Annotated in this window: 34 protein-coding genes; 25 read left to right on the forward strand and 9 right to left on the reverse strand. The window is 67.9% G+C overall.

Going from position 1 to position 40,389, the window contains the following annotated elements; all coding sequences use genetic code 11:
* Window positions 1-184 precede the first annotated feature (184 nt).
* The gene (locus AC3WUT_RS29160; protein WP_492350571.1) at window positions 185-1,198 is read right to left on the reverse strand and encodes a fumarylacetoacetate hydrolase family protein; all 1,014 of its coding nucleotides are present in this window, start codon (window positions 1,196-1,198) and stop codon (window positions 185-187) included.
* A 120-nt stretch (window positions 1,199-1,318) separates the two neighbouring features.
* Between AC3WUT_RS29160 and AC3WUT_RS29165 the strand changes: the two genes are divergently transcribed.
* Together AC3WUT_RS29165 and AC3WUT_RS29170 are read left to right on the forward strand one after the other, a co-directional pair.
* Window positions 1,319-2,473, forward strand: a complete 1,155-nt coding sequence (locus AC3WUT_RS29165; RefSeq protein WP_492350572.1) for a DUF3108 domain-containing protein — start codon at window positions 1,319-1,321, stop codon at window positions 2,471-2,473.
* A gap of 108 nt (window positions 2,474-2,581) precedes the next feature.
* Window positions 2,582-2,866 (forward strand): BTH_I0359 family protein, encoded by a 285-nt coding sequence (locus AC3WUT_RS29170; RefSeq protein WP_492350573.1) that lies wholly within the window; start codon window positions 2,582-2,584, stop codon window positions 2,864-2,866.
* 19 nt (window positions 2,867-2,885) lie between these two features.
* Here the strand turns inward: AC3WUT_RS29170 and AC3WUT_RS29175 are convergent, their stop codons facing one another.
* Window positions 2,886-3,968 carry an AbrB family transcriptional regulator gene (locus tag AC3WUT_RS29175; RefSeq protein ID WP_492350574.1) on the reverse strand — a complete coding sequence of 361 codons (1,083 nt, stop codon included), beginning with the start codon at window positions 3,966-3,968 and terminating at the stop codon, window positions 2,886-2,888.
* Between the two features lie 87 nt (window positions 3,969-4,055).
* Between AC3WUT_RS29175 and AC3WUT_RS29180 the strand changes: the two genes are divergently transcribed.
* A complete protein-coding gene (locus tag AC3WUT_RS29180) occupies window positions 4,056-4,913 on the forward strand; it encodes a ChaN family lipoprotein (RefSeq protein ID WP_492350575.1) in 858 nt (285 codons plus the stop codon).
* Window positions 4,914-4,930: 17 nt separating this feature from the next.
* On the opposite strand, the gene AC3WUT_RS29185 is transcribed toward AC3WUT_RS29180, so the two are convergent.
* Window positions 4,931-6,211 carry an ATP-grasp domain-containing protein gene (locus AC3WUT_RS29185; RefSeq protein ID WP_492350576.1) on the reverse strand — a complete coding sequence of 427 codons (1,281 nt, stop codon included), beginning with the start codon at window positions 6,209-6,211 and terminating at the stop codon, window positions 4,931-4,933.
* 136 nt (window positions 6,212-6,347) lie between these two features.
* Between AC3WUT_RS29185 and AC3WUT_RS29190 the strand changes: the two genes are divergently transcribed.
* A complete protein-coding gene (locus AC3WUT_RS29190; protein WP_492350577.1) occupies window positions 6,348-7,535 on the forward strand; it encodes an NAD(P)-binding domain-containing protein in 1,188 nt (395 codons plus the stop codon).
* A 38-nt stretch (window positions 7,536-7,573) separates the two neighbouring features.
* Here AC3WUT_RS29190 and AC3WUT_RS29195 read toward each other — a convergent pair whose 3' ends face one another.
* On the reverse strand, window positions 7,574-8,134 hold the full coding sequence (locus AC3WUT_RS29195) for a thioredoxin domain-containing protein (RefSeq protein WP_492350578.1): 561 nt from the start codon (window positions 8,132-8,134) through the stop codon (window positions 7,574-7,576).
* 239 nt (window positions 8,135-8,373) lie between these two features.
* Here AC3WUT_RS29195 and purU point away from each other — a divergent pair, with 239 nt between their 5' ends.
* From purU to AC3WUT_RS29225, 6 genes are all read left to right on the forward strand, one after another.
* Complete coding sequence (gene purU / locus AC3WUT_RS29200; RefSeq protein ID WP_492350579.1) at window positions 8,374-9,222, forward strand: formyltetrahydrofolate deformylase; 849 nt, start codon at window positions 8,374-8,376, stop codon at window positions 9,220-9,222.
* A 38-nt stretch (window positions 9,223-9,260) separates the two neighbouring features.
* Window positions 9,261-10,163, forward strand: coding sequence for a LysR substrate-binding domain-containing protein (locus tag AC3WUT_RS29205; RefSeq protein ID WP_492350580.1), 903 nt, complete (start codon window positions 9,261-9,263; stop codon window positions 10,161-10,163).
* Window positions 10,164-10,813: 650 nt separating this feature from the next.
* Complete coding sequence (locus AC3WUT_RS29210; RefSeq protein WP_492350581.1) at window positions 10,814-12,502, forward strand: long-chain-fatty-acid--CoA ligase; 1,689 nt, start codon at window positions 10,814-10,816, stop codon at window positions 12,500-12,502.
* Complete coding sequence (locus AC3WUT_RS29215; protein ID WP_492350582.1) at window positions 12,499-13,383, forward strand: esterase/lipase family protein; 885 nt, start codon at window positions 12,499-12,501, stop codon at window positions 13,381-13,383. The genes AC3WUT_RS29210 and AC3WUT_RS29215 overlap by 4 nt, the downstream gene beginning before the upstream one ends.
* 82 nt (window positions 13,384-13,465) lie before the next feature.
* Window positions 13,466-15,415, forward strand: coding sequence for a WS/DGAT/MGAT family O-acyltransferase (locus AC3WUT_RS29220; protein WP_492350583.1), 1,950 nt, complete (start codon window positions 13,466-13,468; stop codon window positions 15,413-15,415).
* Between the two features lie 224 nt (window positions 15,416-15,639).
* Window positions 15,640-17,142 (forward strand): FAD-linked oxidase C-terminal domain-containing protein, encoded by a 1,503-nt coding sequence (locus tag AC3WUT_RS29225; protein ID WP_492350584.1) that lies wholly within the window; start codon window positions 15,640-15,642, stop codon window positions 17,140-17,142.
* A 340-nt stretch (window positions 17,143-17,482) separates the two neighbouring features.
* On the opposite strand, the gene AC3WUT_RS29230 is transcribed toward AC3WUT_RS29225, so the two are convergent.
* Complete coding sequence (locus tag AC3WUT_RS29230; protein WP_492350585.1) at window positions 17,483-18,637, reverse strand: pyridoxal-phosphate-dependent aminotransferase family protein; 1,155 nt, start codon at window positions 18,635-18,637, stop codon at window positions 17,483-17,485.
* A 299-nt stretch (window positions 18,638-18,936) separates the two neighbouring features.
* On the opposite strand from AC3WUT_RS29230, the gene AC3WUT_RS29235 reads away from it, so the two are divergent.
* Window positions 18,937-19,314 (forward strand): c-type cytochrome, encoded by a 378-nt coding sequence (locus tag AC3WUT_RS29235; RefSeq protein WP_492350586.1) that lies wholly within the window; start codon window positions 18,937-18,939, stop codon window positions 19,312-19,314.
* Between the two features lie 100 nt (window positions 19,315-19,414).
* Here the strand turns inward: AC3WUT_RS29235 and AC3WUT_RS29240 are convergent, their stop codons facing one another.
* Together AC3WUT_RS29240 and pedF are read right to left on the reverse strand one after the other, a co-directional pair.
* On the reverse strand, window positions 19,415-20,254 hold the full coding sequence (locus AC3WUT_RS29240) for a substrate-binding periplasmic protein (protein WP_492350587.1): 840 nt from the start codon (window positions 20,252-20,254) through the stop codon (window positions 19,415-19,417).
* Window positions 20,251-20,742, reverse strand: a complete 492-nt coding sequence (gene pedF, locus AC3WUT_RS29245) for a cytochrome c-550 PedF (RefSeq protein WP_492350588.1) — start codon at window positions 20,740-20,742, stop codon at window positions 20,251-20,253. The genes AC3WUT_RS29240 and pedF overlap by 4 nt, the downstream gene beginning before the upstream one ends.
* Before the next feature lie 238 nt (window positions 20,743-20,980).
* On the opposite strand from pedF, the gene AC3WUT_RS29250 reads away from it, so the two are divergent.
* The 13 genes from AC3WUT_RS29250 to AC3WUT_RS29310 all read left to right on the forward strand — a co-directional run bounded on the left by AC3WUT_RS29250 (window position 20,981) and on the right by AC3WUT_RS29310 (window position 34,897).
* On the forward strand, window positions 20,981-23,047 hold the full coding sequence (locus AC3WUT_RS29250) for a sigma-54-dependent Fis family transcriptional regulator (protein ID WP_492350589.1): 2,067 nt from the start codon (window positions 20,981-20,983) through the stop codon (window positions 23,045-23,047).
* A 274-nt stretch (window positions 23,048-23,321) separates the two neighbouring features.
* Window positions 23,322-24,044, forward strand: coding sequence for an ABC transporter ATP-binding protein (locus AC3WUT_RS29255; protein WP_492350590.1), 723 nt, complete (start codon window positions 23,322-23,324; stop codon window positions 24,042-24,044).
* 31 nt (window positions 24,045-24,075) lie between these two features.
* Complete coding sequence (locus AC3WUT_RS29260) at window positions 24,076-25,071, forward strand: PQQ-dependent catabolism-associated beta-propeller protein (protein ID WP_492350591.1); 996 nt, start codon at window positions 24,076-24,078, stop codon at window positions 25,069-25,071.
* Complete coding sequence (locus AC3WUT_RS29265; RefSeq protein ID WP_492350592.1) at window positions 25,071-26,243, forward strand: type 1 periplasmic-binding domain-containing protein; 1,173 nt, start codon at window positions 25,071-25,073, stop codon at window positions 26,241-26,243. The genes AC3WUT_RS29260 and AC3WUT_RS29265 overlap by 1 nt, the downstream gene beginning before the upstream one ends.
* Window positions 26,240-27,067: an ABC transporter permease gene (locus tag AC3WUT_RS29270; protein ID WP_492350593.1), complete on the forward strand. Its 828-nt coding sequence runs from the start codon at window positions 26,240-26,242 to the stop codon at window positions 27,065-27,067. The genes AC3WUT_RS29265 and AC3WUT_RS29270 overlap by 4 nt, the downstream gene beginning before the upstream one ends.
* Window positions 27,064-27,735 carry a MotA/TolQ/ExbB proton channel family protein gene (locus tag AC3WUT_RS29275; RefSeq protein ID WP_492350594.1) on the forward strand — a complete coding sequence of 224 codons (672 nt, stop codon included), beginning with the start codon at window positions 27,064-27,066 and terminating at the stop codon, window positions 27,733-27,735. The genes AC3WUT_RS29270 and AC3WUT_RS29275 overlap by 4 nt, the downstream gene beginning before the upstream one ends.
* Entirely contained in the window at window positions 27,732-28,343 is a 612-nt protein-coding gene (locus tag AC3WUT_RS29280; RefSeq protein WP_492350595.1) for a DUF2135 domain-containing protein, read from the forward strand. Before AC3WUT_RS29275 ends, AC3WUT_RS29280 begins: the two co-directional genes overlap by 4 nt.
* On the forward strand, window positions 28,340-28,834 hold the full coding sequence (locus tag AC3WUT_RS29285) for a hypothetical protein (protein WP_492350596.1): 495 nt from the start codon (window positions 28,340-28,342) through the stop codon (window positions 28,832-28,834). The genes AC3WUT_RS29280 and AC3WUT_RS29285 overlap by 4 nt, the downstream gene beginning before the upstream one ends.
* A gap of 3 nt (window positions 28,835-28,837) precedes the next feature.
* Entirely contained in the window at window positions 28,838-29,560 is a 723-nt protein-coding gene (locus AC3WUT_RS29290; RefSeq protein ID WP_492350597.1) for a hypothetical protein, read from the forward strand.
* Window positions 29,557-30,546: a tripartite tricarboxylate transporter substrate binding protein gene (locus AC3WUT_RS29295; RefSeq protein WP_492350598.1), complete on the forward strand. Its 990-nt coding sequence runs from the start codon at window positions 29,557-29,559 to the stop codon at window positions 30,544-30,546. Before AC3WUT_RS29290 ends, AC3WUT_RS29295 begins: the two co-directional genes overlap by 4 nt.
* Window positions 30,547-30,557: 11 nt before the next feature.
* Window positions 30,558-31,520, forward strand: a complete 963-nt coding sequence (locus AC3WUT_RS29300; protein WP_492350599.1) for a histidine kinase — start codon at window positions 30,558-30,560, stop codon at window positions 31,518-31,520.
* On the forward strand, window positions 31,517-32,167 hold the full coding sequence (locus AC3WUT_RS29305; RefSeq protein ID WP_492350600.1) for a response regulator: 651 nt from the start codon (window positions 31,517-31,519) through the stop codon (window positions 32,165-32,167). Before AC3WUT_RS29300 ends, AC3WUT_RS29305 begins: the two co-directional genes overlap by 4 nt.
* 138 nt (window positions 32,168-32,305) lie before the next feature.
* Window positions 32,306-34,897, forward strand: coding sequence for a TonB-dependent receptor (locus tag AC3WUT_RS29310; protein ID WP_492350601.1), 2,592 nt, complete (start codon window positions 32,306-32,308; stop codon window positions 34,895-34,897).
* A gap of 56 nt (window positions 34,898-34,953) precedes the next feature.
* On the opposite strand, the gene AC3WUT_RS29315 is transcribed toward AC3WUT_RS29310, so the two are convergent.
* Both AC3WUT_RS29315 and AC3WUT_RS29320 read right to left on the reverse strand, forming a co-directional pair.
* Entirely contained in the window at window positions 34,954-35,976 is a 1,023-nt protein-coding gene (locus AC3WUT_RS29315) for an FAD:protein FMN transferase (RefSeq protein ID WP_492350602.1), read from the reverse strand.
* Window positions 35,973-38,096 carry a 4Fe-4S binding protein gene (locus AC3WUT_RS29320; protein WP_492350603.1) on the reverse strand — a complete coding sequence of 708 codons (2,124 nt, stop codon included), beginning with the start codon at window positions 38,094-38,096 and terminating at the stop codon, window positions 35,973-35,975. Before AC3WUT_RS29320 ends, AC3WUT_RS29315 begins: the two co-directional genes overlap by 4 nt.
* Before the next feature lie 436 nt (window positions 38,097-38,532).
* On the opposite strand from AC3WUT_RS29320, the gene AC3WUT_RS29325 reads away from it, so the two are divergent.
* Window positions 38,533-40,284, forward strand: a complete 1,752-nt coding sequence (locus AC3WUT_RS29325) for a PQQ-dependent methanol/ethanol family dehydrogenase (protein ID WP_492350604.1) — start codon at window positions 38,533-38,535, stop codon at window positions 40,282-40,284.
* Window positions 40,285-40,389 lie beyond the last annotated feature (105 nt).

Consider the following 40,389-nt stretch of genomic DNA (forward strand, 5'->3'; position numbering starts at 1 on the left):
CTTTTGGGTACTTTGCTTTGGCGAAGCAAAGAAAAGTGCCTCGGCCGCCGGGACGAATCCCCGGCCTCCGCCCTCAACAAAAAAGCAGAACCACCAGAGCGCAGCGGCAACACAAAGCCCCCAACGCACGGGCAGCGCACAAGCCCCCTACTCCAACAACAGCCCCTCCAAGCAGACCGCCAGGTCAGCCCTCCATCTCCACCACCTTCTGATCAATCGCCCCAAACAGACTCTGCCCGTTGCGCCCCTTCATCTCGATGCGAATGGAGTCCCCATACTTCATGAACCCCGTGCTGGGCTGCCCGTTCTGAATCGTCTCGATGCAGCGCTTCTCGGCAATGCAGCTGTAGCCCTTGGGCCACTCGGTGTGGCCCTTGGCGTCGGTCACGCCCTGGTTGCTCACCGTGCCGCTGCCCACGATGGTGCCCGCACGCACGTTGCGGGTCTTGCAGATGTGGGCGATCAACTGGCCGAAGTGGAAGGTCATCTCGGGGCCAGCCTCACACTGGCCCACCTTGCGGCCGTTCCAGGTCGATTCCAGGGTCAGGTGGACGCGGCCCTGTTCCCAGGCGTCACCCAGTTCGTCGAGGGTGACCGCGACCGGGCTGAACGCGGTGGCGGGCTTGCTCTGGAAGAAGCCGAAGCCCTTGGCCAGTTCGGCCGGGATCAGGTTGCGCAGCGACACGTCGTTGGCCAACATCACCAGGCGGATGCCATCCAGGGCTCGGTCGGGTGGCGTGCCCATGGGCACATCACCGGTCACCACAGCGATCTCGGCTTCAAAATCAATGCCGAAGTCTTCGCTGGGCACCACCACATCGTCGCAGGGACCGATGAAGTCATCGCTACCACCCTGGTACATCAGCGGATCGGTGTAGAAGGTGGCAGGCACCTCGGCATTGCGTGCCTTGCGCACCAACTCGACATGGTTGAGGTAGGCCGACCCATCAGCCCACTGGTAGGCCCGCGGCAGGGGGGCCATGCACTGGGCCGGGTCAAAGGGAAAGGCGTGGCGGGTCTTGCCCTGGTTGAGCTGCTCGTAAAGGTCCTGCAACTGCGGGGCCAGGAAGTTCCAGTCGTCCAGCACCTGCTGCAATCGCGTGGCGATGCCGGTCGCATAATGCGCGGTGCCCAAATCTCGCGACACGACGACCAGTTGGCCATCACGCGATCCGTCTTTGTAGGTGGCGAGTTTCATGTTGAGTGGGGCTCCGGCGTTGGGGGTTGGAGGGGGCTGAGGGCCTTTTGCAAGCACCCACGGCGCCGGCCCAGGACGCGTGGTTCAATCGGTTCAAGCCAAGGAAAGCAGCGGATTCTAGTGCGCACGGAACAGCAACATGCCAGCAGTCCAGCCTCTGCGCGGCACCGGCCCGAACGCAGTGGCCCCTCACGCCGGGCCCTGATCGGCCTCACTGTGCTGGTGCTGGCCTTGCACGCCGCGCTGCTTTGGCAGGGTCGCAGCCTGCTGCCGGCGGGCGACGGGCCAGGCACCCGGGTGGCCGCCCTGCCCTTGCCCGTGTTCAGCACGCGGCGGGTGGAGGTGTCGGCCCCGGCGGCCCCCCCGGGCGCGACGGCACGCCCGCCCCGCGTGGTTCGGCACCCGCCCCGCAGCATCCCCGCGCCCCAATCCACCAGCCCCGTGACCAGCGACACCCGGCCAGACCCGGCGGCCACCTCGCCCGAATCCCTCGGTGATGTCCCGGCCCCGGCCCAGGAGCCCGGCCCCGTCGCCGCGCCCCCCCCCCTGCCGCCGCTGGTGACCGGGCCGGAATCCCCCCCCGTGGCCAAGGCCCCCGAGGTCAGCCCGGCCACCGCCGAGCAGCGCACCCTGAGCGTGAAGGTGCCCCCGCCGATCCGCCTGAGTTATGCGGTCACGGCCGAGGTCAAGCACCTGAACTACCAGGCCAACGGTGAAATGAGCTGGACCCACGACGGAAGCCAGTACGAGGCGCAGGCCTCGGTCAAGATGTTCCTGATCGGGGGGCGCAGCCAGACCAGTCGGGGCCGCATCACCTCAGCCGGTCTGGCGCCAACCCGTTTTGGCGACAAGGTACGCAACGAGCAGGCCGCGCACTTTGATGCCGAACAGGGCAAGGTCACCTTCAGCGCCAACACCCCCGACGCGGTGTTGCTGCCCGGCATGCAGGACCGCCTGAGTGTGTTCATGCAGCTGGCCTCGCTGGTGGCTGCCGACCCCACCCAGTTCGGCCCTGGTACCCGCATCACCGTGCCCACGGTGGGTCCACGCGATGCCGAAACCTGGGTGTTCGTGGTGGACGGCCCCGAAGAGCTGGCCCTGGCCCAGGGCCCACTGCCCACCCTCAAGATCACACGCGCCCCCCGCACCGAGTTCGACACCCGCGTCGAGCTGTGGCTGGCCCCAGGCATCCACTACCTGCCGGCGCGCATCCGCATCACGCAGTCGCAGGGCGATTTCGTGGATCAGCAGCTGACCGGTGTGCTCAAGCCCTGAAGCCGGCCCGGGTGTTGCTGAAAACCCGCAGCGCCCAAGGATTTACGCAGATCTTGAAACTGGCACGGTCATTGCCATCTACCATGAGACTCAGAAGGAATCCATCTCATGCAAATGCTCTATGACTCCGACTCCTTTGTGGTGGTGCACCTGGTGCCCGACTTGGACCTGACACCCACGACCCAGCCGCCGTCCGGGCCGCAACTGGCCCGCCATGGCTTCGAGATCGTGGACAAACGCTCGGGCAAAGAGGTGTACCTCGACGGCTCGTGGGCCGAGATGTTCCAGCAGATCATCCTGGGCTGGCAGCTCAACGCACCCACCGAAGAAGAAGTGGAAAACACGCTCGAACGCTACTCCGGCCTGGCCCAGAACCCGGTGCTGGTGCACTGAGGCCCTGGCCTGAGGCGGCTCATGCCCTGCCGGGTACCCAGCGCCGACACAGGGCGCGGTATAGCGGCTCGACCAGCAGCAACACGGCCACCAGGCGGCACACCTGAAAGGCGGTGACCACCGGCACGCCCAGTTGCAGCACCTTGGCCGTGATCGACATCTCGGCAATGCCGCCGGGTGAGGTGCCCAGCACCATGGTGGCTGGGTGCAGGCCGGTGGCCCAGCCCAGCACACAGGCAAAGCCGGCACACAAGAACACCATGGCCAAGGTGCCCAGCACCACCGACGCCATCCAGCGCGGTGCCGTGTGGATGAATCCCGGCGTGAAACGCACTCCCAGGCTCACCCCGATCACCATCTGCGCCGCGTTCGACATCCACTGCGGCACCGCCGACAGCGTGTGACCCGACATGGCGATGGCCGCAGACACCACCAGCGAACCCAGAAACCACGGATTGGCGCGCCCCAGCCGATGCATGATCAGTGCGCCCACCCCGGTGGCCGCCGCCAGCCCGGCCAGCCCTGCCGGATTGACCACCCGCGCCGCGCTGGACACCTGATCCAGCCCATGCAGGCCACTGAAGGTGAAGGCAAAGGGGATCAACACCGTGACGATGACCAGCCGCAGCGAGTGGCTGGCCGCCACCAGTTCGGTGCGGGCCTGGGCTCGCTCCGCGAGCAAGGTCATCTCGGAGGCGCCACCGATGGCGCCGGCAAAAAAGGTGGTGGCCCGCAACGCGGGCTCGTCCAGCCCGCTGAGCAAGGCCCGGTTGCGCAGGCAAAGCCATTGCCCAAAGGCCCAGCCCAGACACAGGGCCCAGGCAATGCCGAGCGCAATGGCCCACCACAGCCCCAGCACCAGCGAGGTGACCTCGGGCGTGAAATACAGGCCCAGCGCCGCGGCAATCGTCCACTGCCCGAGGTTGCGCAAGGGGGCCAGGCTCAGCGCTGGCAGGCCCACCATGCTGGCGGCAGCCACCGACAAGAGCGGCCCCAGCATCCAGGGCAGAGGGATGTGCACGGCCACAAAGGCTTGGGCGATGAGCCAGGCCAGCAGCAGGGTCAGCGCGGCGCGCAGCGCGTCGGATAGGCGGGTGGGCATTCAGGCAGACAGGCAGAACAGGGGCCAAACCCGGCAAGGCCCCAAGGCCATGCCCGTGCCTCGCCAGAGTCGGGATAGTATGCGCGCATGCGTGTTTTCCCTTGTCTTGAACGCCCTCGCATCCGGGCATGGCTGGCTTGCTGCTTTGCCATGGCCGCCTTGCTGGGCTGCGCCAGCCACTCGTCCGACCTGCCCGCGCGCCAACTCTCCAGCCTGTTGCCCGCGGATGTGCTGCTGCTGGGCGAGCAGCACGATGCCGCCGCCCACCACCAATGGGAACGCCAGGTGGTGGAAATCCTCGCGGTCCAAAACCGCTTGTCTGCCCTGCTGCTTGAGATGGTTGACCAGGGCCACGACACCCGGGGCCTGCCCCGCCAAGCCAAGGAGGCCCAGGTCAAGCAAGCGCTGCAATGGAACGATGCCGGCTGGCCCTGGGCCGACTATGCACCGGCCATCATGGCCGCCGTGGAAGCCGGGGTGCCGGTGCTGGGGGCCAACCTGCCCCGGGAGCGACAGCGACCCGCGATGAAAGACATGAGCCTGGACCTGCGCCTGCTGCAGCCGGCGCTGGAGCGCCAGCGCGCCGCCATCCGGGACAGCCACTGTGGCCTGCTGGACGAAGCCCAGGTGGCCCCCATGACCCGCATCCAGATAGCGCGCGATCTGGCCATGGCCCAGGCCGTGCTGAAGGCACCACGCCCGCCCGGTCGCACGGTGCTGCTGCTGGCAGGCGCCGGCCATGTGCTGCGCCCGGTGGGCATTCCGGCGCACCTGCCTGACGAACTGAACACCCGCGTGCTGGTGGCGGCGGTCGAGGGCAGCCCGGTGGCTGATGCCCTGCGCAGCCCGAGCGGAGCGGCAGAAACCGATCTGCTGTGGGTCAGCCCGCGCCAGCCCGAGCGCGATCACTGCAGTGAGCTGCGCCGACGCATGCAGCTGAACTGAATCCCCGGCCGGGGCCGTCAGGCCGGGGGCGGCGACTGATCGCTGGGCGATGCGCCGTTGACCGGCGGCACCGGCCCGAGCCCAGGTGGATCTTCATAACGCACGCGGCTCACGGCTCTGGGCGGGCGCAGCCGGGTCTGCAGCCGGTAAGTCCACAAGCGCCGCGGCCAGGGCGGATCGGCCAGGGCCTGGACCAGGGCAGGCTGGCCGTTGGGCACATCGTGCTCGCCCAGCGCCTGACCCAGGGGCACCTGCGGGAACAAGGACACCAGGTCGTTGGTCAGCGTCTGCCGCACGGCCAGGGGCGAGTGACCACGCAGGCGGGCCGCCAGCGCCGCAGCCAGGCTGGGTTGGTCCTCCCAGGCCAGATGCGCCGACTGGGTGCAACGCGGATTGAGCTCGATCAGCCAGGCGCGATCGCTGTCCTTCTCAAGCATGAAATCCAGACCATGCAGGCCCGTCAGTTGCAGGTGGGCACACAGCCGCCGCGCGGCCGCCTCCATCCCCGGATGGCGGATGCGGCGCACCACCGTGGCATGGCCCGTGGCACCGTGGGTCTCCACCGCTGCCAGGGACACCAGGGCCAGCACCCGTCCCTGCTCGCACAGCATCAAGGTGTTGGCAGGCCGCCCCTCGATGTAGCGTTGCACCAGCACCTGGCCACGCCCTGGCAGGCGCCGACTCCACCAGGCCAGGGGGTCACGCTCGACCAGCAGCCGGCGCCACAGCGAGCGCCAGCGCAGTGAGCGGGAGAATGCCCGGCAGGCCTCCTCTGCCTCGGCCAGGTCATTCACGACCCGCACGCCGGCGCCACCAAAGCTCAGATCCCGCTTCAGCACGCTGCGGCCATGGCCTTCGCGGAACCAGAACAGCAGGTCCTGGGGGGAGTCCAGGTGGCGGTGCTCCGGCACATCCAACCCCAGCGATTGGGCCGTCACCAGCAATTGATGCCGCTGCAGCAGCGTGGCGTGCGCAGGGGCCGGCCCGATGGACTGCTCGATCAGGTGACGCAGGACCGGCACCTGCTCATGCAGGGTGATCAACTGTGCCACCACCTCATCGTCGCAGGGCAGGATCATCCGGTAGCCGTGCCCGGGCCCCAGCACGGCGCGCAGGCTGCCCAGGGAATCTCGCATCGCAAAATGCCAGCAGCGCCCCAGGCCGGGCACCTGCAGCACGGGATGGCCGGTTGGGCAAAGCACGTCAACCCGGCAACCCTGTTGAACCAGGGCCAGGGCCAGACGGGCCGCTGCGGGCCACCATTTGCCGGTGACCAGCAGGAGGGCAGGTTTTTTCAAGGTGACGGGGCTCCCTGGGCGAAGACCGCCGAAGCCGGCGATGCATGCGCGTTGATGTAAGAATGTGTTAATAAAATTATAAAGATGACCACCGGCCTTGACTGGGCCGAGACACCAACAGCCTGAGGGAGTTCGCTTGAGTTCAGCCACCGATATCGACATCGCCATACTGGGTGCCGGCCCCTACGGTCTTTCACTGGCCGCCCACCTGCGCCCTACCTCAAGGCGAATGAAGGTTTTCGGTCGGACCATGTCGTTCTGGCGGGATCACATGCCCCAGGGCATGTGCCTGAAGTCGGACGGTTTTGCCTCCAGCCTGTCGGCCCCGGGCCAGGGCTACACCCTGCAGGCTTGGTGCCAAGCCCAGGGCGTGCCCTATGCCGACATGGGCCTTCCCGTCACGCTGGAGACGTTTTGCGACTATGCCGAAGCGTTCCAGCGCAAGCTGGTGCCCGATGTCGACCCGACCCTGGTGCGGTCGGTCACGAAGAATGGCGACCATTTTTCGCTGACGCTCCCCGACGGAAGCACCGTTCAAGCCCGCCGCGTGGTGGTGGCCACCGGCATCAAACCTTTTGCCTACATCCCCGAGGCCCTGCGCAACTTGCCGGCCAGCCACCTGAGCCACAGTTCGAACCACACCGACTTGAGCCTTTTCGCGGGCCGCCATGTGGCGGTGCTGGGCGGCGGCGCCTCGGCGGGTGACACGGCCGGGCTGTTGCAGACCCACGGGGCTCAGGCTGAACTGGTGTCACGCCACCCGGTTCGCTTTCACAACCCGCCGGCGGGTCCGCGCTCGCTGGCGCAACGCCTGCGCCAACCAGACTCCGGCCTGGGCCCCGGTTGGAAATCGTTCATGTGCACGCAATTCCCACAGGTGTTTCACGCCCTGCCGGAGTCACTTCGATTGCGCGCGGTCGAGCGCCATCTGGGGCCGGCTCCGGGTTGGTTCATGCGAGACCAGGTGCTGGGCAAGCTGCCGGTGCACGCGGGCTGGCAGTTGCGCTCAGCCGCACTGGAACAAGGCCAGGTGGTGCTGGAGTTTCTGGCTGGCGATGGCAGCCAGCCCCGCTTGCGGGTGGATCATGTGATCGCGGCCACCGGCTACCGCAGCGACCTGGATCAGCTGGATTTTCTGGCCCCGTCGCTGCGCGAGCGCATCCGCACGGTGGCCCGGACACCCGTGCTGGACCACAACTTCCAGTCGTCGGTACCCGGCCTGTACTTTGCCGGGGCAATCGCCGCCAACAGTTTCGGCCCCTTGCTGCGGTTTGCGTACGGCGCTGACTTTGCTGCCCGCCGACTGGCTCGGGCGCTGGCCTGAGCCCTGCCAGGGACCGAGCCCTGCCTCGGTGCCCCCCCTCAGTCCTGGAGGCGGGGCAGGATCTCGTGGCGGATCACGTCGAGGGTGAGGGGCCCCGAGAACTGGAACACGATGCGCCCCTGCGGGTTCAACACCCAGGTCTGCGGGGGTTTGCCACTGCTCAGGCGGCGCTGCAACTCGCCATCGGTGTCCACCAGGGTGGTCCAGTAGGGATTGCCGAAGTAAGCCAGGTAGTTGACGGCGTCCTGGCTCTTGTCGCCGCCATTCAGGCCGATCAGTTGTTCAGCACGGCCATCGGCCCTCAGGGTGGCCGCCAGCGCCAGCATATTGGGCGCCTCTTCACGGCAAGACAGGCACCACGATGCCCACAGGTGCACCACGCGCGCCTGCCCACGCCACTGGGCCGGGCCCATGCGGGCCGCATCGGCCAGCTGCGGCAAGGCCAGTTCGGGCCAGGCCGGGGCCTGAGCGGACGCTTCCTGGGCCTGCCAGGATTTGCGCAACAGGTAGCCGCCAGCCACCAGAAGCAACAGCACCAGCAGCCCAATGCCCCAGCGCACACGATGCGCTGTCGATGAAGTTTCCGAGTCGTTGCTCATCACATGTTCTCCTTTGCGGCGCCCTCTCGTCGGCCTGGCCCAGCCCGGTCACCCGGGGCCGGCCAGCTTCAGAGCCTGCAGCGCGCTGGCAGGTATTTTGTATTTTCGGATCAGATCAAAGCAGTGGTCATCCCCTGACGCCATGAGCCCTCCCAGGCCGATCGGTCACGCGGGCATCCAAAGCCACACATACCCGCTCATCGTCACGCCCGGTCGAGTGCTGCGACAATCCGGGGGTTATGACCAAAGCCTACATTCTCACCCTGTCCTGCCCCGACCGAACGGGGATTGTTCACGCTGTGTCCGGTTTCCTGCTCGAACGGGGTGGCAACATCGAGGAAGCGGCGCAATACAACGACCCGGCCACCGGCCTGTTCTTCATGCGCGTTCAATTTGCCTGCGAACAGCTGGGCTACGACGAGCTCAAGGCCCAACTGACCCCGTTTGCCGACGGGTTTGCCATGAAATGGAGCCTGCACGCCACCTCCGAGCCGGTGCGCACCGTGCTGCTGGTGAGCAAGGAGGGCCATTGCCTGAACGACCTGCTGTTCCGCTGGAAGTCGGGCCTGCTGCCGCTGGACATCCGCGCCATCATCAGCAACCACCGTGAGTTCTACCAGTTGGCGGCCAGCTACAACGTGCCCTTCCACCACATCCCGGTGACCGCCGCCACCAAGGCCCAGGCCGAAGCCCGCCAATTCGAGATCATCGAAGCCGAAGGCGCCGAGCTGGTGGTGCTGGCACGCTACATGCAGATCCTGAGCGACGACCTGTGCCGCAAGCTGGCGGGCCGGGCGATCAACATCCACCACAGCTTCCTGCCCAGCTTCAAGGGTGCCAAGCCGTACTACCAGGCCCATGACCGTGGCGTGAAACTGATCGGCGCCACCGCCCACTATGTGACGGCCGACCTCGACGAAGGCCCGATCATCGAGCAGGACGTGGCGCGCGTGGACCACAGCCGCACCGTGGAAGACCTGACCGCCCTGGGCCGCGACACCGAAAGCCAGGTGCTGGCCCGCGCCGTGAAATGGCACAGTGAACACCGCGTCTTGCTGAACGGTCACAAGACCGTGATCTTCAAGTAAGCGCACCCACGCGCCACGGCATCCGCGCAAGGAGCAGCATGGAAGACGAACGCCAGAGTGCGGCCAACGGCAAGGCCCAGCGGATTCCGCCCATCCAGTGCCTGCTCACCTTCGAGGCCCTGGCGCGCCTGCGCAGCGTGACCCAGGCCGCCGAAGAGCTGTGCGTGACCCCGAGCGCGGTGAGCCATCGGGTACGCCAACTCGAACAGATCATCGGCACCAAGTTGTTCGGTCGGGCCGACTTCTCGCTGACCACCGAAGGCAGCGAGTACCTGGCCCATGTGCGCGAAGGGCTGGACGCGCTGCAGAAGTTCCCGGGCGCCCCCGGGGTGAGCGGCAAGCGCAAGCTCAAGCTGGCCGTGACGCCCACGTTTGCGCGCTCCATCCTGATCCCGCGCCTGAAGCAGTTCACCGAGGCCTACCCCGAAATCGATCTGGCCCTGCACGTGTCGATCCCTCTGCTGGACGTGATCGCGGAAGACGCCGACCTGATCGTGCGCTTCGGCCCGGGGCGCTATGCCGATCTGGAGCACGTCAAGCTGGCGGGCGATGACGTAACGCCCTTGGCTTCGCCGACCTTTGTGCGCGAACACGGCCCCTTCGACCGGCCTGAGGATCTGGAAGGCGTGCCCCTGTTGCGCAGCCCGCTGGAACCCTGGCGTACCTGGTTCGCGGCCCACAACCTGGATTGGCCCGAGCCGGCCGAAGGCTCTCAGTTCAACGACGTGGGCCTGATGTGCGACGCCGCCTCGGCCGGCATGGGCGTGGCCCTGGTGCGGCTCAAGCTGGGCCGCCCCTGGCTGGAGGCCGGCACCCTGGTGCGGCTGTACGACCGCAATGTGACCAGCCCGCACGCGCACTACCTGTGCTGGCGCACCGGCTCGATGGACCGCTGGGAATGCGCGGCCTTCGCGGAGTGGTTGCGCAAGGCGCTCCTGTAGGCCCCCAAGGGGGCCGCAGGCCGCCTTGGGGCGGCCCGGCGCCGGCCTGACCTCTTCGTTTGAAGCCTGCCGAATTCAAAAGAAGGTTTGCGCCGTCCACCGTCGCACACTTTGTGTCGCTTGCGACCCCAAGCGGGCCTGACGGCCCCTCACTTCATGTCACGCCCGCGTGCGGCCGCGAGACGCGGGTGCTCTTCGGCCTGTTCCACCCGGTGCGGGCCCATCTCTTCACTTCTTGAGCGACCTGGTCCCGCAGAAGGCAGGCTGTGACCTGGGTGCCCCCAGGCATGACCGGTCGCAAAAGCGCTGTGGGGCGGAGGGTTCAGGCCCTGACACAGGGGCTGACCGGCTCGGGCACGGCCAGGGTCGGCACGCCTGACCAGCGGTCATGGTCCTGCCGAGGGGCGGTTGGTGTCTGCGTTGACGGCCACAAGCAAGTCACCCCAAGAAAAACACTCTTTGAAACGCTTTCAAGCACTACCGGAACAATTATTTCTCATTTATTTCATATCTGATTTTTTATTACTTTCAACAGTTCTGTACGCGACACGAAGGGCCGGGGGGCTCGGGGAAATTGAGGGGCTGGCGTGGCCTGAACAGGGCTCTGCAGGGCCGACGCCGTTCATCGATTTTCTCCATGAGGTACCCCCATGAAAGCATTCCCCTGGATCGCGTCCTACCCCGAAGGGGCTCGCTGGGACATGACCTTGTTGCCACGGCGCATCGACCAGTTGCTGAGCGACGCAACCCGTCGCTGGCCTGACCAGACGGCGGTCGACTTTCTGGGCCGACGCATGAGCTACCAGGAGCTGGATCGCCGGGTCGATGAACTGGCGGCCGGTCTGCAGTATCTGGGCGTAGGCCCGGGCGTGCATGTGGGGCTGTACCTGCCCAACACACCGCACTATGTGGTGAGCTTCTTTGCCGTACTGCGCGCCGGCGGCACGGTGGTCAACTACTCGCCGCTGGATGCGCGCAACACCATTGCCCACAAGATCGAGGACAGCGAAACCGACATGCTGTTCACGCTCGATCTGCCGGCCTTGTACGGGCAGGTGCACGAGCTGCCGGGCCAGACTCGCCTGCGCCATCTGATCGTGGGCTCGCTGGACGACTTTGGCGCCGACGAAGCGGCCGCCAATGCCCACTTGCGACACGATGCCCCCTTTGTCCCCACCGAGGGGCCCCAGTTTTTGCGCTACGCGGCATTGTTCCGCCAGGGCGCCCGGCCGGTGCGCTCGGCAGGGGCTGGTGGGCTCGACGAGATCGCGGTGCTGCAATACACCGGCGGCACCACAGGCCACCCCAAGGGCGCCATGCTGAGCCACGCCAACCTGAGCGCGGCCACCGATCAGGCCGCCGAGGTCACCTCGCTGGGCGGCGCCCAGCTCAAACCGGGCCAGGAGCGGATTCTGGTGGCCCTCCCCTTGTTCCATGTGTACTCCATGGTGATCGACCTGCTGGTGGGCGTGAAACTGGCGGCCGAACTGGTGCTGGTGCTGAAGTTCGACCCCGGCCAGATCCTGCACGACATCGCCACCAAACGCATCAGCTGCTTTCCGGGCGTGCCCACCATGTTCACAGCCCTGGTCAACCACCCCGACGCATCGCGCTACGACCTGCATTCACTCAAGACCTGTGGCTCAGGCGGCGCCCCCTTGCCGGTCGAGCTGCTGCACCAGTTCGAAGCACTGAGCCACTGCATGCTGTCCGAGGGCTGGGGCATGACCGAAACCAGCTCGATCGGCACCTTCACGCCCACCACGGGGCTGCGCAAGCCCGGCGCCTGCGGCATTCCCGCACCGCAAGTCGAGATCCGGATCCTGCGGCTGGGGGGCCACGACGAGCCCGTGCCCACAGGCGAAATCGGCGAGATCGTGATCGCCGGCCCTCAAGTGATGCAGGGTTACTGGAAGAACCCCGAAGCCACCCGCGCCAGCTTCACGGCGGATGGCTTCTTCCGCACCGGCGACGTGGGCCACCTGGACGCTGACGGCTTTCTGACCCTGGTCGACCGCAGCAAGGACATGCTTCTGTGCAGCGGCTTCAACGTCTACCCCCGAGTGATCGAAGAAGCCATCTACACCCACCCGCTGGTGCGTGAGGTGATGGTGATCGGGCAAGACGATCCCTACCGAGGCCAGTCACCCAAAGCCTTTGTCAGCCTGCGCCAGGCCGGCGATCAGTTGACGCTCGAAGAACTGCAGGCCCATCTGCGCGACCACCTGGGCAAGCACGAGATGGTGCAGGCCCTCGAGCTGCGCACCGAGCTGCCCAAGACTGCCGTGGGCAAGCTCTCCAAGCAGATGCTGCGCGATGAACTGGCGCGCCGCCCATGAGCCCCCAAGCCATGCGCCACGGCCCCGCCACCCACTTTCCACGTCACTTCTCAGGATTTCCTTTGCCGAACATCTTTTCCTGGCAAGCCTTGCTGTCGCCATGGTCCCCCCAACCCGTTGATGGCCCACCGCCAGCCTGGCTGGCCATGATCGAGGGGCGTGCCTTCATCGAGGCCAGCACCATCCCGCTGGCCCTGCCCTGGCTGTTGCAACGGGTACCGCGCGGTGATGGCCACGCCGTGCTGGTGATGCCGGGCCTGATGGCCTCTGACACCTCGACCCGCCCCCTGCGGCAATTTCTGAAACGCCTGGGCTACCAACCCCGTGGCTGGGGCCAGGGTCGCAACCTGGGCCCGCGCCCCGGCGTGCAAGAAGGCCTGCGTGAGCGCCTGCAGCAGATGCGCGACGACAGTGGGGGCAAGGTCAGCCTGATCGGCTGGAGCCTGGGCGGCTTGTTTGCCCGCGAGCTGGCCCGCCAAGAGCCAGAGATGACGCGCCAGGTGATGAGCCTGGGCAGCCCGTTGTACGGCACGCCGGGGGCCGACTCAAACCCCCTGGTGTGGCAGATCTACAAGCAGTTCAACGAAACCCGCCCGGAACACATCAAGGCCTTCCGGGGTGACTGCGCCCCCCCCGTGCCCACCACCTCGATCTACTCGCGCGGCGACAGCGTGGTGGCCTGGGCCGCCTCGGTCGAGCACGACAGCGAAACGACTGACAACATCGAAATCAACAGCGCCAGTCACCTGGGCCTGGGCTTCCACCCCCTGGTCTGGTACGCGGTGGGCGACCGCCTGGCACAGACCGAAGACAACTGGCAGAAATTCACCCCACCCCCGCCCGAAAGCTGGCTGTTTCCGCGCCAGCGGGCCGCGCGCTGAAACCCACCGGATCCGTTCACCGGCGCCCCGAACGAAGCAAGCCCCCGTCCCCTCCATCCAAACCATCATCCCGGAGACCCCCATGGACCATCTGAGCGGCCTAGACGCCACCTTTCTTCATGTTGAAAGTCCCGAAACCCCGATGCATGTCGCATCACTGCATGTGCTCGACCTGCCCGAAGGCTACCAAGGCGATTACTGCGAAGACGTGCGCCATCACCTGCAAGAGCGCCAGCACCTCGCCGACCTGCTGACACGCCGGCTGGCCCTGATGCCCTTCGACCTGTCCGACCCGGTGTGGGTACGCGACGACGACATCGACTGGGACTACCACGTGCGCCCCATCACCCTGCCCTCTCCGGGCAGCAACGCCCAGCTGCAAGCCCTGGTCGCCCGTCTGCACTCCTCGCTGCTGGACCGCAGCCGCCCCCTGTGGGAAGTGGCCGTGATCACCGGACTCAAGAGTGGCCAGGTGGCGCTGTACCTCAAGGTGCATCACTGCGGCATCGACGGGCAATCAGGCGTGGCCCTGGGCAACGCCTTGTTCGACCGCGTGGCGCACGGCCGGGTGGTGCCTGCACCGCTGCCACGCCCGCCGGCACGCCAGCGCGACCTGGGCGTGGCCGAACTGGCCGCCGCCGCCCTCAAGAACACCGGTCGCCAGTACCTGAAACTGCTGCGCATGACGCCCACCATGGCCCGTGCAGCCAAGACCGTGCTGCTGCCCGCCCCGGGCGAGGACGGCAAGCGCAGTTGGCGCCTGCCGAAAAACCTGCAGTTGCTGGCACCCCGTACCCCTTTCAACGTCACGATCACCAACCAACGTTCTTTTGCAGCGCGCACCGTGCCGCTGGCAGAAGTGAAATACGTGGCCAAGCACCTCGGTGGCTCGGTCAACGACGTGGTGATGGCCACCACCTCGGGCGCGCTGCGCCGTTACCTGACCGAACTGGGCTGCCTGCCCGAAAAGTCCCTCACCGCGGCCGTTCCGGTCAGCCTGCGCACACCGGGCGACAGCAAATCCAACAACCAAGTGAGCATGATGGTGGTGCCCTTGTGCACCCAGGAGGGTGACCGCGCCCAGCGCTTCCACGCCATCCACGACGCGGCCCAGGCCAACAAGGGGGTGATGGGCCAGATCAAGGCGGCCATCCCCACCGACTACCCGATCTTCGCCGCCCCCTGGTTGATCTCGGGCCTCAACACCATGCTGGCGCGCTCCAAGCTCATCAACCAGTTGCCGCCTCTGGCCAATGTGCTGATTTCCAACGTGGCCGGCATCCAGGACAGCCTCTACTGTGCGGGTGCCCGCGTGGTCTGCTACTACCCCTTGTCGATCCCCACCCATGGCATGGCCCTGAACGTGACCGTGCAAAGCTACAACGGTCGGGTCGACTACGGCCTGATCGCCTGCCGTCAGGCGGTGCCCCAGATCCACGAACTGGCCGACTTTGTGTTGGAAGAGCACCAGCAGTTGCTGGCGCTGGCCAAGCAGGCCGAAGCCAACGGCGGCAAACCCGCGGTCACAGCGGCGCCGGCCAAAACCACAGACAAACCCGCGGGCAACGCGGCCGAAAGCCGCCAGAGCACAACGGCGGCGCCTGCCGACACGCTGCAGAGTGCTGCAAACGGGCTTGCAAACGGGGCTGCAAACGGGGCCGCACCCAGTGCCTCGCCTGTGCCTGCCCCACGGCGCAGCAGGGCCTCGACCGCCAGCAAACCGGCAGCTGAATCCGGCCCTGCCGCCACGGCAACACGCCGGCGCACAACCGCGATCGCGACCACGACCAGCCCGGCGGCCAAGCGCCGCAGCCCAGGCGCGGCGGCCGCGGCGGTGACGCCCGTCACGGCCGCGGTCAAACGCCCGGCCAGCCCCCGCAGCCGCGTGGCCACGGCCAAAGCCGCACCGACGGTGGGCACCGCAAAAGACACCGGGGTCAACCCAGGCGGCGCGGACGGCAACAGCAGCAGCAACAACAGCAGCACCTCACCCGCCCCGGTGACGGCAAGCGCTGCGACCAGCGCTGCGTGAGGCACCGTGAGGCGCCCTCTGAACTGAGCCTGCGGGCGCCCTGCCGCGCCCTCCGTGCCCTACCCGGCCCCCTGCCAGCCCGCTGGCCGGGGGCATTTTCTTCACGCATCGCTGAAAGAAACTTCATGGTTGGCGGCGGCGGTTTGGGCTTAAATTACCGGCTCTGGCCGCCAGCGTGCGTTGGTGTGCCTGCACGCTCACCAGAAACCGTCCGGATTCACGCCATGAACGCCACCTTGTCCGCGCCGACCACCGACCATCGCCACCGCGCCGAGCGCCAGGCCCAGGTGGTGGCCGCCCTGCAGGCCGTGCTGCCCGCCCACGCCCTGCTGTGGCACAACGAAGACACGGTGCCCTATGAGTGCGACGGCCTGACGGCCTACCGCGAGCGCCCGCTGGTGGTGGCCCTGCCCGAGACCGAGGACGAAGTGCAGGCCGTGCTGCAAACCTGCCACGAGCTTCAAGTACCCGTGGTGGCCCGTGGGGCCGGCACCGGCCTGTCGGGGGGCGCCATGCCGCACAAGATGGGGGTCACGATGTCGCTGGCCAAGTTCAACCAGATCGTGCGCATCGACCCGGCCAGCCGAACGGCCGTGGTCCAGGGGGGGGTGCGCAACCTGGCCATCAGCGAAGCGGCGGCGCCCTTTGGCCTGTACTACGCACCCGACCCCAGCAGCCAGATTGCCTGCACCATCGGCGGCAACGTGGCCGAGAACTCGGGCGGTGTGCACTGCCTGAAGTACGGGTTGACCGTTCACAACGTGCTCAAGGTGCGCGGCTACACCATGGCCGGCGAAGCGGTCGAGTTCGGCAGTGACGCGCTCGATTGCCCAGGCCTGGACCTTCTGTCCATCGTGATCGGCAGCGAAGGCATGTTGGCCGTCACCACCGAGGTCACGGTGAAACTGGTGCCCAAGCCCCAACTGGCGCGCTGCATCATGGCCAGCTTTGACGACATGCGCAAAGCTGGCGATGCGGTGGCCGAGGTGATTGCCGCCGGCATCATTCCGGCAGGCCTGGAAATGATGGACAAACCCATGACCGCCGCGGTGGAAGATTTTGTGCACGCAGGCTACGACCTGAATGCCGAAGCCATTCTGCTGTGCGAGAGCGATGGCACACCCGAAGAGGTCGAAGAAGAAATCGGCCGCATGAGCGAGGTGCTGCGGCGTTGCGGCGCCACCGCGATCGCGGTGAGCCGCGACGAGGGCGAGCGCCTGCGCTTCTGGAGCGGTCGCAAAAACGCCTTCCCGGCCAGTGGCCGCATCAGCCCCGACTACATGTGCATGGACTCGACCATCCCGCGCAAGCGCCTGGCCGACATCCTGCTGGCCATCAGCGAGATGGAGAAAAAGTACCAGCTGCGCTGTGCCAACGTGTTCCATGCGGGTGACGGCAACCTGCACCCGCTGATCCTGTTCGATGCCAACGACCCCGACCAACTGCACCGCTGCGAACTGTTTGGTGCCGACATCCTGGAGACCAGTGTGGCCATGGGCGGCACGGTGACCGGCGAGCACGGCGTGGGTGTGGAGAAGCTCAACAGCATGTGCGTGCAGTTCAGCGCCGAAGAACGCGAACAGATGCTGGGGGTGAAACGCGCCTTCGATCCGCGTGGCCTGCTCAATCCGGGCAAGGTGATCCCGAGCAAGCACCGCTGCGCTGAATACGGCAAGGAGCTGGTGCGCGGCGGGAAGATCAAGCACCCGGATCTGCCTAGATTTTGACCCCCCCTGAGTCGCCTTCGGCGCCACCGTGCGGCCGCGAGACGCGGACGCTCTTCGCCCTGTCCAGCCCTGGGTACATCCCCCCCTGAGCCGCCTTCAGCGTCATCCCCCCAGGGGGACGACACCAGCGGCCTGGCAAAGCCAGCTCCGCGGTGTCTGCTGGCTTGGCTTGCTCAGCAGCCTTTTGAACGGTGAGGCACCGCTTCTTCAGATGCAGCGCCCGGCTGCAGATGTCTGGGTAGGGCCCCGGTTTGAGGCCATCGAGCCCCTGGATGTCGACGCCAACGACCCGGCAAAGCCAGGGCCGCGGTCGTCATGAGCGGCAGCGTCGCGGCGGGGGTCAGGCGGCGACAGGTTCGCGGGCGGGGTAGCCCACCTGATCGAGGGCGGCGGCCAGTTGGCCGACGGTGCGATCCACGTTCTGCCATTTTTCCAGGCCGAACAGGCCGATGCGGAAGGTGCGGAAGTCAGTGCCTTCGTCGCATTGCAGCGGCACGCCGGCGGCGGTCTGCAGGCCCACGCCGGCGAACTTCTTGCTCGACTGGATGTCGGCGTCTTCGGTGTAGCTCACCACCACCCCGGGGGCCTGAAAGCCCGGCGCGGCCACGCTCGGGATGCCACGCGACTCGAACAGGGTGCGCACGGCCCGGCCCAGCGCCCATTGCGCTTCGCGCATGCGGGCAAAGCCCAGGGCCTGGGTTTCCTTCATGGTGTCGCGCAGGCGCACCAGGGCATCGGTAGGCATGGTGGTGTGGTAGGCGTGGCTGCCGTTTTCATAGCTCTCGGTGATCTGCAGCCACTTCTTGAGATCGCAGGCAAAGCTGCTGCTGGTGGTGCCGTCGATGGCCTGGCGCGCACGTTCGGACATCATCACCATGGCGCAGGCCGGTGAGCTGCTCCAGCCCTTTTGCGGCGCCGAGATCAGCACATCGACGCCGGTGTCGCGCATATTGACCCACACCGCCCCCGAGGCGATGCAGTCGAGCACGAACAGGCCGCCCACCTCGTGCACGGCCTCGGCCACACTGCGCAGGTAGTCGTCGGGAAGGATCATGCCCGAGGCGGTTTCAACGTGCGGGGCAAACACCACGGCGGGCTTTTCGGCACGGATCGTGGCCAGCACCTCGTCGATGGGGGCGGGGGCCCAGGGGGCCTGCGCCCCGGCACCTGTGCGACGCGCCTTGAGCACGGTGACGTCTGGCGTGATCGCCCCCATCTCCAGGATCTGCGACCAGCGAAAGCTGAACCAGCCGTTGCGCAGGATCAGCACCTTTTTGCCACCGGCAAACTGGCGCGCCACCGACTCCATGCCGAAGGTGCCGCTACCGGGCACCAGCACGGCGCTGTGGGCACCATAGACTTCCTTGAGCATGTCGCCGATGTCGAGCATGACGCGGCGAAAACGCGCCGACATGTGGTTGAGCGCGCGATCGGTGTAGACCACCGAGAATTCGAGCAGACCGTCGGGGTCCACGTGAGGCAAGAGTCCGGGCATGTTGTGTCTCCGTCAGACGCCGGGAGTTGAGGCACGCCATCCGTGCCTGTGGCCCCCGGAACCGGCCCACTTTAGCACGGCCCCCGAAGGGCCGCTGCCCTGTCCGGGGCCCGCGCCACAGGCCGCACCCGGCGCGCATTTGACCCAGCGCAAACACCGGCGCAAGCCCCTCAGAAAACCCCATTGAAGGCATGGAATTTGCGCCCAGTGCGCTCAACCCTCGCGAAGTGACACGGTGTGTGACACAGCCCGCTGTCCACCGGGGGGTTCCGTACCGTTCAACGACAAGGAGATGGACCATGTCTTTCAAAACCACCGTGATGCTCAGCGCACTGCTGCTGGGCGCCCAGGCCGCACAGGCCGACGCTCCCCTGGACGCCCAGATGAAGGCCCTGGCCCTGGGCAGCGGCTGCATGACCTGCCACCACATCGAGTCTGGCGCCAAGAGTGCGGATGGCAGCAAGCCCATCGGCCCCAACTGGCAGGATGTGGCCCACAAGTACAAGGGCCAGGCGAACGCCGCGGACGCCCTGGTGCGAACCGTGATGCAGGGCTCCAACCCCTACAACAGCCACTGGAAGGGTCAGGCCAGCGGCCTGGCCATGCCACCCAACGCCGTGGCCATCAGCCAGGCCGATGCGAGCAAGCTGGTGGGCTGGATCCTGAACCTGCCCTGAGAGCGCGCCGAAAGCACAACGCCGCCCCAGGGCAAACCCGGGGCGGCGCGGGACTGTCACTTTTTGGAACGCTCCAGACCGAAGCGGGTGACAACCGGCGTCAGGGCGCCTGCCAGGGCACCTGGGCCGCGGCAAAGGCCTTGGCCAGCCGCCCGTCGGCAGCCACCGCATTGAGCGCGGCCTGCAGGGCCTGGGCCAGCTCCACCGACTGCTTCTTGACGGCCATGCCCACCGCCCAGCCATCGCGGGGCGCCCGCGGCATGGGCAGCGCTTCAATGAAGAAGCGCTTGTCATCCCCCAGCACCGAATACAGCTCAGAGGCCTGGCCGGCTGCCGCATCCACTTCGCCCTCCAGCAGCTGGCGAGCGGCCGCCACCCCGTCCGGCAAATGGGTGGTCAGCAGGTCGCGGTAGGCCCCCTGATCGGCACCGATCAGCAGCCAACCGGCCAGCGATTGCCCGGCCACGGCCACCTTGTGGCCCTTGAGGCCGGCCAGGCTTTCCAGGTCGGGCAGCCGGTCCAGCCGGCGCGCCATCACCACCCGTTCGCGGTAGTAGGGCCCGAAGATCAGCACCTGGCGCTCGGCGTCCATCAAGGGCTTGTCTACCGGCACATGCAGCAGCACATCGGCCGGGCCGTAGCCCAGGTAATGCCCCTTCCAGACCATGTTGCGCAGGTCGTCGGACATCTTCTCGTCGGCGTCGAAAGGCAGCAGGTTGAGCTTGAGGCCCAGTTGGGCGGCCAGCAGGCGCGCCAGCTCCACATCGATGCCCTTGCCCTTGACGTTGAAAGGCGGGTTGTCGTTGTACAGCCCCACCGACAACACCCCGCGCGCCTGGATGCGCGCCCAGGCGGACTCCTCCTGGGCCAGGGCCTGCCACGCGATCGGAGCGGTCGCCAGGGCCGAGCAGGCCTTCAAAAGGTTGCGGCGTTGAATCACTTGGCCTCCGCCAGGGGTTTGACGCGCAGCGATTCCAGGTAGGTCTTGATGGCCCAGGCCGCTTCCTGCGACAGGATGCCCTCAAAGCCGGGCATGTAGACCGCGCCGTTGCGGGTCACGCCATGGCGGAAGTGGCCGACGAACCAGTCGTTCACGTCGCGCAGGCAGGCCTGTTGCTTCTTGGCGTCGCGCAGGGAGGCGCAGTCGTCGTCCAGGTGACGCAGGTCGGGCGCGATGCCACCCGAGATCGCTTCCAGGCCATGGCAGCGGGCGCAGTTCTGGTTGAAACCCGACGAGCCGATGCGGATCGCCTCCGGGTTCTTGCTGTAGGGGTTGTCCACCCGCCATTCCTCGCCCAGCTTGGGCAGGTTGCCGGTGTCCACGGCCTGAGGCGTGACATCGCCGTGCGCATGCGCCACGCCGCTCAGGGCCAGCAACAGGGCGCCGGCCCACAGCAAAGGACGGCAGAAAAAGGAAGTCGGTTTCATGGTGTCTCCGGGTTTTTGTTGAAAAGCAGTGAGCACTTGTCAGCAAAGCGCATGCCAAGCCCCGTACCCTCGGGCGTGCTCCTGGGGCAACTCCGCATGACATGTGCCGCGTTGCGCTATAGCGTGGCAGGCCGCTGCTCCAATCTGTGACGCTGGACCAGGATTTGCTAGTCAAGCCTGTTGAGCGAGTCGAAATACGAGAAATGACAGCCCCCCAGGGCTGCAGGAGACAAATGCGATGAAACCCCTTGTGCCTCACGAGCTGCGCAGCTTTGCCCCTGTGCGCGCCACGATGAACAGCGACCTGGTCACCCTGGCCGAACCCCACGAAAGCGTCATTCGCGATTCGCACGATCGCTGCCTGGAGCTGGGCCTCAACCCGCGAGACCACATCGACTACTCGATGGAAACCCTGGCCGATTTCAAGCTGGCCCAGGAGCGCTGCGCCCGGCTGCAGGCCCAGGCCCTGCCGGTGATGGAGATGCTGCTGGAGCAGGTCAGCGGCACCGGCAACATCGTGTGCCTGGCCGACGACAAGGGCACCATCCTGATGTCGGCCGGCCACAGTGGCTCGGTCGATTTCGCTGAACGGGTGGCGCTGCGCCCCGGGGTCAGCTGGTCCGAGGCGGCCAAGGGCACCAATGCGGTCGGCACCGCCCTGGTCACCGAGCGAGACATCTTCGTCCATGCCAACGAGCACTACATCCAGTCCAACCACGTGCTCACCTGCTCGGCTTCGCCCATCATGGACCACTCCGGCGGTGTGATCGGCGTGCTCGATGTGACCGGCGAGCACGGCAGCTTCCACCCCCACACCATGGCCCTGGTGCGGGTCGCGGCCCGCACCATCGAGAACTACTGGTTCTGCGACAACTTCAGCCGCAACCTGCGCCTGCATTTCCATTTCCGGCCCGAGCTGATCGGCACCATGGTCGAGGGCGTGATCGCGCTGGGGGCCGACGGCAAGATCCTCGGCGTCAACCGCGCCGGCCTGCAACTGCTGGGCACCAGCAGCGCGGCGGCCCGCATCCAGGGCGTGCGCGTGGTGTTCGGCATGGACTTCGGCGCCCTCATGGACCGCTTGCGCAGCCACAGCATGGCCCCCTTGCAGATGCGCCTGCCCGATGGCCGCATGCTCTACGCCCGGGCCCAGTGCAACGATGCCTCGCTGGGGCAGCACTTCCACTTCGGCCAGCCTCGCGCCAACGAGGCCCGAGCCCACGCCACGCCCGCCAGCCCGGCCCCGGAGGTCGCGCCCACGCCCGCGAGCTCGCGCGCAGCCACCGCCGCACGCCACGCCCCCGACCTGAACGAGCTGGCCCGCGGCGATGCCCGCCTGGCCCAGGTGGTCGATCAGGTGCGTCGCGTGCTCGACCGCGACATCCCGATCCTGATCCTGGGCGAGACCGGCACCGGCAAAGAAGTGCTGGCCTCGGCCCTGCACGGTGCCAGCCAGCGCAAGGACCAGGCCTTTGTGGCCGTGAACTGCGCCTCCATCCCCGAAACCCTGATCGAGTCCGAGCTGTTCGGCTACGAGGAAGGCGCCTTCACCGGCGCCAAGCGACGCGGCTCGGCGGGCAAGCTGCTGCAGGCCCACGGCGGTACCCTGTTCCTCGACGAGATCGGCGACATGCCGCTGTCGCTGCAGGCCCGCCTGCTGCGCGTGCTGCAAGAACGCAAAGTGGTGCCGCTGGGCGGGCAGAAGGCCCATGACGTGGACATCAACCTGGTCTGCGCCACCCACCGCAATCTGCGCGAAATGATCGAGCGCGGCGAGTTTCGCGAAGACCTTTACTACCGCATCAACGGCCTGGCCGTCCGCCTGCCCCGCCTGAGCGAGCGCACCGACCTGCGCGCGGTGTGCCGGCGGCTGATCAGCCAGCTCTCGCCCCAACACCCGCTGGGCATCAGCGAAGAACTGCTGGCCGAGTTCGAGGCCCATGCCTGGCCCGGCAACCTGCGCCAGCTGCACAACGTGCTGCGCACCGCCTGCGTGATGGCCGGCACCGACCGCGAGATCACCCGGGTGCACCTGCCCATGGACTTCCTGGAAGACCTGAGCAGCGCCCGCAGCCAGCGCCAGCCCGCCCAGGCCGCCACCGCCGCCCCAAGCCTGCCGACCCAGGCCGCCGGCGGCAGCGAAACGGCCTCGCTGGGCGATGTGTTGCACGAGCTCAAGCTCAGCACTATCCGCCAGACCCTGGCCGCCTGCAACGGCAATGTCACCGAAGCCGCCAAGCGGCTCAACATCAGCCGCAACACCATCTACCGCAAGCTCAAGGCCGTGGGCGACCGACCCGCCTGAGCCCCAGCCCCCCCCCGGGAAAACCAGGGCCGGCCGTGACACCGATGGCGCACCGGTGTCACACCTCGGATCTGCAACACCGTTGCAGGACACCACACGACAGGGACCGCGCGCCCCGGCACGCCCGAATCGCCCCTGTTCTGGGCTGACACAGTGCCCCTGAGGGCACCGCCCCCCCTGTAAACCCCTAGCGAGGCACCTGACAACCCATTTCGGCACGGGCTTTGCAGAACCACGGCATCGGCGATCCGCCTGTTCCGACCCTCACCCTGCCATGCTCTCCGTGCGCCACCTCAGCAAAAGCTACGGCTCCCGCCAGGCCCTCGACCAACTCGGGCTGACGCTGGCCCGCGGCCAGTTCTGCGTGCTGCTGGGGCCCAATGGCGCGGGCAAGTCGACCCTGTTCCAGCTGCTCACCGGCCTGTTCATGCCCGACGGCGGCGACATCGAAGTCGATGGCCTGAACCTGCGCCATGCCGCCACCCGCGCGCTGGCACGCATCGGCGTGGTGTTTCAACAGCAATCGCTCGACCTGGACCTGAGCGTGCGCCAGAACCTGCTGTTCCATGGCGACCTGCATGGGCTGCCGCGCGCCCTGTGCCGCGAACGCATCGCCAGCGATGCCGCCGGCCTGGGCCTGGACAAAGACCTGGACCGCCCGGTGCGCGAGCTCTCGGGCGGCACCCGGCGCAAGGTCGAGCTGGTGCGCGCCCTGCTGCACCGCCCCGGCCTGCTGCTGATGGACGAGGCCACCGTGGGCCTGGACCCCCCTTCACGCCACGACCTGCTGCGCACCGTGCGCCAGGACGTGGCCCAACGCGGCACCTGCGTGCTGTGGGCCACCCACTGGGTCGAGGAAGCCGCCCAGGCCGACCGCGTGCTGGTGCTGCACCAGGGCCGGCTGGTGGCCGACGGCAGTCCGGCCGAAGTCACCCAGGCCCTGGGCGCCGACACCCTGGAGGCCGGCTTCATCCGGCGCACCGCCGCCCGCGGCTGAACGCCGCCCTGCCCTCTGCCACTGGAACGCCATGCCCCACTCTCTGCCCTCCTCCACCCGCTGGCTTGCGGCCCTGGCCCTGGCCATGCCCCTGGCCGGCCTGCTGCACGGCGCCGCCCTCGCCCAGACCCTGGCCCTGGTGTCCAGCGAAAAGGACAACGCCATCACGGTGATCCGCCTGGCCGACCTGCAGCTGCAAGCGCCCATCCCGACCTGCAAGCGCCCGCGCCACATGCAGCTCAGCGCCAACCGGCAGCAACTGCTGGTGGCCTGCAGCGACAGTGCTGCGGCCGATGTGATCGACATGCGCAGCCTCAAGTCGGTGGAGCATGTTCCCTTGAGCGACAGCCCCGAGATCTTCGACCTCTCGCCTGACGGGCGCACTTTCTACGTATCCAACGAGGACGATGCCGCCCTCAGCATCGTCGACCTGGCCAGCCGCAAGCTCGTGGCCAGCGTGCCGGTGGGCCGTGAACCCGAGGGCGTGAAGGTCTCGGCCGACGGCAAGACCGTGTACGTCGCCTCCGAGGTGGCCAACAGCGTGCACGTGATCGACACCGCCAGCCGAAAGCTCGTCAAGACCCTTGCCGTGGGCCAACGCCCACGCCGCATGGCCTTGACCCCGGACGGCAAGGAGCTGTGGGTCACCAACGAGCTGGGCGCCAGCATCAGCATCATTTCGACGACCGAGCAAAAGCTCATCCACACCCTGACGCTGGACCTGAAAGGCGCCCGCGCCAGCGACATCACCCCGGTGGGCCTGCTGATCAGCCATGACGGCCAACGCGCCTTCGTGGCCATGGGGCGGGCCAACCATGTGGCCTTCATCGATGTGGCCAGCCGCCAGATCACCGAGCGCGTGCTGGTGGGCCGGCGCGCCTGGGGCCTGGCCCTGAGCCAGGACGAATCCCGCCTGTACGTGGTCAACGGCTTGTCGGACGACCTCACCGTGGTCGACGTGCAGGCGGCCCGGGCCCTCAAAAGCGTGCCCGTTGGGCGCGTGCCCCACACCGTGGTGCTGTACTGATGAGCACCGCCCGCACCTTGCACCGCCCGCTGCTGGCGATCGCCCTGGGCCTGGTCGCCACGGCCAGCCAGGCCGCGGCCTGGAACCTCATGCTGATCGAACAGGCCGACCCGCCTGCCTGGCAGCGCCAGCCCCTCGAACGTGCCTACCCCGGCCACAGCGGCGGCTCACTCAAGGCCGCGATTGCCCTCGGCCTGGAAGACGCCCAGTTTGAAACCCAGGCCGCCCAGACCACGCTCAAGCTGCAGACCGACGCCAGCCCCAGCCTGGAGGCCGCCCGCGAGGCCGCCCGCAAGGCCGAGAAGGCCGGCGCCCAGGCCCTGCTGCTGGACCTGCCCGCCGACTGGGTGCGCGCCGTGGCGGGGGTGGTCAAGCTGCCGGTGCTCAACCTCGGCGCGCGCGACCAGGCCCTGCGCGAACGCGACTGCCAACCCCAGCTGTTCCACCTGATTGCCAGCGAACGCATGCGTGCCGACGCCCTGGCCCAGGCCCTGGCCAGCCGCAAATGGAGCCAGGTGCTGCTGCTCAGCGGCAACGCCCCCGACGACGCGGTGCGCAGCGAGGTCGCCCAGCAGGCGATCCAGCGCTACGGCCTCAAGCTGGTGGCGCAGCGCCCCTTCAAACTCTCCACCGACCCGCGGGAGCGACAGCTCGCCAACCCCTTGCTGCTGACCGGCGGCCTGGCCTACGACGTGGTCTGGGTGGTGGACAGCGACGGCGAGTTCGCCCGCGGCCTGCCCTTCAACACGGCCAGCCCGCGCCCGGTGGTCGGCGACGGCGGCGTGGTGGCCCTGGAATGGCAGGCCCAATACGAACGCTATGGCGCGCCGCAACTGTCGCGCCGCTTTCAGAAAGCCACCGGGCGGGCCATGCAAGCCACCGACTGGGCCGGCTGGGTGGCGGGCCGCGCCCTGGCCAATGCGGCGCTCACCGTGCGCCAGGCCGATCCCCAGGCCCTGCGCCAGGCCCTGGGCACGGTCAGTGTGGACGGCGCCAAGGGCGTGGCCCTGCAGTTTCGCCCCTGGGACCGCCAACTGCGCCAACCGCTGCTGCTCAGCGATGGTCAGGGGGTGCAGGCCCAGGCCCCGGCCGAAGGCGTGCTGCACCCGCGCAATGTGCTGGACACCCTGGGCGCCGACGAGCCCGAGAAACGCTGCAAGGGGCAGCCATGAACCTGTCACTGCGCCACCTTCTGCAGGCCATGCGCGCCATCGTCTGGCGCGAGCTGCTCAAGTTCTCGCGCCAGCGCGGGCGCCTGGCCTCGGCCCTGGTGCGACCGCTGCTGTGGCTGGCGGTGTTTGCCGCAGGCTTTCGCAATGTGTTCGGCGTCTCCATCGTCGAGCCCTACTCCACCTACATCCCCTACGACGTCTACATCGCCCCGGGCCTGATCGGGATGGTGATGCTGTTCAACGGCATGCAGTCCTCGCTGGCCATGGTCTATGACCGCGAGATGGGCCTGATGCGCCTGCTGCTGGTGGCCCCGCTGCCGCGTTGGTGGGTGCTGGCCTGCAAGCTGGCCGCCACCGCGGCGCTGTCGCTGCTGCAGGCCCTGTGCTTTGTGCTGATCGCCTGGGCCCTGGGCACCCCGCTGCCGCTGTGGGGCCCGCAACTGCCGGCCGTGCTGCTGGCCAGCACCAGCGCCGCCCTGATGCTGGGCGCGCTGGGCCTGCTGCTGAGCGTGCACATCAAGCAGCTGGAGAACTTCGCCGGCACCATGAACTTCGTCATCTTTCCGATGTACTTCATGTCCACCGCCCTGTACCCCCTGTGGAAGCTGCAGGAGTCAGGCGCCGAATGGGTGTACCAGGTGGCGCGCTTCAACCCCTTCACCCACGCGGTGGAATGGATCCGCTTCGCCTTCTACGGGCAGGACGCGGGCGCCTCGCCCTGGGTGGTGCTGGGCACGGGCGCGCTGTGCTTTGTGCTGGCCTGCTGGGGCTACGACCCGCAGCGCGGCTTCGGCGCGCTCAGCAAGCGCGGGGGTGGTGCATGAGCCCGTGGCGCCCCCTGCGCCGCGGCCCGGCCATGGTCGAGCCGCTGTGGCTTGAATGGCTGGCCCTGGGCGGGCTGCTGGTGTTCGGCACCTGGCTGCTCGGTGTGCGCGGTGTGTGGGCCCTGCTGCTGCATGCCGACCCCACCGGCCTGACCCTGATCATCGTGGCCGTGTTTGCCTGCAGCACCGCCTGGTGCGGCAGCCGCGCCAGGGCCTTGCAGGCCCAGCGCCAGGCCCTGGAGGCCAGCCTGCGCCCCGGCAGCACCGGCCAGGGCTGGGCCCATGAGTACTGGCAGGCCAGCCGTCAACCCGGCGGCGATGCCGCCACGGCGCTGGAAGTGCTGCTGGAGCACAGCCACGGCCCGCACGGCACGGCCTGGTGGGTCAATGGCATCCAGCTCAAGCTGGGCTTGCTGGGCAAGGTGATCGGCTTTTGCATCCTGGCCCTGAACATCGGCCAGCTGCAGAGCCTGGACGCCAGCCAGTCCAGCGAGCTGCTGAAAAGCCTGACCACCGGCCTGGGCGTGGCCCTGCTGACCACCATGGTGGGCCTGGTCGCCAACATCGTGCTGGGCCTGCAGCTGACGCGGCTGGACCGCTATGCCGATCGCCTGGTGGCCGATTGCCAGCGACACGGGCTGACCCTGGGCCAGGCGGCGGCCCCATGAGCCAGCGCCACCGGCGCCAAGCGCGCGAACACGAGGTCGACCCCTTCTACGACATGTTGTTCAACATGCTGATCGCCTTCGTGTTCTGCTTTCTGATCGCGCTGCTGGTGATGAACCCCAAGGCCTTGAAGGCCGGCGACATCCCGTCCAAGGCCGAGTACGTGATCACCGTGTCCTGGCCCGACCTGAACCCCAACGACCTCGACACCTGGGTGCAGGACCCGGGCGGCAAGCTGGTCTGGTTCCGCAACCGGGAGGCCGGCCTGATGCACCTGGACCGCGACGACCGAGGCATGTCCAACGACGTCATCACCGTCAATGGCCGCCAGGTGGTCAACCCCCTGAACCAGGAGGTGGTCACCCTGCGCGGCATCGCCCCGGGCGAGTACACGGTCAACCTGCAGTACTACGAGACCCGCAACGGCCAGCCGGTGGATGCCACCGTCTCGGTGCTCAAGGTCAACCCGCGCGCCGAGGTGGTGTTCTACGGCACCCTGAAGCTCATGCGCCCCGGCGACGAGGTCACCGCCGTGCGCTTCACGCTGCTGCCCGACGGCAGCGTGGCCCACATCAACAACCTGCCCAAGACCCTGGTGGAACGCCTATGACCCTCGCCATCGAACTCGGCGCCGCCGTGCTGGCCCTGTTGTGTGCCCTGGCCCTGCTTTGGTCGCACTGGCCGGCCTGGCTCAAGGCCGCGCTGCTGCTGGGTGTGACCGTCTTCTACTTCTTCGCCCACGACGAGGTGAACAACATCGCCGGCTGGCCCAGCCCCAACCGGCTGCCCGAGCGCTTCCAGCTGCTGGCCGCGGTGATCGAAGAGCCCACCCAGCGCAACCCCGGCGCCCTTTACCTGTGGGTGAACGCGGTCGAAAACGGCCACCCCCTGCCCCAGCCCCGCGCCTACCGCCTGCCCTACACCAAGGACCTGCACGCCCTGCTCAACGACTCGCTTAAAAAGGTGCGTGAAGGCGTGAGCCAGCTCGGCACGCTGGAGCCACAACGCGGCCGCCCCGGCCTGTCGTGGCTGCGCCCGGGCAGCGACGAGCAGGTGGTGAAGCTGCGCGACATGCCCAAGCCGCAGTTGCCGGAGAAGTGAGCCATGTCGCTGCACCGCGCTCCCGCCTGGCTGATCTGCTGCGCCCTGGTCCTGCCCATGCTGCTGGCAGGCTGCAGCCGCACGCCCGCAAGCCAGGACTTCTTTCCCCTGGAAAGCGGCCGCCATTGGACCTACACCGAAACCACCGAACGCGACAACGGCCAGCGCACGCAACGCAGCCTGCGCCTGGACAACCTGGGGCAGGAAACCCTGGACGACGCCCCCACCTGGCACCGCCACAGCGACGACGGCATGCACTACTGGCTGCGCAGTGACGACAGCGGCGTCTACCGGGTGGCCAGCCGCTTCGACCTCGATGAGTTCTACGCACCCGACGCCAGCCGGCGCTATGTGCTCAAGCAGCCGCTGAGCGTGGGCACCAGTTGGCAAGCCGACACCGCCCCCTATCTGCTGGAGCGGGCCCAGCAGTTTCCGCCCGAGATCCGCCACACGCACCCGGCCGTGCCCATGGTCTACCGCATTGAGGCCACCGACGAGGCCGTGGACACGGCGGCCGGCCGATTCGAGCACTGCCTGCGCGTGCAGGGCGTGGCCGCGCTGCACCTGTATGTGGATGCCGCCTCGGGCTGGAAAGACCTGCCCCTGATCACCCGCGAGTGGTACTGCCCCGGCGTCGGCCTGGTGCGCCTGAGCCGCGACGAACACACCGCCTCCAGCTTTGTCACCGGCGGCACCCTGACCCTGGACCTGCAATCATGGCCATGAGCCCCGCCCCCGCCCCCAGCGCCTTCTCTCGCCGCCAAGCCTTGCTGGCGGCGCTGTGCCCCCTGCTGGCCAGCCAGCCCGCTCAGGCCCAGCCCGGCAACCCCGGCGTGATCACGCTGTACGTGCCCTGGCCCGCCGGCGGCGCCACCGATGTCACGCTGCGCATGCTGGCCGAGCTGGCGGGCCAGCAACTGGGCCAGAAGATCATCATCGAGAACCGGCCCGGTGCGGGCGGCAGCCTGGCCATGCCCCTGCTGCAACAGGCGGCCCCCGACGGCAGCGTGCTGGCCCAGATGCCGCAGCCGGTCTTCCGCATCCCCTTTCTGCAGAAAGTGGCCTGGGACCCGATTCGCGACACCACGCCCTTGATCCAGATCAGCGGGGTCACCTTCGGCATCCTGGTGGCCAGCCACAGCCCGCTGCGCCACCTGGGCGACCTGCTCGACTTTGCGCGCAACCACCCGGGCGAACTCTCGGTGGCCACCAATGGCAACGGCACCACGCCCCATGTCGTGATGGAAGAGCTGCTGACCGAACAGGGCCTGCGCTACATCCACGTGCCCTACAAGGGCACGGCCGAGCAGATGCTGGCCGTGGCCGCCGGCCAGGTGATGGTGGGCGTCAATTCGAACGGCTTCGCGCCCTATGTGGACAGCGGGCGCCTGCGCCTGCTGGTGACCTTTGGCGACACCCGCACCCGACGCTGGCCCCAGGTGCCCACCCTCAAAGAGCTGGGCTACCCCATCGTGGCCACCTCGCCCTACGGCCTGGTGGGGCCGCGTGGCATGGCGCCCGAGCTGGTGCAACGCCTGCACGCGGCCTTCAAGGCCGCGCTGTTCCACCCCCGCCACCTGGCCGAGCTGGCCAAGTACGACCAAGAGCCCGCCTACCTGGGGCCGGCCGACTACGGCCGGGCCATGGCCCAGGCCTATGCCCTGGAGCGCCGCCAGGCCGAGCGCCAGGGCCTGATCGCCCCCAACGCCTGAGGAGGTCCGGGATGCCCAACGACAAACCATCCGTGCACCGCGGACCACCGTGGCGGCGTGACCTGCTGGGCATGGGCGCCTGCGTGCTGCTGGGCTGGGTCGCCTCGGTGCAAGGCAACTGGTTCGAGCATTTCTCGCGCTTTGCCGAACGCCACGAACGCTGGCAGCTCGACGAATGGCCGCTCGGCCTGCTGCTGCTGTCGCTGGGCCTGGTGTGGTTTGCCGCACGGCGCCTGCGCGAACTGCAGGCCATGCTGGCCGAGCGTGAGGCGGCTGAGCAGCGCATTGCCGAATTGCTGACCCACAACCAGCACCTGGCACGCCAGTTGATCCGGGTGCAGGAGGCCGAGCGGCGCAGCATCGCGCGCGAACTGCACGACGAGTTCGGCCAGGGCTGCACGGCCATCCGCATCGAGGCCCGATTGCTCAACCGCCCCGAAGCACCGGAGGCCGTGCGCCAGGGCGCGCAGCGCATCGCCCGCAGCGCAGAGCACCTGTACGGCCTGGTGCGTGAACTGTTGGTGCGCCTGCGCCCGCACAGCCTGGACAGCCTGGGCCTGGAGGCCGCCCTGCACGAGCTGTGCGAGGGCTGGGAAGCGCAGACCGGCCTGGCCTGCCGGCTGCAGACCCAACTGCCCGAACAGCCGCTGGACGATGCCGTGGCCGTGACCCTGTTCCGCCTGGTGCAGGAGGGCCTGACCAACATCGCCCGCCATGCCGGGGCCGACGAAGCCTGCGTGCACCTGCAGGCCGCCCAGTGGCCCGACCAGCCCTTGCAGCTGCAGATCGAAGACAACGGCTGCGGCCTGCCCGGCGCGGCCAACGATGAAGACTCGGCCCCGCCCCGCACGGGCTTCGGCCTGGCCGGCATGCGCGAACGCGTGGCCGCCCTGCACGGCCAGTTGCAGTTCGACAGCGCGGCCATGGGCGGACTGCGCATCCACGTCACCCTGCCCGCGGAGCACGCCGCATGATCCGCATCCTGCTCATCGACGACCACCCCGTGGTGCGTGCCGGCTACCGCCGCCTGCTGGAGCAGGAAAGCGATCTGCGGGTGGTCGCCGAATGCGCCGACGCCGACAGCGGCTACGCCGCCTTTGTGCGCGAGCAACCCGACCTCAGCATCACCGACCTCTCGCTGCCCGGCGCCAGCGGGCTGGATGCGCTGCGCCGCATGCGGGCCCGCCAGCCCGATGCCTGCGTGCTGGTGTTCAGCATGCACGACTCGCCCCACGTGGTGCGACGCGCCTTGCAGGAAGGGGCGCGCGGCTTTGTCAGCAAGAACGCTGAGCCCGAGAGCCTGATCGCTGCGGTGCGCACACTGCGCCAGGGCCAGCGCTACCTGAGCCCCGACCTGCCGGCCAGCCTGCTGCGCGAGGCCGCGCCCTGCGATGACCAGCTCGCCAGCCTGAGCCCGCGCGAGTTCAGCGTGTTCCGCCTGCTGGCCGAAGGGCGCAGCGCTGCGGAATGCGCCGAGCTGCTCAAGCTCAGCCCCAAGACCGTGGCCAATGTGCAGACCCTGGTGAAAGAAAAGCTGCAGGTCAGCACCTCGGCCGCGCTGGTGCACCTGGCGCTGCGGCAGGGCCTGATCCCTGGCGCCATGACGGCCAGCGCCGTCTGAGGCCCGGGGTGCAGCGCGGGAATTTTTCCCTGGGCTGCCAGCGTGCACGGCGCTAACTTTCAGCACTGGAGACAACCCGCTTGGCGCCCGCCGTTTTCCATGAGGCGAGCGACCCAGGCCCCCACCAAGAGACCCACCGTGAACACCCAGTGCCTGCCCCAACGCCCCCTTCCTGCCGCTCGCCCCCTGCGCCTGCGTGTGCTGACTTCGGCCCTGTGCGCCCTCGGCTTTCAATCGCTGGCCTGGGCCGCCGACACCTTGGAGCTGGCCCAGCTGAGCACCGTCGATGTGGTGGGCAGCACCCCCATCGACGGCGTCGGGGTGCCCTTGGCCCAATTTCCAGCCAATGCCCAGAAGGTCACCGCCCAGGAGGCCGCAGCCCAGGACGCAAGCAACCTGGCCGAGCTGCTCAACAACAGCCTGGGCTCGGTCAGCGTGAGCAATGGCAGCGGCAGCCCCTACCAGAACGATGTGAACTACCGCGGCTTCCAGGCCTCGTCCCTGCTGGGGGCGCCGGTGGGCCTGTCGGTCTACTTTGACGGCGTGCGCATGAACGAGCCCTTCGGCTCCATCGTCAACTGGGACCTGATCCCCATGAACGCCATCGCGGGCGTGGACGTGCTGCCGGGCTCCAACCCCCTGTTCGGGCTCAATACCCTGGGCGGGGCCCTGGTGGTGAACACCAAGAACGGCCAGGACAACGCGGGCACCTCCCTCACGGCCCTGGCCGGCTCGTTCCAGCGCAAGGCCCTGCGTTTTGAGACCGGCTGGGCCGACGCGGCCTTGGGCACCGACCACTTCATCGCCGGCAACTGGGACCAGCAGGCCGGCTTTCGCAGCCACTCCAGCTCAGAGGTGCGCCAGCTGTTCGGCAAGACCCGCTGGCGCGGCAACGGCGGCAAGACGCGCCTGGAGCTGTCGCTGACCGCGGCCGACACCGTGCTCAATGGCACCCAGGCCCTGCCCATGGACATGATGGCCAACCCCGGCGCCGCCTACACCTGGCCCGACAGCACGGCCAACCAGCTGTTCATGGCCAAGCTCAAGGGCAGCCACTGGCTCAGCGATGAGCAGCAGCTCAGTGCTCAGTTCTACCTGCGCCAGGGGCGCAGCCGCAACGTGAACAGCAATGCCGAGCTCGACGACGGCTGCCTCAACGACGATGGCAGCCTGGCCCTGTCGGGGGGCAGCCCCAAATGCGGCAACAAGGCCCCCAACGGCACGGCCACCAATGCCGTCACCTCGGCCGCCGCCCAGGGTTTGGGCTTTGCCCGCTGGAGCAGCAGCATCAACACCAGTGTGGTCGAATCGCTGACCCGGCAGCAGGGCTGGGGCAGCAGCGTGCAGTGGTCCGACTTCCAGCAACGCCTGGGCCGCGACAACACGCTGCAGATCGGTGCCAGCTGGGACAGCGCGCGCATCACCTACGACCAGACCCGCACCCTGGCCCGCCTGGTCGACTACCAGACCGTGGAAACACCCAACCAGACCTACGGCTTCACCGCCGATGGCAAGGCCCCCTCGGCCAGCAACCCCTTGAGCTTCAGTGGATCCAACGTGCTGGGTTCAGTGAACCTGGTCTCCACCACCCACCAGTTCAGCACCTACCTGAGCAACACCTTGCAGGCCAATGAGCGCCTGAGCCTGACGGCCGCCGGCAGCTTCAATGCCACCGTCCTCAACCAGAGCGGCGCCAGCAAGCAGTACCTCAACGACGATGGTGGCTACAGCTGGACCGATGCGGTCAGTGGGGTCAGCTACTACAACCCGGCCTACCTCGGCGCCTACCAATACTCGAACAGCACGGCCAGCGGGGTCAAGGGCTCGGCCAATGGCATCCCGGCCGGGGCCGTGGCGGGCCCCGAATCGCACAGCCTGTATGGCAAGCACCACTACCAGCGCTTCAACCCCTCGTTCGGCTTCAACTACCAGCTGGACCGCAGCACCGGGGTGTTCGGCCAGTACAGCGAAGCGATGCGGGCGCCGACCTCGATCGAACTCTCGTGCGCCGACCCCAAGAGCCCTTGCGCGCTGCCCACCGGTTTCAATGGCGACCCCGACCTGCAGCCCGTGGTGGCCAAGACGGTGGAGCTGGGCGCACGCGGCAGTTTCGGCCCCCAGGGGCACTGGAATGCGGCGGTCTATGACACCCGGCTGAGCAACGACATCCAGTTCATCGCCACCTCCTCCTCGCTGGGGTACTTTGCCAACGTGGGCAACACCGAGCGCCGCGGGCTGGAGCTGGGCGCGCAGACCCGCCTCAAAGACCTGTCCCTGTCGGCCAACTATGGCTGGGTCGACGCCAGCTACCGCTCCGCCTTCACCACGGCCAGCGGCCAGAACGTGGTCAGCGGCAACCGGATCCCGGGCATCGCCCGCCAGACCCTGAAGCTGCGCGCCGCCTGGCAGGCCAGCCCCAGCCTGCTGCTGGGCAGCCAGCTGATCCTGGCCGGCGCGCAGATCGCCCACGGCAATGAAAGCAACCAGACCCCGGGCGGCACGGTGCCGGGCTACGGCGTGCTCAACCTCGACGCCCACTGGCGCCTGAGCCCGGAGCTGCAACTCAACGCCCAGCTCAGCAACGCCCTGAACAAGCCCTACGCCACCTACGGCATGTCGGGCCTGCGCAGCGTCTACACCCTGGCCAGCCAGCAGTTCATTACCCCGGCCGCACCGCGCGCCCTGTGGGTGAGCTTGACGTATACCTTTGGGGGCGGCGCCAAAAAGTGACGGTCAGAGCGATGCCACGGTGAACGCAACCAGGCATCGACGGCACCAGCGCAGGATCACACCTGCACCAATCCCGGCGTGGCCTGCCAGCGACCGGCCTTGTCGACCACCAGCACGTCCACCTCCCACTGCGGGGCCAGTTGCAGGGCGCCTTCGAAACCGGCCACGAACATCACCTTGGTCAGGGCGTCGGCCAGCGCACACGACGAGGCCGCCACGGTGACGGCGGCCAGCCCGGTGGGCGAGTAACCGGTGTGGGGGTCGAAGATGTGGTGGTGCCGGCGGTCGGCGCTGAAGGTGGTCTGGTTGTCGGCCGAGGTAGCGATGCAACGCCCCCCCAGGGCCAGCCGGGTCAGCATGGCGCTTTCGTCGCGCGGGTTGGCGATGCCCAGCACCCAGCTGCGCTGCGCATTGGGCCGGCCCAGCGCGGCCCACTCGCCGGTGTTGATCAGCGCATGCTCGATGCCGTGCTCGCGCAAGGTGGCACGCACCCGGTCGGCCGCGTAGCCCTGGGCAATGCCGTTGAGCGTGACGGCCATGCCCGGCACGCCCAGGCTGATCTGCCGCGGGTCCAGCTGCAACTGGCGCCAGTCGACCTTGGCACGCGCCTCCGACACCGCCTGGGTGCTGGGCAACTGGCCCTCGCGGCCGGCCGCCTCGAAGGCCTCCCACAGAGGCTGCACCGTCACATCGAAACTGCCCTGGCTGCGCGCCGACACCTGCTGGGCCAGCTGCAGCACTTGCAGCAGGTCGGGATCGGGCTGGCGCAAACGCCCGCTGCGGTTCAGGCGGCGCAGCGCGCTGTCGGGCTGGAACAGGCTCATCTGCGATTCGATGTGGCGCAGCGTGGCCACCGCCGCGTCCAGCGCGGCTTCGGCCATCACGGCCTCGCGGTGTGCCACCCGCAGCGAGAGCACCGTGCCCAGCGCCACCATCGAGCGGTCGCGCCAGACCAGCCCCTCCAGGGCCAGGTCGCTGGCAAAGCGGCGCGGCGCCCGCCGCTCGGTGCCAAAGGCCCGGCCCAACATGCCGGTGGCCCCCAGCCCCAGGCTGGTCTGCAAGAAAACGCGCTTGTTCATGTTGTCTCCTCCTGAATCGGGATCGGCTGCAGCGGGATCACCCGGGCGCTGCCCGCCTGGCGTTGTTGCTGGATGCGCGGCACACACAGGCTGTCGCTCTCGTAGATCACCACACAGTCCAGGCACTGAAAGCACTCGTCGTAGTCCACCTGGCCTGGGCGCTCGATGGCCTGGTAGGCGCAGTCGCTGCGGCAGCGCTGGCAGGGCTGGCCACACTCGCTGCGCCGGGCGATCCAGTCGAAGCGGCGCAGCCGCCCCAGCCAGACCATGCCCGCCCCCAGCGGGCACAGGTAGCGGCAGTAGCCCTTGTAGAAGAAGGCACTGAAGCCCACCAGCGCCAGTGCCCACAGCACATAGGGCCAGGCCCGCACAAAGTTCAGCGTGATGCTGGTCTTGAAAGGCTCAACCTCCACCAGGCGATCGGTCCAGGTGACCGACAGGCAGGCGCTGATCAGGATGACGATCAGCACCGCGTGCTTGACCCGCTTGAGGCGCCGGTCCCAACGCTCGGGCACCCGGCGCGCGCGCAGGCCCAGCCGACGCGCCAGCTGGCTGCTCAGGTCTTGCAAGGCGCCAAAGGGGCACAGCCAGCCGCAGAAGGTGCCGCGCCCCCACAGCACCAGGCTCACCAGCACAAAGGCCCACAGCGACACCGTCATGGGGTCGTAGAGGAAGAAGTCCAGGCTGCGTCGCGCCAGCAGCGCCTGCAGCAAGGCCGTCAGGTTGACGACGGACAACTGCCCCTGGGCAAACCAGCCGATGAAGCCCAGGGTGAACAGCAGGTAGCCATTGCGGAACCAGCGCTGGCGCTGGGGGTGGCGGCTCAGGCGCTCGGGCCGACTCAGCACCACCGCCAGCACGGCCAGCGCCAGGGCCAGCACCGCCAGCTCCCAGGCGCGGCTGATCCAGATGCTGTGCCAGGTCTTGCTGTCGCTGGCGCTGGCCTCCACGTAGGCCTCGGGCAGGCGCACGCTGAAGTCAAAGCTGCGCCGCACCTTCTCGGGGTAGATGGCGCCCTTGCTGCGCGTGACCTGCAGGCCGAAATCGAGCGGCTGGGCCGGGTCCAGCCCGGCTGCACCGATGACGCGGAACACCCGCCACTCGGCCCCCTGCAAAGACGCCGGCAATCGAAGCTTCAGGTCCAGATCCAGATCGCGCATCTCCAGCGGCAACTTCTGCTGTTGCAGGGTCAGCCGATCCGGCACGGCACCCCGCACAAAATCTTCGCCCAGCATCGAATAGCGCCCGTCGGCCAGCAACAGCAGCGCGTGGTCGCCGGGCTCCAGCAGCCGGTTCAAGGCCTCCCAGCCTGCGGGGGCCAGCAAGTTGCGCCCCACGGCCGGTACGCTGAGCCAGGCAAAGTGCAGGTCGACAAAGCGCTCGTCGGGGCTGGCCAGGGCCTGCGGGTCCTGGCCCTCGCCCACGGTGTCGGCAAAGGCCTGCTCGATGTCGCGGTTGAGAAAGCGCCGGCTGGGCACCAGGCCGGCCTTCTGCAGGCCAGCCCAATCAAGCGGCTGGAACACGCCGGGGCGGATGTGGGCGATCAGATCGGGGTCGCGCCCCTCGCCAAAGCCCAGGCGGGCGCGCGCCACCTTCAGTGAGGCCGACAGCAGCGACTGGTTCAGGATGCGCACCGAGGCCGTGGCCTTGGCCACCCCGTCGATGCTGACGTTGCTGCCCGACCGATCACCCCGGCCCTGCGACGCGCCGATGCGGATGTTCTGCGTCAGCGACAGGCCTTTGTACTGCTCGACAAAGGCATGCATGGGGGCCTCGCCCAGGCCGTCCAGAAACACCGGCTCGTGTTGAGACAACACGCGCACATCCATGAAGCGGCCCTTGGCATCGAGCAGCACCAGCAGGTTGAAGGGCGTACCCGAAAAGCCGGGCAAAGGCGCCAGGTCGATCGACTCGAAGGCATAGGCCACCACGGGGGTGGCGGTGGCGTCCTGTTTGAGGAGGGGCCAGACCGGCAGGTCACTGGCCTTCTCGCCGACGATGAGCGGCGAAGGAAAGGCCTTCTCCATCGCGGCCCGGTCCATCACGCCGGCCTGGGCCAGGCCAGCCAGGGCCCATAGGCACAGGCCGAGCAGCATCGCCCACCCGCCCAGGCACGCCATGCGACCCCGGGTTTTCACGGAGCGGGACGGGCCCACAGCAGCGCTTGTGACACGCGGACGACTGCAACAGTCGCGACAAGGCCATCGATTCATTCTGGTACAGCTCTCCGGGTATTCACGGAGCCCTCGCGGGGCTCGAGTTCACGCTGCACCGCACCTTGCCGGCATCGTTGCAGCCCCTCACCGGTCCAGGCCTTCACCCCTGAGTGAAAGCCCCCGAAAACCCCGCACCGCAAGGGAAAAAATCCCGCATTCCTGGGTCTCGGCCCGACCGGCAATGGGGTTCTTCATTGCAGGTTTCGGGCCTGCGCCCCCCGGGTTTCCACCGAGCCCGAGGGGCTGGCCGCCAGGCCTGAAAAGACTGGTACGCATATTGCGGAGAAGGCCGCCGGGTACATGTCGTTTCACCCAGGATGAGTACAACGAGGAGATCAAGATGAAACTGAAATTGTTGGCCGCTTTGATGGCCGTGGGCATGGGCGTCGGCAACCAGGCAGCGCATGCCGTGGTGACGCAGGAGATGGTGGACAACGCCGCCACAGACACCAAAGAGGTGTTGACCTGGGGCTTGGGCACGGAAGGGCAGCGCTACTCGCCGCTCAAGCAGGTGAACACCGACACGGTGAAGCGCCTGGTGCCGGCCTGGAGCTTCTCCTTCGGGGGCGAAAAACAGCGCGGCCAGGAATCACAGCCGGTGATCCACAACGGCAAGATGTTCGTCACGGCGTCGTACTCGCGCATCTACGCGCTGGACGCCGCCACCGGCCAGAAGCTCTGGAAATACGAGCACCGCCTGCCCGAAGGCATCATGCCCTGCTGCGACGTGGTCAACCGCGGCGCCGCCCTGTTTGACAACCTGGTGATCTTTGCCACGCTGGACGCCCAGCTGGTGGCCCTGAACCAGGACAGCGGCGACGTGGTCTGGAAGGAAAAGATCGACGACTACCACGCCGGCTACTCGGCCACGGCCGCCCCCATCGTGGCCAACGGCTTGCTGCTGACCGGCGTGTCGGGCGGTGAGTTCGGCGTGGTGGGCCGCGTCGAAGCGCGCGACCCCAAGACCGGTCGCCTGGTCTGGACCCGCCCCACCGTGGAAGGCCACATGGGCTACACCTACGACAAGGACGGCAAGGCCATCGAAAACGGCATCTCGGGCGAGACCAACAAAAGCTGGCCCGGCGACCTCTGGAAAACCGGCGGCGCGGCCACCTGGCTGGGCGGCACTTACGACAAGCGCACGGGCCTGGCCTACTTCGGCGCCGGCAACCCCGCGCCCTGGAACAGCCACCTGCGCAAAGGCGACAACCTGTTCTCCAGCTCCACCGTCGCCATCGACGTGAAGACCGGCCAGATCAAGTGGCACTACCAGAACACGCCGAATGACTCCTGGGACTTCGACGGGGTGAACGAGTTCATCACCTTCGACATGGACGGCAAGCGCGTGGGTGGCAAGGCCGACCGCAACGGCTACTTCTATGTGAACGACGCCACCACCGGCAAACTGATCAATGCCTTCCCCTTCGTGCGCAAGACCACCTGGGCCAACGGCATCGACCTGAAGACCGGCCGCCCGAACTTCGTGCCCGAAAACCGCCCGGGCGATCCGACCGCCGGGGCGGACGGCAAGAAGGGCAGCGCCGTGTTCGCTGCCCCAGGCTTCCTGGGCGGCAAGAACCAGATGCCCATGGCCTACAGCCCGGACACCAAGATGTTCTACGTGCCGTCCAACGAATGGGGCATGGAGATCTGGAACGAGCCCATCGCCTACAAGAAGGGCGCCGCCTACCTGGGTGCCGGCTTCACCATCAAGCCACTCAACGAGGACTACATCGGTGCCCTGCGCGCGGTGGACCCGAAGAGCGGCAAGATCGTGTGGGAAGTCAAGAACAACGCCCCGCTGTGGGGTGGCGTGATGACCACCGCCGGCAACCTGGTGTTCTGGGGCACCCCCGAAGGCTTCCTGAAGGCCGCCGATGCCAAGACCGGCAAGGTGGTGTGGCAGTTCCAGACCGGCTCGGGCGTGGTGGCCCCCCCGGTCACCTGGCAGAAGGATGGCCAACAGTACGTGGCCGTGGTCTCGGGCTGGGGCGGCGCCGTGCCGCTGTGGGGTGGCGATGTCGCCAAGCGCGTGAACTTCCTGGAGCAAGGTGGCAGCGTGTGGGTGTTCAAGCTGTCTGACATCAAGTAAGCAGCGCTGACACCGCTGTGGCCTGCGCGGCGGGGGGGGGGGGGGGGGGGGGGGGGGGGGGGGGGGGGGGGGGGGGGGGGGGGGGGGGGGGGGGGGGGGGGGGGG

Source organism: Curvibacter sp. EU05-FHT14A10 (genome assembly GCF_058791075.1).

What these genes read in the sequence shown, in the direction of transcription:
- pedF (WP_492350588.1), bottom strand. Translation starts at nt 20,742, where the DNA reads ATGAAACCGACTTCCTTTTTCTGCCGTCCTTTGCTGTGGGCCGGCGCC.
- AC3WUT_RS29180 (WP_492350575.1), top strand. Translation starts at nt 4,056, where the DNA reads ATGCGTGTTTTCCCTTGTCTTGAACGCCCTCGCATCCGGGCATGGCTG.
- AC3WUT_RS29210 (WP_492350581.1), top strand. Translation starts at nt 10,814, where the DNA reads ATGAAAGCATTCCCCTGGATCGCGTCCTACCCCGAAGGGGCTCGCTGG.
- AC3WUT_RS29215 (WP_492350582.1), top strand. Translation starts at nt 12,499, where the DNA reads ATGAGCCCCCAAGCCATGCGCCACGGCCCCGCCACCCACTTTCCACGT.
- purU (WP_492350579.1), top strand. Translation starts at nt 8,374, where the DNA reads ATGACCAAAGCCTACATTCTCACCCTGTCCTGCCCCGACCGAACGGGG.
- AC3WUT_RS29265 (WP_492350592.1), top strand. Translation starts at nt 25,071, where the DNA reads ATGAGCACCGCCCGCACCTTGCACCGCCCGCTGCTGGCGATCGCCCTG.
- AC3WUT_RS29280 (WP_492350595.1), top strand. Translation starts at nt 27,732, where the DNA reads ATGAGCCAGCGCCACCGGCGCCAAGCGCGCGAACACGAGGTCGACCCC.
- AC3WUT_RS29290 (WP_492350597.1), top strand. Translation starts at nt 28,838, where the DNA reads ATGTCGCTGCACCGCGCTCCCGCCTGGCTGATCTGCTGCGCCCTGGTC.
- AC3WUT_RS29195 (WP_492350578.1), bottom strand. Translation starts at nt 8,134, where the DNA reads ATGAGCAACGACTCGGAAACTTCATCGACAGCGCATCGTGTGCGCTGG.
- AC3WUT_RS29275 (WP_492350594.1), top strand. Translation starts at nt 27,064, where the DNA reads ATGAGCCCGTGGCGCCCCCTGCGCCGCGGCCCGGCCATGGTCGAGCCG.
- AC3WUT_RS29250 (WP_492350589.1), top strand. Translation starts at nt 20,981, where the DNA reads ATGAAACCCCTTGTGCCTCACGAGCTGCGCAGCTTTGCCCCTGTGCGC.
- AC3WUT_RS29205 (WP_492350580.1), top strand. Translation starts at nt 9,261, where the DNA reads ATGGAAGACGAACGCCAGAGTGCGGCCAACGGCAAGGCCCAGCGGATT.
- AC3WUT_RS29170 (WP_492350573.1), top strand. Translation starts at nt 2,582, where the DNA reads ATGCAAATGCTCTATGACTCCGACTCCTTTGTGGTGGTGCACCTGGTG.
- AC3WUT_RS29225 (WP_492350584.1), top strand. Translation starts at nt 15,640, where the DNA reads ATGAACGCCACCTTGTCCGCGCCGACCACCGACCATCGCCACCGCGCC.
- AC3WUT_RS29160 (WP_492350571.1), bottom strand. Translation starts at nt 1,198, where the DNA reads ATGAAACTCGCCACCTACAAAGACGGATCGCGTGATGGCCAACTGGTC.
- AC3WUT_RS29175 (WP_492350574.1), bottom strand. Translation starts at nt 3,968, where the DNA reads ATGCCCACCCGCCTATCCGACGCGCTGCGCGCCGCGCTGACCCTGCTG.
- AC3WUT_RS29260 (WP_492350591.1), top strand. Translation starts at nt 24,076, where the DNA reads ATGCCCCACTCTCTGCCCTCCTCCACCCGCTGGCTTGCGGCCCTGGCC.
- AC3WUT_RS29305 (WP_492350600.1), top strand. Translation starts at nt 31,517, where the DNA reads ATGATCCGCATCCTGCTCATCGACGACCACCCCGTGGTGCGTGCCGGC.
- AC3WUT_RS29230 (WP_492350585.1), bottom strand. Translation starts at nt 18,637, where the DNA reads ATGCCCGGACTCTTGCCTCACGTGGACCCCGACGGTCTGCTCGAATTC.
- AC3WUT_RS29320 (WP_492350603.1), bottom strand. Translation starts at nt 38,096, where the DNA reads ATGGCGTGCCTGGGCGGGTGGGCGATGCTGCTCGGCCTGTGCCTATGG.
- AC3WUT_RS29295 (WP_492350598.1), top strand. Translation starts at nt 29,557, where the DNA reads ATGAGCCCCGCCCCCGCCCCCAGCGCCTTCTCTCGCCGCCAAGCCTTG.
- AC3WUT_RS29300 (WP_492350599.1), top strand. Translation starts at nt 30,558, where the DNA reads ATGCCCAACGACAAACCATCCGTGCACCGCGGACCACCGTGGCGGCGT.
- AC3WUT_RS29255 (WP_492350590.1), top strand. Translation starts at nt 23,322, where the DNA reads ATGCTCTCCGTGCGCCACCTCAGCAAAAGCTACGGCTCCCGCCAGGCC.
- AC3WUT_RS29235 (WP_492350586.1), top strand. Translation starts at nt 18,937, where the DNA reads ATGTCTTTCAAAACCACCGTGATGCTCAGCGCACTGCTGCTGGGCGCC.
- AC3WUT_RS29325 (WP_492350604.1), top strand. Translation starts at nt 38,533, where the DNA reads ATGAAACTGAAATTGTTGGCCGCTTTGATGGCCGTGGGCATGGGCGTC.
- AC3WUT_RS29220 (WP_492350583.1), top strand. Translation starts at nt 13,466, where the DNA reads ATGGACCATCTGAGCGGCCTAGACGCCACCTTTCTTCATGTTGAAAGT.
- AC3WUT_RS29270 (WP_492350593.1), top strand. Translation starts at nt 26,240, where the DNA reads ATGAACCTGTCACTGCGCCACCTTCTGCAGGCCATGCGCGCCATCGTC.
- AC3WUT_RS29285 (WP_492350596.1), top strand. Translation starts at nt 28,340, where the DNA reads ATGACCCTCGCCATCGAACTCGGCGCCGCCGTGCTGGCCCTGTTGTGT.
- AC3WUT_RS29315 (WP_492350602.1), bottom strand. Translation starts at nt 35,976, where the DNA reads ATGAACAAGCGCGTTTTCTTGCAGACCAGCCTGGGGCTGGGGGCCACC.